Annotated in this window: 51 protein-coding genes (2 of these 51 cut by a window edge); 27 read left to right on the top strand and 24 right to left on the bottom strand. The window is 59.6% G+C overall.

The features are described 5' to 3' along the window. From HBN54_RS16135 to HBN54_RS16165, 7 genes are all read left to right on the top strand, one after another. Positions 1 to 3,511, top strand: the 3' portion of a protein-coding gene (locus HBN54_RS16135; protein WP_235955560.1) for a methyl-accepting chemotaxis protein. 884 nt of this gene lie to the left of the window's left edge; the window shows 3,511 of its 4,395 coding nt (coding positions 885–4,395); its start codon lies off the left edge, out of view; its stop codon occupies positions 3,509 to 3,511. A 41-nt stretch (positions 3,512 to 3,552) separates the two neighbouring features. Then, on the top strand, positions 3,553 to 4,083 hold the full coding sequence (locus HBN54_RS16140; protein WP_210428085.1) for a chemotaxis protein CheW: 531 nt from the start codon (positions 3,553 to 3,555) through the stop codon (positions 4,081 to 4,083). A gap of 70 nt (positions 4,084 to 4,153) precedes the next feature. After that, a complete protein-coding gene (locus tag HBN54_RS16145) occupies positions 4,154 to 4,540 on the top strand; it encodes a response regulator (protein ID WP_168674249.1) in 387 nt (128 codons plus the stop codon). A 105-nt stretch (positions 4,541 to 4,645) separates the two neighbouring features. After that, entirely contained in the window at positions 4,646 to 6,280 is a 1,635-nt protein-coding gene (locus tag HBN54_RS16150; RefSeq protein ID WP_168674250.1) for a chemotaxis protein CheA, read from the top strand. A 56-nt stretch (positions 6,281 to 6,336) separates the two neighbouring features. Continuing rightward, positions 6,337 to 6,969 (top strand): chemotaxis protein CheC, encoded by a 633-nt coding sequence (locus HBN54_RS16155; RefSeq protein WP_235955561.1) that lies wholly within the window; start codon positions 6,337 to 6,339, stop codon positions 6,967 to 6,969. Positions 6,970 to 7,147: 178 nt separating this feature from the next. Beyond that, positions 7,148 to 8,239, top strand: a complete 1,092-nt coding sequence (gene speB / locus HBN54_RS16160; protein ID WP_168674251.1) for an agmatinase — start codon at positions 7,148 to 7,150, stop codon at positions 8,237 to 8,239. Between the two features lie 28 nt (positions 8,240 to 8,267). Beyond that, complete coding sequence (locus HBN54_RS16165) at positions 8,268 to 8,606, top strand: phage holin family protein (protein ID WP_168674252.1); 339 nt, start codon at positions 8,268 to 8,270, stop codon at positions 8,604 to 8,606. A gap of 76 nt (positions 8,607 to 8,682) precedes the next feature. Here HBN54_RS16165 and HBN54_RS16170 read toward each other — a convergent pair whose 3' ends face one another. The 4 genes from HBN54_RS16170 to HBN54_RS16185 all read right to left on the bottom strand — a co-directional run bounded on the left by HBN54_RS16170 (position 8,683) and on the right by HBN54_RS16185 (position 14,422). Next, the gene (locus HBN54_RS16170; protein ID WP_168674253.1) at positions 8,683 to 9,570 is read right to left on the bottom strand and encodes a DUF4349 domain-containing protein; all 888 of its coding nucleotides are present in this window, start codon (positions 9,568 to 9,570) and stop codon (positions 8,683 to 8,685) included. 148 nt (positions 9,571 to 9,718) lie between these two features. Next, positions 9,719 to 11,023, bottom strand: a complete 1,305-nt coding sequence (gene murA, locus HBN54_RS16175; RefSeq protein WP_168674254.1) for a UDP-N-acetylglucosamine 1-carboxyvinyltransferase — start codon at positions 11,021 to 11,023, stop codon at positions 9,719 to 9,721. A 151-nt stretch (positions 11,024 to 11,174) separates the two neighbouring features. Beyond that, positions 11,175 to 11,918, bottom strand: a complete 744-nt coding sequence (locus HBN54_RS16180; RefSeq protein ID WP_168674255.1) for a DUF4290 domain-containing protein — start codon at positions 11,916 to 11,918, stop codon at positions 11,175 to 11,177. A gap of 254 nt (positions 11,919 to 12,172) precedes the next feature. Next, positions 12,173 to 14,422 carry an ATP-dependent helicase gene (locus tag HBN54_RS16185; RefSeq protein ID WP_168674256.1) on the bottom strand — a complete coding sequence of 750 codons (2,250 nt, stop codon included), beginning with the start codon at positions 14,420 to 14,422 and terminating at the stop codon, positions 12,173 to 12,175. A gap of 206 nt (positions 14,423 to 14,628) precedes the next feature. Between HBN54_RS16185 and HBN54_RS16190 the strand changes: the two genes are divergently transcribed. Beyond that, positions 14,629 to 15,210, top strand: a complete 582-nt coding sequence (locus HBN54_RS16190) for a DUF3109 family protein (RefSeq protein WP_168674257.1) — start codon at positions 14,629 to 14,631, stop codon at positions 15,208 to 15,210. 95 nt (positions 15,211 to 15,305) lie between these two features. Here HBN54_RS16190 and HBN54_RS16195 read toward each other — a convergent pair whose 3' ends face one another. After that, on the bottom strand, positions 15,306 to 15,773 hold the full coding sequence (locus HBN54_RS16195; protein ID WP_168674258.1) for a peptidylprolyl isomerase: 468 nt from the start codon (positions 15,771 to 15,773) through the stop codon (positions 15,306 to 15,308). Positions 15,774 to 15,969: 196 nt separating this feature from the next. On the opposite strand from HBN54_RS16195, the gene HBN54_RS16200 reads away from it, so the two are divergent. Beyond that, on the top strand, positions 15,970 to 16,605 hold the full coding sequence (locus HBN54_RS16200; RefSeq protein ID WP_168674259.1) for a fasciclin domain-containing protein: 636 nt from the start codon (positions 15,970 to 15,972) through the stop codon (positions 16,603 to 16,605). A gap of 105 nt (positions 16,606 to 16,710) precedes the next feature. Here the strand turns inward: HBN54_RS16200 and rsgA are convergent, their stop codons facing one another. The 4 genes from rsgA to HBN54_RS16220 all read right to left on the bottom strand — a co-directional run bounded on the left by rsgA (position 16,711) and on the right by HBN54_RS16220 (position 21,020). Then, the gene (gene rsgA / locus HBN54_RS16205; protein ID WP_210428086.1) at positions 16,711 to 17,691 is read right to left on the bottom strand and encodes a ribosome small subunit-dependent GTPase A; all 981 of its coding nucleotides are present in this window, start codon (positions 17,689 to 17,691) and stop codon (positions 16,711 to 16,713) included. After that, positions 17,688 to 18,938, bottom strand: a complete 1,251-nt coding sequence (locus HBN54_RS16210) for a 3-deoxy-D-manno-octulosonic acid transferase (RefSeq protein ID WP_168674260.1) — start codon at positions 18,936 to 18,938, stop codon at positions 17,688 to 17,690. Before HBN54_RS16210 ends, rsgA begins: the two co-directional genes overlap by 4 nt. Before the next feature lie 47 nt (positions 18,939 to 18,985). Further along, a complete protein-coding gene (locus HBN54_RS16215; protein ID WP_168674261.1) occupies positions 18,986 to 19,570 on the bottom strand; it encodes a peroxiredoxin in 585 nt (194 codons plus the stop codon). A 163-nt stretch (positions 19,571 to 19,733) separates the two neighbouring features. Further along, positions 19,734 to 21,020, bottom strand: coding sequence for an aspartate kinase (locus HBN54_RS16220; RefSeq protein ID WP_168674262.1), 1,287 nt, complete (start codon positions 21,018 to 21,020; stop codon positions 19,734 to 19,736). 192 nt (positions 21,021 to 21,212) lie between these two features. Here HBN54_RS16220 and fbp point away from each other — a divergent pair, with 192 nt between their 5' ends. Beyond that, complete coding sequence (fbp, locus tag HBN54_RS16225; RefSeq protein ID WP_168674263.1) at positions 21,213 to 22,268, top strand: class 1 fructose-bisphosphatase; 1,056 nt, start codon at positions 21,213 to 21,215, stop codon at positions 22,266 to 22,268. 173 nt (positions 22,269 to 22,441) lie between these two features. Here fbp and HBN54_RS16230 read toward each other — a convergent pair whose 3' ends face one another. The 3 genes from HBN54_RS16230 to yihA form a co-directional block, all read right to left on the bottom strand. After that, complete coding sequence (locus HBN54_RS16230) at positions 22,442 to 23,059, bottom strand: DUF5606 family protein (RefSeq protein ID WP_168674264.1); 618 nt, start codon at positions 23,057 to 23,059, stop codon at positions 22,442 to 22,444. A gap of 120 nt (positions 23,060 to 23,179) precedes the next feature. Then, positions 23,180 to 23,638, bottom strand: a complete 459-nt coding sequence (locus HBN54_RS16235; RefSeq protein WP_168674265.1) for an energy transducer TonB — start codon at positions 23,636 to 23,638, stop codon at positions 23,180 to 23,182. Between the two features lie 82 nt (positions 23,639 to 23,720). After that, positions 23,721 to 24,341, bottom strand: coding sequence for a ribosome biogenesis GTP-binding protein YihA/YsxC (gene yihA, locus HBN54_RS16240; RefSeq protein WP_168674266.1), 621 nt, complete (start codon positions 24,339 to 24,341; stop codon positions 23,721 to 23,723). 435 nt (positions 24,342 to 24,776) lie between these two features. On the opposite strand from yihA, the gene HBN54_RS16245 reads away from it, so the two are divergent. From HBN54_RS16245 to HBN54_RS16260, 4 genes are all read left to right on the top strand, one after another. Then, complete coding sequence (locus HBN54_RS16245; RefSeq protein ID WP_168674267.1) at positions 24,777 to 27,026, top strand: OmpA family protein; 2,250 nt, start codon at positions 24,777 to 24,779, stop codon at positions 27,024 to 27,026. Between the two features lie 179 nt (positions 27,027 to 27,205). Continuing rightward, positions 27,206 to 27,934: a bifunctional demethylmenaquinone methyltransferase/2-methoxy-6-polyprenyl-1,4-benzoquinol methylase UbiE gene (gene ubiE / locus HBN54_RS16250; RefSeq protein WP_168674268.1), complete on the top strand. Its 729-nt coding sequence runs from the start codon at positions 27,206 to 27,208 to the stop codon at positions 27,932 to 27,934. Further along, complete coding sequence (gene porT / locus HBN54_RS16255) at positions 27,883 to 28,686, top strand: type IX secretion/gliding motility protein PorT/SprT (protein WP_168674269.1); 804 nt, start codon at positions 27,883 to 27,885, stop codon at positions 28,684 to 28,686. Before ubiE ends, porT begins: the two co-directional genes overlap by 52 nt. Positions 28,687 to 28,774: 88 nt before the next feature. After that, the gene (locus HBN54_RS16260) at positions 28,775 to 29,521 is read left to right on the top strand and encodes an SDR family NAD(P)-dependent oxidoreductase (protein WP_168674270.1); all 747 of its coding nucleotides are present in this window, start codon (positions 28,775 to 28,777) and stop codon (positions 29,519 to 29,521) included. A 59-nt stretch (positions 29,522 to 29,580) separates the two neighbouring features. On the opposite strand, the gene HBN54_RS16265 is transcribed toward HBN54_RS16260, so the two are convergent. Next, positions 29,581 to 30,234, bottom strand: a complete 654-nt coding sequence (locus tag HBN54_RS16265; protein WP_168674271.1) for an alpha/beta hydrolase — start codon at positions 30,232 to 30,234, stop codon at positions 29,581 to 29,583. 18 nt (positions 30,235 to 30,252) lie between these two features. Then, entirely contained in the window at positions 30,253 to 30,753 is a 501-nt protein-coding gene (gene cdd / locus HBN54_RS16270) for a cytidine deaminase (protein WP_168674272.1), read from the bottom strand. Positions 30,754 to 31,077: 324 nt separating this feature from the next. On the opposite strand from cdd, the gene HBN54_RS16275 reads away from it, so the two are divergent. The 3 genes from HBN54_RS16275 (at position 31,078) to HBN54_RS16285 (ending at position 34,192) form a co-directional block, all read left to right on the top strand. Further along, positions 31,078 to 32,424 (top strand): saccharopine dehydrogenase family protein, encoded by a 1,347-nt coding sequence (locus HBN54_RS16275; protein WP_168674273.1) that lies wholly within the window; start codon positions 31,078 to 31,080, stop codon positions 32,422 to 32,424. Positions 32,425 to 32,500: 76 nt separating this feature from the next. Next, the gene (locus HBN54_RS16280) at positions 32,501 to 33,454 is read left to right on the top strand and encodes a hypothetical protein (RefSeq protein ID WP_168674274.1); all 954 of its coding nucleotides are present in this window, start codon (positions 32,501 to 32,503) and stop codon (positions 33,452 to 33,454) included. Between the two features lie 45 nt (positions 33,455 to 33,499). Then, positions 33,500 to 34,192, top strand: coding sequence for an ATP-binding cassette domain-containing protein (locus tag HBN54_RS16285; RefSeq protein WP_168674275.1), 693 nt, complete (start codon positions 33,500 to 33,502; stop codon positions 34,190 to 34,192). Between the two features lie 84 nt (positions 34,193 to 34,276). On the opposite strand, the gene HBN54_RS16290 is transcribed toward HBN54_RS16285, so the two are convergent. The 6 genes from HBN54_RS16290 to HBN54_RS16315 form a co-directional block, all read right to left on the bottom strand. Then, complete coding sequence (locus HBN54_RS16290; protein WP_168674276.1) at positions 34,277 to 35,023, bottom strand: tRNA1(Val) (adenine(37)-N6)-methyltransferase; 747 nt, start codon at positions 35,021 to 35,023, stop codon at positions 34,277 to 34,279. Between the two features lie 57 nt (positions 35,024 to 35,080). After that, positions 35,081 to 35,551, bottom strand: a complete 471-nt coding sequence (rnhA, locus tag HBN54_RS16295; RefSeq protein WP_168674277.1) for a ribonuclease HI — start codon at positions 35,549 to 35,551, stop codon at positions 35,081 to 35,083. An 85-nt stretch (positions 35,552 to 35,636) separates the two neighbouring features. Continuing rightward, a complete protein-coding gene (locus HBN54_RS16300; RefSeq protein WP_168674278.1) occupies positions 35,637 to 36,197 on the bottom strand; it encodes a MarC family protein in 561 nt (186 codons plus the stop codon). Positions 36,198 to 36,311: 114 nt separating this feature from the next. Continuing rightward, complete coding sequence (locus tag HBN54_RS16305) at positions 36,312 to 37,379, bottom strand: aminotransferase class V-fold PLP-dependent enzyme (protein WP_168674279.1); 1,068 nt, start codon at positions 37,377 to 37,379, stop codon at positions 36,312 to 36,314. A 248-nt stretch (positions 37,380 to 37,627) separates the two neighbouring features. Further along, positions 37,628 to 38,074 carry a type II 3-dehydroquinate dehydratase gene (gene aroQ / locus HBN54_RS16310; protein ID WP_168674280.1) on the bottom strand — a complete coding sequence of 149 codons (447 nt, stop codon included), beginning with the start codon at positions 38,072 to 38,074 and terminating at the stop codon, positions 37,628 to 37,630. A 44-nt stretch (positions 38,075 to 38,118) separates the two neighbouring features. Further along, positions 38,119 to 38,478 carry a four helix bundle protein gene (locus tag HBN54_RS16315; RefSeq protein ID WP_168674281.1) on the bottom strand — a complete coding sequence of 120 codons (360 nt, stop codon included), beginning with the start codon at positions 38,476 to 38,478 and terminating at the stop codon, positions 38,119 to 38,121. 47 nt (positions 38,479 to 38,525) lie between these two features. Here HBN54_RS16315 and xerD point away from each other — a divergent pair, with 47 nt between their 5' ends. The 8 genes from xerD (at position 38,526) to HBN54_RS16355 (ending at position 49,013) form a co-directional block, all read left to right on the top strand. Further along, the gene (gene xerD / locus HBN54_RS16320) at positions 38,526 to 39,425 is read left to right on the top strand and encodes a site-specific tyrosine recombinase XerD (protein WP_168674282.1); all 900 of its coding nucleotides are present in this window, start codon (positions 38,526 to 38,528) and stop codon (positions 39,423 to 39,425) included. A gap of 235 nt (positions 39,426 to 39,660) precedes the next feature. Continuing rightward, on the top strand, positions 39,661 to 42,672 hold the full coding sequence (locus HBN54_RS16325; RefSeq protein WP_168674283.1) for an FtsK/SpoIIIE family DNA translocase: 3,012 nt from the start codon (positions 39,661 to 39,663) through the stop codon (positions 42,670 to 42,672). Positions 42,673 to 42,884: 212 nt separating this feature from the next. Beyond that, on the top strand, positions 42,885 to 43,529 hold the full coding sequence (locus HBN54_RS16330; protein ID WP_168674284.1) for a LolA family protein: 645 nt from the start codon (positions 42,885 to 42,887) through the stop codon (positions 43,527 to 43,529). Positions 43,530 to 43,597: 68 nt separating this feature from the next. Further along, on the top strand, positions 43,598 to 44,899 hold the full coding sequence (locus tag HBN54_RS16335) for a DUF2851 family protein (protein ID WP_168674285.1): 1,302 nt from the start codon (positions 43,598 to 43,600) through the stop codon (positions 44,897 to 44,899). Next, a complete protein-coding gene (locus HBN54_RS16340; protein ID WP_168674286.1) occupies positions 44,896 to 46,209 on the top strand; it encodes a hypothetical protein in 1,314 nt (437 codons plus the stop codon). The genes HBN54_RS16335 and HBN54_RS16340 overlap by 4 nt, the downstream gene beginning before the upstream one ends. 130 nt (positions 46,210 to 46,339) lie before the next feature. Then, positions 46,340 to 46,972, top strand: coding sequence for a NeuD/PglB/VioB family sugar acetyltransferase (locus HBN54_RS16345; protein ID WP_168674287.1), 633 nt, complete (start codon positions 46,340 to 46,342; stop codon positions 46,970 to 46,972). Between the two features lie 109 nt (positions 46,973 to 47,081). Beyond that, entirely contained in the window at positions 47,082 to 48,023 is a 942-nt protein-coding gene (gene trhO, locus HBN54_RS16350) for an oxygen-dependent tRNA uridine(34) hydroxylase TrhO (protein WP_168674288.1), read from the top strand. A gap of 111 nt (positions 48,024 to 48,134) precedes the next feature. Then, positions 48,135 to 49,013 carry a nucleoside phosphorylase gene (locus tag HBN54_RS16355; protein WP_168674289.1) on the top strand — a complete coding sequence of 293 codons (879 nt, stop codon included), beginning with the start codon at positions 48,135 to 48,137 and terminating at the stop codon, positions 49,011 to 49,013. Positions 49,014 to 49,194: 181 nt separating this feature from the next. On the opposite strand, the gene HBN54_RS16360 is transcribed toward HBN54_RS16355, so the two are convergent. Together HBN54_RS16360 and HBN54_RS16365 are read right to left on the bottom strand one after the other, a co-directional pair. Next, on the bottom strand, positions 49,195 to 49,500 hold the full coding sequence (locus HBN54_RS16360) for a hypothetical protein (RefSeq protein WP_168674290.1): 306 nt from the start codon (positions 49,498 to 49,500) through the stop codon (positions 49,195 to 49,197). A gap of 107 nt (positions 49,501 to 49,607) precedes the next feature. Beyond that, positions 49,608 to 50,621 (bottom strand): acyl-CoA reductase, encoded by a 1,014-nt coding sequence (locus tag HBN54_RS16365; protein ID WP_168674291.1) that lies wholly within the window; start codon positions 50,619 to 50,621, stop codon positions 49,608 to 49,610. 195 nt (positions 50,622 to 50,816) lie between these two features. Between HBN54_RS16365 and HBN54_RS16370 the strand changes: the two genes are divergently transcribed. Further along, complete coding sequence (locus HBN54_RS16370) at positions 50,817 to 51,167, top strand: 4Fe-4S dicluster domain-containing protein (protein ID WP_168674292.1); 351 nt, start codon at positions 50,817 to 50,819, stop codon at positions 51,165 to 51,167. Between the two features lie 79 nt (positions 51,168 to 51,246). Here HBN54_RS16370 and HBN54_RS16375 read toward each other — a convergent pair whose 3' ends face one another. Both HBN54_RS16375 and HBN54_RS16380 read right to left on the bottom strand, forming a co-directional pair. Beyond that, on the bottom strand, positions 51,247 to 52,374 hold the full coding sequence (locus HBN54_RS16375) for an adenine nucleotide alpha hydrolase family protein (protein WP_168674293.1): 1,128 nt from the start codon (positions 52,372 to 52,374) through the stop codon (positions 51,247 to 51,249). Positions 52,375 to 52,576: 202 nt separating this feature from the next. After that, the gene (locus HBN54_RS16380; RefSeq protein ID WP_168674294.1) at positions 52,577 to 53,491 is read right to left on the bottom strand and encodes a carbon-nitrogen hydrolase family protein; all 915 of its coding nucleotides are present in this window, start codon (positions 53,489 to 53,491) and stop codon (positions 52,577 to 52,579) included. Positions 53,492 to 53,874: 383 nt separating this feature from the next. Between HBN54_RS16380 and HBN54_RS16385 the strand changes: the two genes are divergently transcribed. Beyond that, positions 53,875 to 56,245, top strand: partial view of a valine--tRNA ligase gene (locus HBN54_RS16385; RefSeq protein ID WP_168674295.1) — the 5' portion only. The gene runs 317 nt beyond the window's last position; 2,371 of the gene's 2,688 nt are visible here — the first part of the coding sequence; the start codon lies at positions 53,875 to 53,877; its stop codon lies off the right edge, out of view.

The raw sequence follows: 56,245 nt of genomic DNA on the forward strand, positions 1-56,245 counted from the left end.
TGCCGGCGAAGTAACCCGCGTGGCCCTCGAAGTGGGCACCGAGGGTAAGCTCGGCGGTCAGGCTTCGGTTCCCAACGTGGCTGGCGTGTGGAAGGAGCTGACCGACAACGTAAACAACATGGCCAGCAACCTGACGAGTCAGGTGCGGGACATTGCCAACGTGGCCACCGCCGTAGCCAAAGGCGACCTTAGCCAGAAAGTAACCGTTGACGTGAAAGGCGAGCTGCTCCAGCTGAAGCAGAACCTGAACCAGATGGTGGACTCGCTGAACCTGTTTGCCGGCGAGGTAACCCGCGTGGCCCAGGAAGTGGGCACCGAAGGCCGCCTCGGCGGCCAAGCGTCGGTGCCCAGCGTGGCCGGCGTGTGGAAAGACCTGACGGACAACGTAAACTACATGGCCAGCAACCTGACTTCTCAGGTGCGGGACATTGCTAATGTGGCCACCGCAGTAGCCAAAGGCGACCTGACTCAGACGGTAACCGTCGATGTAAAGGGCGAATTCCTGCAGCTGAAGCAGAACCTGAACCAGATGGTGGCGTCCCTCAACCTGTTTGCCGGCGAGGTAACCCGCGTGGCCCAGGAAGTGGGCACCGAAGGAAAACTGGGCGGCCAGGCCTCCGTGCCGAACGTGGCCGGTGTGTGGAAAGCCCTCACCGACAACGTAAACGACATGGCTGCGGCCTTGACCTCGCAGGTGCGGGACATTGCCAACGTGGCCACCGCCGTAGCCCGCGGCGACCTCAGCCAAAAGATGACGGTGAACGTGAAGGGCGAAATCCTGGAGCTGAAGAACATCCTCAACCAGATGGTGGACTCGCTGAACATCTTCGGCGACGAAGTAACCCGCGTGGCCCGCGAAGTAGGTACCGAAGGCAAGCTCGGCGGCCAGGCCGTGGTGCCCCGCGTAGGCGGCACCTGGAAAGAGCTGACGGACAACGTAAACACGATGGCCAGCAACCTGACCAGTCAGGTGCGGGACATTGCCAACGTGGCCACCGCCGTATCGAAAGGCGACCTTTCGCAGAAAATTACCGTCGATGTAAAAGGCGAGCTGTTGGACCTGAAGGACAACCTGAACCAGATGGTGGACTCGCTCAACATCTTTGCCGGCGAGGTAACCCGCGTGGCCCGCGAAGTGGGCACCGAGGGTATCCTCGGCGGTCAGGCCAACGTGCCCAAGGTATCGGGCACCTGGAAGGATTTGACGGACAACGTGAACACGATGGCCAGCAACCTGACGAGTCAGATGCGGGACATTGCCAACGTGGCCACCGCCGTAGCCAAAGGCGACCTGAGCCAGAAAATCACGGTAAATGTGCGCGGTGAGCTCCTCCAGTTGAAGGAAAACCTCAACGAAATGGTGGATTCGCTCAACATCTTCGGCGACGAGGTAACCCGCGTGGCCCGCGAAGTAGGTACCGAAGGCAAGCTCGGCGGCCAAGCCAAAGTGCCCAACGTGCGCGGCACCTGGAAAGACCTGACCGATAACGTGAACACGATGGCCAGCAACCTGACCTCTCAGGTACGGGACATTGCCAACGTGGCTACCGCCGTATCGCGCGGCGACCTCAGCCAGAAGGTATCGGTTGATGTAAAAGGCGAACTGCTGGACCTGAAGGACAACCTCAACCAGATGGTGGACTCACTGAACATCTTCGCCGGCGAAGTGACCCGCGTGGCCCAGGAAGTGGGCACCGAAGGCAAACTCGGCGGCCAGGCCAGCGTGCCAAACGTGGCCGGTGTGTGGAAAGAGTTGACCGACAACGTAAACTACATGGCCTCCAACCTCACCACGCAGGTGCGGGGCATTGTGAAAGTAGTAACGGCCGTATCGAAAGGTGACCTGACCCAGAAACTGACGCTGCAAGCCAAAGGCGAAGTAGCTGACCTGGCCGACACCATCAACAGCATGGTGGACGACCTCAACCGTCTCGCCGTCGAAGTTAGCCGCGTGGCTAAAGTGGCCGGTGTGGAAGGCAAGCTGACCGAGCGCGCCACGGTAGGCGGCGTATCGGGCAGCTGGAAAGAGCTGGTGGACACGCTCAACGCCCTTCTCGAGTCCATCGCCTCGCCGGTGCTCGAAGTGGCCCGCGTGGTGCGCGCCATCTCGGAAGGCGACCTGACCCAGCGTGTAGACGTACCGACTACGGGCGACATTCTGGCCATGGCCGACGCTCTGAACCTGGCCGTGGAGAACTTGAACGAGCTGCTCGGCGAAATCAACGACTCGTCGCAGATTGTGGGTACTTCTTCGGAAGAAATGGCCGGTAAAGGCCAGGAGATGAGCCGCGTAACCGTCGATGTGGCCCTGGCCATGCAGCAGATGGCCGAAGGCGCTCAGAACCAGGCATTGAAAACCGACCAGGCCTTCAAGCTGATTGAGGAAATCATGCAGGCCACCAAGGAAACGGCCAACAAGGCCGACGTCGTAAACAAATCGGCTATCTTGGGTGAGCAGACCTCGCAGCTCGGCCTGAAAACGGTGGCTGAAGTGGTGAAAAACATGGAAGAAATATCCAGCGCTGCTTCGCAGACCTCGCGCACCATTGAAGTACTGAGCACCCGCTCGGGCGAAATCAGCAAGTCGCTGGGCGTGATTACTGACATTGCCTCGCAAACCAACCTGCTGGCGCTAAACGCGGCCATCGAAGCTGCCCGCGCCGGGGAAGCCGGCCGTGGCTTCGCCGTAGTAGCTGAGGAAATTCGGAAGCTGGCTGAGAGCTCCCGCCGCTCGGCCAACGAAATTGCTACGCTGGTTGATGACGTGAAGAAGGATACGACCACGGCAGCCACGGCTATTTCGACCATGGAAAACCGGGTATTGAAAGGCAAGAACGCCACGTTCGAAGCCAGCTCGGCATTTAAGAACATTGCCACCAGCAGCGGCGAAACGCTCCGCACATCGCGCGACATTCTCACGGCCACCGAGGTTCAGAAAGCTTCGATTGGCGATGTGGTGAAGTATGTGGAGGAAGTGGTTGCCATTGCCGAGCAAACGGCTACCGGCACCCAGCAGGTAGCCGGTACGGCCAAGCAACTCTCGACGGCCATGCAGGAGCTGACCACCAGCTCGCAGCGCCTCACCGACATTGCCGACGACCTCCAGGCCGGCCTCGAAACCTTCCAGCTCAGCTCCTACGAGCCCGAGCCCGAGCCGGAACCCGTGCGCCGGGGAGCCCGCGACACGTACCGCGCCCGCGAATCGTATGTTGCCGCGCCGCAACCGCAGCACGGCATGGCTGCCCGCCGCTCCCAGAGCCGGGCTGAGGCTGCGCCAGCTGCTGAAACCAGCCGGCAGCCCAGCGCCACCCGTCGGGCCCGGCCCGAAGCCGCCGCACCCGTAGCGGCTCCGGCTCCCGCCCGCCGGGAGCGCCCGGTGCGGACGCGAGCAGTTGCCAAGGTGGAGGAGGCTCGCCCCGAGCCTGCTGCTACCGGCAAGGAGGCGAAAAATGGTAAAGCTGCGAAAACAGTCCAAGCCGGCAAAACGGCCGCCAAATCAAAAGTCAAATAACTCTCAATCCATTCGTTTAGCCCTTTTTCGACTAATCCCGCATGGCTGAGACTGAAGTACCCGCGCCCATTGCCAAGACCGAACGCGCCAAGCCCGCCGAACTGGTGCAGCTTATCGTGTTTCGGCTGGGCGATGAGGACTATGGCATTCGCATTGAGCAGGTGAAGGAAGTGACCGTGACGCCCGACGTGGCCCGCATGCCCAAAACCCCGCCTTTCATCAAGGGCATTGCCAACCTGCGCGGCGATATTATCGCCATTCTGGATTTGGAAGAGCGATTCCGGCTGCGGCCGGCCGGCCGCCCCATTCCCGAGCGCAGCTACATCATTGCCGTAGAAGCGGCCGACTACGTGCTCGGCCTGATGGTGCGCGAAGTGCCGCGCCCCTTCACCATGCCCCTGAGCCAGATTGAGCCTGCGCCGGAGTTCGTGCAGGATTCCAGCACCCGCGACAAGTACCTCGAAGGCATCGCCAAACTCCCGGAGGGCGGTGTTATCATCGTATTAGACATGCGCAAGCTGCTGACTCCAAGCGAAGTGATGCGCCTGCCGGGCAAAACGGCATCTTCATAGCGCCGACCCCGTACAAGGGTGGCCCGCAACTATGCTCGGCCACTCGTTAAATCTAACGTTCCCCAATTCCATGAATAAGCGCATCCTCATCGTCGACGACTCCTTTTATATGCGCACGATGCTCAAAAACATGCTCACCGATGCCGGCTACGAAGTAGTAGGCGAGGCCGCAAACGGTGCCCAGGCGGTGGAAATGGCCGCTTCGACGTCGCCCGACCTTATTACCCTTGACGTGATTCTGCCCGATAACACCGGACTGGACGTGCTGAAAAGCCTCCGCCAGATTCAGCCTTCTGCCAAAGTGGTGATGTGCAGCGCGGTAGGCCAGGAGGTTATCGTTACGGAAGCCATTGAAAATGGTGCTTTGGCTTACATCGTGAAGCCGTTCTCGGAAGAGAAAGTGCTGGAAATTGTGGGTGCGGCGCTGCAAAACGACGCTTCAGAACAGGCTGCGTAAGGTGCTGCGACAACTTTCCGTTGCCCTTCCACATTCCTTCGGAAACGATGGGAGGTGTGCGTGTGTGCCGGAAAGTTTAGGTATTAACTCAATTCACCCCGGCCAATGAAAACGCGCGACCAGGAATACCGGGAGCTTTTCATGGCCGAAGCGCTGGAGTATTACGACTCCATGAGCCGCCATTTGAGCGAGCTTGAGCGCAACCCCAACGCCGGCCCGGCCCTTAATGAGCTGTTCCGGCTCATGCACAACCTCAAGGCCAACGCCCGTGCCATGGGCTTTGCCGATTTGGGCGAAGTAGCACACCACCTCGAAACCCTGTTTGGGCTGATTCGGGACCAGGAGCGCACGTTCAGCGGCGCACTCATCAAGGTAGTTTTTGCCGGGGTTGATGCCTTGGGCAACATGATTCGGGCAGTGGGAGCCGACCAGGCCCTACCGGATGCCACCGCCCTGCTCGACAACCTCGACCGCCTGGTGCGGGGCGAAGAGCCTATTCTGGAAGAAGCCGAAGAGGCGGAATCGGAAGAGGAGTCAGGCAAGAAAATGGAGCTTTCTGACCTAGTATATATACAGGTTAAAAAACTTGATAATCTGCTGAATCTGGTTGGCGAGCTGGTTATTGACCGTGACCGGATTATGACGCTGGCGCAGGAAATCGGTAATCCCGCGCTGCTGGCCACTGCCCAGCACCTATTCCGCATTTCCGACGACTTGCAGTATAGCGTGATGGATGCCCGTCTGGTGGGCGTGGGGGTGCTATTGAATAAGTTTCCCCGGGTGGTGCGCGACGTAGCCAGCGCCGAAGACAAAGAAGTTGAGCTAATCCTCAGCGGTCAGGATGTGCAGATTGACCGCAACATCCTGCAAATCATTACCGATGCGCTGCTGCACCTGGTGCGCAACGCCGTCAGCCACGGCCTCGAAACCACCGCCCAACGGGCAGCGGCTGGCAAGCCCACCGTTGGCCACCTCACCCTTTCGGCCCTGACCGAGCGCGACGACGTGCTCATTCAGGTGCGCGACGATGGCCGGGGCATCGATACCGAAGCCGTGCGCCGCAAAGCCATTGAACGCGGCCTGACTACGGCCGCCGCCGCCCTGGATGAGCAAGCCGTTTGGGCGCTTCTGTTCGAGCCCGGCTTCTCCATGGCTAGCAAAGTCACCGATATTTCGGGCCGCGGCGTGGGCCTCGATGTGGTGAAGATGGCCCTCGACTCGTTGGGTGGCCAGCTGCGGGTGGAATCGCAGCTGGGCCAGGGTACTACGTTCACCTTGGTGTTGCCCACGTCCATTGCCGTGAAGGGCGCACTGCTGGTAGAAGTAGAGGAACGGCCCTATGCCATCCCGCTGATGCACACCGATACCGTATTGGCCCTGCAACCCGAGCAGATTTCGGTGGTAGGCGGCATGCTGGTGACGCATGTGCAGGGCCAGGCCGTGCCGCTGGTGCCATTGCAACTGCTGCTGCACGACGAGGGCGATGAACTGCTGCCCTTCGCCGATAAAGCAGATATGACTGGTGCCCAACAGGTTCTGGTTGTAAATTATAATAACCGCCGTCTGGGCTTGTTGGTTGACCGGTTCATCCGGCAGCAAAACATTGTCATCAAGCCCCTGAGTAAACCGTTGGATACCATTGACCTGTTTGGTGGCGTAACCCTGCTCGGCAGCGGGCAAGTATGCCTGGTGCTGGATGTGCCGGCTCTGACGCGCCTTTTTCTGACCAAACGTCCTTAATTTTTCTTTCTTTCACCCCAGTCCTCGCAGCTGCACTTTCCCCTATCTTTGACGTTATGGATTTATCGATGACTGATTTAGAGCGTGATATAATCCGCGAGATTCTAAACATCGGCCTGGCCCGCGCCGCCGATTCATTCGCCGTTATCGCCCAGGAGCGGGTGCTACTCGAGGTGCCCAATATCGACCTTTTGATGAGCGACGATATTCTGCACCGCGTGCGCGATTATCAGACCCGGCACGTGCCCATTCAGTCCGATATCCGGGGTGATTTCAACGGCACTACGCTCATGTTTTTCTCGGGCCAGCACGTTCAGCGCCTCTCACGGGTGTGCCTGCGCATGCAAACGCCCGAAACCCTGGAGCTGAATGAGCTGCAGGAGTCGCTGCTGCTCGAAATCAGCAATATCATTACCGGGGCATTGGTCACGCAGTTGGCCAATATTTTGAAAGCCAATATCTACGGTGCCCCACCGGTGGCCCCCAAAGGCGACATCGCTGAAAACCTGCAGAGCCTGCTGCCAGACCAGCAGCTACAGCCCCTCATTTTCTCGGTTATCACGCAGTTTTCGGACCGCGACAACACGGTGGAATTGCCGCTGATGCTGTTTTTTGACCGGGTAACGTTCCAGAAAATTCTGGAAATAATTCGTAGCTACGACTTTCTGGGCAGCCAGATGTCGGCCTGATACCTGTTTTAGGAATGCCTGACCGCGTTCCGGCCCGTCATGCCGCGCCGGCCGTTGCAATTCTCCCGCAGGCCCGTTCGCTGAACATGGGCCACTGCTTCCGGGAGTTGCAGCGGCCGGCGCGGCATGACGTTCTTTTTCGCCTTCAACTTTACTATTTACCTACGCAGCACCTCCAATGTCTAACGCGGACGCCTTAGCCCAAAAAATAGCTTCTTTCGACCCCAACGCGCCCGGCGATGTAGATAGCGGCATCTTCGGCCTGCCTTTCACGCCCGAGGAAGCGCAGGTAGTGGTAGTGCCCGTGCCGTGGGAGGTAACGGTGAGCTACCGCGCCGGTACGGCCGCCGGCCCGGCCGCCATCCGCGAAGCTTCATTGCAAGTGGACCTGTACGATTCTGACGTGCCCAACGCGTGGAAGCTCGGCCTGGCCATGGAGGAAGAGGACGAAACCATTGCCGAAGCCAGCCGCCGGCTGCGCCCCCTGGCCGCCGATTACATTGGCTGGCTGGAAGAAGGCCAGCCCGAGGCCGACCGCAAAAAGCACGAAGCCGTGCCCGCCCAGGCCACCGCCGAAGGCGACAAGATGATACAGTGGCTGAAAGCCAAAACCGGAGCCCTGCTCGATGCCGGCAAAGGCGTGGTGGTGCTGGGCGGCGACCACAGCACGCCCCTGGGCTACCTGCAAGCACTGGCCGAGCGCCACGAGGAATTCGCCATTCTGCAGTTTGATGCCCATTGCGACCTGCGCCCCGCCTACGAGGGCTTTAAGTACTCGCACGCCAGCATCATGCACAATGCCCTGCAGCTGCCGCAGGTGAAGAAGCTGGTACAGGTGGGCATTCGGGATTTCTGCCAGCAGGAGGCCGAATTCATCGACCAGTCCAACGGCCGGGTGGCGCTGTTCAGCCAGCGTTTCCTGAGCGACGAGAAGTTTGCCAAGAAGTCGTGGAAGAAAGTGTGCGGCAAAATTATCGCCCAGCTGCCTAAAAAGGTCTATATCAGCTTCGATATCGACGGTCTCGACCCCAAGCTGTGCCCTGGCACCGGCACGCCCGTACCCGGCGGCCTGGATTTTGAGGAAGCCACGTATTTGCTGCGGTCCATCGTGCGCGAGGGTATCCAAATCATCGGCTGCGACCTGAACGAAGTAGCGCCCGGCGACACCGAGTGGAACGCCATTGTGGGCGCGCGCCTGCTCTACCAACTTTGCAACTGGATGGCCGTATCGCAAGGACGGCTGCCGGCCAAAGGCATGCACGCCGAGTAAACCTTCTTTCACTTTTACCCTTGTTGCGATGTTAGGATTCATTCTCAAATTCATTCTTACCGCTGTGCTGGTGTATGGCCTCAGCATGGTGCTGCCGGGCGTGGTGCTGGGCGGCGTGGGCAGCGCGGCCATTCTGGTTATCGTGCTGGGCATTCTGAATGCCATTGTGAAACCCATTCTGCAAATTCTGGGCTTTCCCATCACGGTGCTCACGCTGGGCCTTTTCCTGCTGGTTATCAACGTCATCATTGTGAAGCTGGCCGATTTCCTGATGAGCAGCTTCGATGTGCACGGCTTGCTGAATGCGCTGTTATTCAGCTTGGCCCTGTCGGTGGTAAATGCCGTGGTGGATTTGGTAATGGATTAAATCTGGCTTTAGCCTTGAGCTGAAAAGCCCCGCTGCGGTACCATAACTGGTGCTGCGGCGGGGCTTTTCAGTGTTTTTAGCCCTCGGCTTGGGCAATGCTGCGCCGCCAGCGCCGCACGGCCCACCAGCCGGCCCCGCCCAGCAGCAGGAAGGGCCAGATGGCTACCATGCCAATCAGCAGACTGGTAATCAGCGTCCAGCCGGTGTAGAAAGATTCTACGAGGCGACTGGCGAATGATACAACCGGGGCCTCGGGTACGGGCTGGGGCAGGGTCTGGTAGCAGGTGAGCGAGATGGTGGAATAAGCCACTTCATCGTTGAGCGTTTTGAGGCGGCTTTCGGTGCTCTCAATTTCTTCCCGAACCTCGCCGATTTTGCCTTCCACTTCCAGCACTTCGCTGATTTTGCGGGCGCGGGCCAGCAGGTCGATGTAGCGCTTTTCGATGGCGCGCTTGGTGGCGAGGCGGGCAGCTACGTCGGCGTGCTGGGCCGTTACATCGTCGGTAGTCAGCTTTTTTTCTTCCACGGTGCCCAGGCCGCGCAACGAAGCCATCAGCGGCTGGAAGCGGGCGGGAGCCACCCGAATGGTTATCGCCTGCCGCCATTCGCCCTCGGCCCGCACCTCGGTAGCGGCGCTGAGGTACCCTCCGTTGCGGTGCACAAGGCTGTCGAGGCGGGCGCTGGCACGCGGCAGGCTGGCCACCTTCAGCCGTAAATCGGCGTGGTAAATGAGCAGGCGAGAGGGCGCAACGATTAATTCGGTATAGGGCCGGGGGCCCGGAATAACGTCGGCAGTCGCTTGGTCATCAGAATTTGGACTCTCCTGCAGGGGTGCTGGCGCACTCATCAGGTACTGTGGCGAGCGCGGAGCTACGTCGGCAACGGCTTCTGCATCATTCTTGGTGTGGCTACAGCCGCATAGCAGGGCTGCCAGCCCCAGGGCAATGCCAAGGGAGTATTTCATGATTCATTCGATGATAAAGTGAAACCAGAAACAGTAGCTGCGCAGCTCCTTTTATGCCAACGCACAAGCAGAAGTAACCCATATAGCCGGTAACAAAAAATGCCCGGCAGGAAGGCCGGGCATTTTTTTGCATCAAGCAACGCTTGCTTTACAGGCGGCGAATATCAGCCCCCAGCGCTTGCAGGCGCGTATCGATATTCTGATAGCCGCGGTCAATCTGCTCCACGTTTTCGATGGTGCTTTTGCCCTCGGCCGACAGCGCGGCGATGAGCAGGGCCACACCGGCGCGGATATCGGGCGAGGTCATGGTGATGCCGCGCAGGCGGGTGCGCTGGTCCAGGCCGATGACGGTGGCGCGGTGCGGGTCGCAAAGAATAACCTGCGCGCCCATGTCGATGAGCTTATCGACGAAGAACAGCCGCGACTCAAACATCTTCTGGTGAATGAGAACCGTGCCCTTGGCCTGACACGCCACTACCAGCACAATGCTGAGCAAGTCGGGCGTGAAGCCCGGCCAGGTATGGTCGCTCACCGTCAGAATGGAGCCGTCGAGGTAGGTGGCGATTTCGTAGTGCGGCTGGGCCGGAATGAAAATGTCATCGCCCCGGAATTCGAGCTGAATGCCCAGCTTGCGGAAAGTATCGGGGATGAGACCCAGCTCGGGAATCTGGCAGTCCTTAATGGTGATTTCGGAGCCCGTCATGGCCGCGAGGCCGATGAAGGAGCCAATTTCAATCATGTCTGGCAGCATGCGGTGCTCGGTGCCGCCCAGCTTTTCCACGCCCACGATGGTGAGCAGGTTGGAGCCAATGCCTTGAATATTAGCGCCCATACGCACCAGCATCCGGCACAGCTGCTGCAAGTAAGGCTCACAAGCGGCGTTGTAGATGGTGGTGGTACCCTCGGCCAGCACGGCGGCCATGAGGATGTTGGCCGTGCCGGTTACCGATGCTTCGTCGAGCAGCATGTGGGTGCCCGTCAACTTGCCATCTACCTTGATGCGGTAGAAATCGGTGCCTTCCAGCGTGAGCTTACCGCCCAGCTTTTCGAGGCCCAGAAAGTGGGTGTCCATTGGCCGGCGACCAATTTTATCGCCGCCCGGCTTGGGCAGCTGGCAGCGCCCGTAGCGCCCCAGCATGGGCCCGAGAATCATCACTGAGCCACGCAGCGCGCCGGCCTGGGCCACAAACTCGGGCGTGTCCATGTAGTCAAGGTTGATATTCTCGGCCTGGAAAACGTAGGTGTCGGAGGCCAGCTTGCCCACTTTCACGCCCATGTCGCGCAGCAGCTCAATGAGCTTGTTGACGTCGCGGATATCGGGAATGTTGCTGATGGTGACGGGTTCCGGCGTCAGCAGTACCGCGCAGAGAATCTGGAGGGCTTCGTTTTTAGCGCCCTGGGGCGTGATTTCACCGCGCAGGGCTTTGCCGCCGCGTACTTCAAATGCAGCCATATGATTTAAGAATAAAAATTTGTCATCCTGAGCGCAGCGAAGGACCTTATCACGTTGATGTTTTGAGTGGCAGAGCTTTTTTCACTGCAAACCGCCCAAACGTGATAAGGTCCTTCGCTGCGCTCAGGATGACAGGAAGTAAATGAAAAAATTACTGCGGGGGCTGCTGCGGCTCCTGGCTGCGGCCTTTCTTGCGCTTCTTGCCGTTCTTGTTGCCAAAGCCATTGCCCCGGTTGTCGCGGTCGCGGCCTTCGCGGCGGTCGCGGTTCTGGCCTTCGCGCTGCTGGGGCTGCGGCTGGGGCACAATGAACGGCTTCGTTCCGGCTGGTGCCGCCGGCATCTCAAACAGGTTTTCGCTGTCCACTAATGTCGGGTCGAGCGTGAGCTTGCCGCCCGAAAGCTCGCCCAAATGCCGCAGAATGGTTACGTCTTTGGCGTTTTCCTTATTGTGCTGGCGGTAAAGGAACTTCATCGTCCGGCCAATCTGGATGGTGGCCTGCTCGCGCTCGTCAGCATCCTCCAGAGTGAGGGCCTTCGCAATCAGAGCTTCAATGGCTGCGCCGTAGACGCGCAGTTTGGGGGCGGTGCGCGGGTAAGGCACGCGGCCGGGCTTTTCGGTGCGTACCGTGAGGCTGCGCAGGGCCACGGGGGCTTCCAGGGCCACGTCCTCGCCGGCCATGGCGTGCAGGTGGTTCCAGAGGCGGGTCTGGATTTCGGGCAGGTCGCGCAGGGCCGGCTGCAGGCGCAGCATGAGCTGCACAATGGCGGTGGCGCGCTTGGTGCGCTCGGCCACGTCCTCAATGTCTTTGAGGCCCTGAATGAGTTGGTAAGTGCTGTGCCCGTATTCGCGCACCAGCAGCTGCAGGTGGAAGGGCAGGGAATTAATATCAGTCATAAAAAGCAGGAGGGAGGCCGCCAGGGGCGGGACTCAGGCCAAAGATACGGATTTGGGGCCGGGGTAGGTAGTGTGGGATTTTAGAACGTCATGAACGTACACATTAGCACGTCATGCAGAGCATTATTCTGCGCATAAAGCAGAGACGAAGCATCTTGCCCGCAATAGTAAATCCATGCGATTGAAATTACTGTCTGCGGGCAAGATGCTTCGCTACGCGCTGCAGGACGTGCTTTTATGTCGTTCGGAATGCACTAATGCACCCGCAGCTTCGCGAAGCTTAGCAGCAGCACTTTCTCGCCTACTTCCTCAAACTGGATAGTAGCCTTGGTAGTACCCTGCTGCGTTTCGAGCGCGCTCACCATGCCGAAGCCGAACTTGGCGTGCTCCACGCGCTGGCCGGTTTGCAGCTTGGAAGTGTCGGAGGGTGCGAAGTCGGCCGGAGCTACGTATTTGGTGGCCTGCACCTTGCGCGGCGGCGTAGGAATCAGGTTTGAGCGCCGCTCAAATACATGCTGGAACGGCGAGCCCTCGGCCGGTCCGGGCCCGGAGGAAAATTTGAAATCGACAAAGCGCGGGTCAATTTCATCCAGAAAGCGGCTTTTCTCGCAGCTGCGCAGGTTGCCCCACTGGTAGCGCGAGGTGGCGTAGCTGAGCGTGAGCTTTTTCTCGGCCCGCGTGATGGCCACGTAGAACAAGCGGCGCTCTTCCTCCAAATCGGCCCGCGAGGTAATCATCATCTGGCTCGGAAAGAGGTTTTCCTCCATACCCACGATGTACACGTTGCGGAATTCCAGGCCCTTGGCCGAGTGAATGGTCATCAGCGTCACGGCTTCGCCTTCCTGGGCCGCGTCTTTTAGGTCCGAATCCGTCACCAGCGCAATATCCTGCAGGAAAGCACCGAGGCTTTTGTCCTCGCGCTCGGGGTCGTCCACGTACTCTTTGATGCCGTTCAGCAGCTCCTGAATGTTCTCGTAGCGTGAGAGGCCCTCGATGCTCTTGTCGGCGTACAGCTCCTCCAGCATGCCGGAGTTTTTGGCGATGAATTTGGCTGCTTCAAAGGCATCCTCCTTCTCGGCAACCACGATGTAGCTTTTGATTTTCTCGGCGAAGCCTACTACGGGGTTGCTCACCCGCGCCGCCATAAACTGGTCGGCGTGGGCCACTACTTCCCACAGCGTATGGTTGGCTTCGTCGGCCGTCGTAATCAGTTTGCTGATGGTGGTATCACCAATTCCGCGCTTCGGGTAATTAATTACCCGGCGAATAGCCTGCTCATCGTTCTGGTTGACGGTAAGCCGTAAATAAGCCACTAAATCCTTGATTTCCTTGCGCTGATAGAACGACAGGCCCCCAACAATTTTGTATTTAATATTTAATTTCCGCAACGATTCTTCCATCGCACGGCTTTGCGCGTTGGTGCGGTAAAGAATAGCAAAATTGTCGTACGATAAATGCCCGTTCATCTTATCCTCGAAGATGGAATTGGCCACCAATTTGCCCTCCTCGTTGTCCGAAGCCGCTTTTAGTACCTCAATCAGCGTGCCTTCCTCATTCTCCGAAAATACATCTTTGCGTAACTGCGCCTGGTTATTCTTAATGACGGAATTGGCGGCCCACACAATATTTTTCGTGGAGCGGTAATTCTGCTCCAGCTTAAATACCTGCAATTCGGGGTAGTCTTTCTCGAAATTAAGAATGTTGGTGATATCTGCCCCCCGGAAGGCGTAAATACTTTGCGCATCGTCGCCCACCACGCAGATATTTCGTTCTTTCGCCGCGAGCTTGCGGGTAATTAAATACTGCGAATAGTTGGTGTCCTGATATTCGTCCACCATCACGAACTTGAACATATTCTGGTATTTATTCAGAATATCGGCGTGGTCGCGAAACAGCACGTTGGTATTAAACAGCAGGTCGTCGAAATCCATGGCGCCGGCCTTGAAACAGCGCTGCTGATACTGCTGGTACAGAATCCCAATTTTGGGCCGCATCGCCGCCTCGTCATCGGCCTTGATGGCGGCATCGTTCAGGTACTGGTTGTGCGAAATCAGCTTGTTCTTGGCGGCCGAGATGCGGCCCAGCACCAGACTGGATTTGTAGAGCTTGTCGTCGAGCTCCAGCTCCTTCACAATCTGGCCAATCAGGGTTTTCGAGTCCTGCGAGTCGTAGATGGTGAAGCTGCGTGGATAACCGATTTTATCGGCCTCAGAGCGCAGGATTTTGGCAAAAACCGAGTGAAATGTGCCCATCCACAGGCTACGGGCCGCCGGGCCCACCACCTTTTCTACGCGGGCGCGCATTTCCTTGGCGGCCTTGTTGGTAAAAGTGAGGGCGAGGATGTTGAATGGGTCAACGCCTTTTTCGAGCAGATTGGCGATGCGATAGGTGAGCACCCGGGTTTTGCCCGAGCCAGCCCCGGCGATAATCATGCAGGGGCCTTCGGTTTGCATCACCGCAGCGGCTTGCGACGGATTGAGGAGGGAAAGATAATCTAGTGCCATATGCGAATAAGCCACTTTTTGAGCGGGTCTACAAAGGTACGGAGGCCCGGTGCAAAGCCTGCCACCCCGCATCAGGGCTTATCTTTGCAGCGGTTATTCGTAGGGCCCGGAGCTGGCCTCCGTCCGTCGTATGCGCCACTATTACATGTCGTTCAACGCCGGGCGGGGGTAAGCCCTTCCGGGTTGGACCCCGCACCCCACTTACAATGATTATTATCCAGGAAACGGTCATCTCCGATGACATCGCCGACAACTTTTTCGTCTGCAACCTCGACGCCTGCAAAGGAGCCTGCTGCGTGGAGGGCGACCTCGGCGCGCCGCTCGAAGAGCCCGAGCTACGGATTCTGGAACAGGAATACGCCAACATCAAGCCCTTCCTCACCGCGGCCGGGCAGGCCGCTATCGAAGCCCAGGGCTTGTACATCAAGGACTGGGAGGGCGATTTCAGCACCACCACCATTGAGGACAAAGAGTGCGCCTACGCCCTCTGGGACGAGCGCGGCATCCTGAAATGCGGCATTGAGCAGGCCTACCTGGCCGGCGCTACCACCTTCAAAAAGCCCATCAGTTGCCACCTGTACCCCATTCGCATCACGAAGTACGAAGGATTCGACGCGCTGAACTATGACCGGTGGAATATCTGCAACCCGGCCTGTGACTTTGGCGGCAAGCTGGGTGTGAAAGTGTACCAGTTTCTCAAGGAGCCATTAATTCGCAAGTACGGCGAGAGCTGGTACGGGCAGCTGGTGCAGGAAATTGAGCACCCGACGCCGGGAGGGAAGAAATAAAACTGTCATCCTGAACGCAGTGAAGGACCTTATCACGCAAGAACAAGTCGTTCTTGCGTGATAAGGTCCTTCACTGCGTTCAGGATGACAGATGCTTAGTTGTTAAATGTTTCCGTCACCACGATTTTCTCAATCTCATCGTTCGGCGAAATCTGGTCGATAACGTCCAGGCCTTCCACCACTTTGCCGAATACGGTGTGCACGCGGTCGAGGTGAGCGGTGTTGTCGCGCGAGTGCACGATGAAGAATTGCGAGCCGCCTGTGTTTTTGCCGGCGTGGGCCATGCTCAACGCGCCGCGCTCGTGGTACTGGTGGCCACCGCTGGTTTCGCAGTCGATTTTGTAGCCGGGGCCGCCGGTACCGGGCTGGCCCTTAGCGCCTTCGCGGGTGTTTGGGCAGCCGCCCTGAATAACGAAATTCGGGAGTACGCGGTGAAATTTCAGGCCGTCGTAGTAGCCTTTTTTGGCGAGGTCGGTGAAGTTCTTAACGGTGTTCGGAGCATCCTGCTCGTAGAACTCAACTTTCATTACACCCTTTTTGGTGTGGATTGCGGCAGTTTTCATGAATCGCGTTTTTTTAGCGGATTAAACAATTTTGCCGAAAGCAGACACTGCTTTCGGCCGGCGAAGGTAATAATTTGATGGGCTTACGAAACATCCGGGGTAGGCTATTGCTTCGTAAGCTCACAGCCGTAGTTTCGTTTACGGCAATAATTATTTTTCGCCTACCTGTTTTTCTTCCTTCACACCAACCTGTTTCATGAAAAAATCTTTTGCTCCCCTGCTGGTAGCCCTGGCTACTTCCCTCATGCTGGCTAGCTGCGGCAATGACAAGCCCGCCACCACCGAAACCGAAACGGTTAGCACCGTAAATCCCGCCGATTCCATCGCATCGATGGCCGGCGATTCGGCCCGCATGGCCAAGCCCGAGGGCGTGATGGTAGACGGCGTGGCCATGACGGCTGATAAGAACATCGTGGAAAATGCTGCCGGTGCCAAGAGCGTAAGCACGCTGGTTGCCGCTGTGAAGCAGGCTGGCCTAGTTGAGACCCTGAGCGGTACGGGTCCCTTCACCGTATTTGCCCCCACCAACGCTGCCTTCGACAAGCTGCCCAAAGGTGCCGTAGCCGGCCTGATGGACCCCGCCAGCAAAGCCAAACTGGCCGCTGTGCTCACCTACCACGTAATCCCCGGCCGCCTCGTGGCCGCCGACCTGAAAGACGGTCAGGAGCTGACCACTGTGAACGGCGAAAAGCTGCACGTGACGGTGAAAAATGGCCAGGTTATGGTTGGCAATGGTAAAGATGCCCCCGCTACCGTACAAATCGCCGACGTAATTTCGAGCAATGGCGTGACCCACGTAATCGACACTGTCGTGCTGCCTGCAGCCAAGTAATACGACGGCGCTTGCGCCTCAATAAAAAAGGAGGAGCGACGAACGAAGAATTGCCAGTTGGTAATTCCTCGTTCGTCGCTCCTCCTTTTTTATTGAGGCGCAGCGCTAGTGCCGGTTATCCTCGCCGGCCAGCATGCTCAGGTAGCTGTCGTAGCGGGGCAGGGCAATGCGACCCTGGTCCACGGCTTCGCGCACGGCACAGCCGGGCTCGTGGGTGTGCTGGCAGTTGTGGTAGCGGCACTGGCCCAGCAGGGCGCGGAACTCGGGGAAGTAGCCGGCCAGCTCGGCGGGCGGCAAATCCACGAGGCCCAGCTCTTTGATGCCGGGCGTGTCGATAATGAAGGTGCCGGGGCGCACTTCCAGCATCTCGGCGAAGGTGGTGGTGTGCACGCCTTTATCGGAGAATTCGCTGATTTCGGCAGTTTTCAGGTCGAGGTCGGGCACCAGGGCATTGATGAGCGTGCTTTTACCCACGCCGGAGTGGCCGGCCAGCAGGCTCACTTTGCCATCAAGCAAGTGGTCGATTTCGGGCACGCCCTCGCCCGTAGTGGCGGCGCAGGTGCGGCTGGGGTAGCCCAGGCTGGCATACATGCCCGCAATCTGGGCCTGGTATTCGAAGCCGTCCTCGTCGTACAAATCGGTTTTGTTAAAGAGCAGTGTGACGGGAATGTGGTAGGCCTCGGCCGTCACCAAAAACCGGTCGATAAACCCGAACGAGGTAGCCGGGGATACCAGCGTCACGACCAGCAGCGCCTGGTCCAGATTGGCCGCTACGATGTGAACGTGGCCGGTTTTGTGCACCGAGCGGCGCACGATGTAGTTGCGGCGCGGCGCGATGTGCGAGATAACGCCCGCGCCTTCGGTCTGGGCTTCAATGCTGAAATCGACCAGGTCGCCCACGGCCAGCGGATTGCTGGCTTTCAAGCCCTTAATCTTGAATTTGCCGCGTAGGCGGCAGCGGTACAGCTGCCCGGTTCCAAGGCCGCGCACAATGTACCACGAGCCCGTGGACTTCACTACGATGCCGTGCAGCAGGCCGGTGGGGCCATCGGGGAGATAGGTATCGGCAGTGGTTGTCGTTGTCATGCGGGAGTGAGGGTGCGCAGGGCCGCCATGATGGTGCGCGTGGCCCCGGCCTGGTCGTGCACGTAATCGAGAATGGTGTCCTGGAGGCGCAGGCGGGCTTCGTTGGTGTTCCAGAGGTAAGTGAAGGCGGCTTCCAGCTCGGCGCCGCTGTGCACGGAGAAAGCGCCTTTCATCGCCACCAGCTCCACGGCCTCCTGAAACTTGCCGTATGTAGGCCCAAAAAACAGCGGCAGGCCGAACGCGGCCGCCTCCAGCGTGTTGTGCAGGCCCTTGCCGAACGCGCCGCCCACGTAGGCGTATTCGCCAAACCGATAGAGCTGGCTAAGCAAGCCCACGTTATCAAACAGCAGCACGCGGGCCTGAGCCACGGTAGCCACGTCGGCCAGCGAGTAGCGCTGCACCGGCCCCGGCAGTGTGGTTTCCACCAGCCGCAGGTTGGTTTCCGTCACTTCGTGCGGGGCGATGAGCACGCGCAGCTCCGGGCCGTAGCGTGCCAGCAGCGGGCGCAGCACGGGCAAGTCTTCGGCCCAGCTGCTGCCCACCACCAGCACGGGCGCGCCGTCGGCCACGAAGGCATCAACCAGCGGCAGCGAGCGGGCCGGGGCAAGCGCGGTGGCCACCACGGTATCGAAACGGGTATCGCCGGCCACGCTCACCTGTTGAACTCCGACGCCGCGCAGCAACTGGGCCGATGCTTCGTTCTGCGTGAAAATATGTGTGAAGCGTCCGAGTATTTTCCGGAAGAAGCCGCCCCAGGGCTTGAAAAATACTTGCTCAGGCCGGAAAATAGCCGATACCACAATGGCCGGAATGCGGCGTTGAAACGCCTCATCCAGAAAATGATACCAGAACTCATACTTCACAAATACCACCAGGCGGGGCTGCACTGCATCCAGAAAAGCCCAGGCATTGGCGCGGGTATCCAGCGGGAGGTAGAAAATATAGTCGGCCCCCGACCAGTTTTTGCGAATTTCGTAGCCCGAGGGCGAGAAAAACGTGAGCACCACCTTGGTGCCGGGGTGCGCCTGCCGGTAGGCTTCTATCAGCGGGCGGCCCTGCTCAAACTCGCCCAGCGAGGCGCAGTGAAACCACACGCGGGGCGCGGCATCGGGCCCAATGGTTTGGTTAATGTGGGCCAGCAGCCCGCGCCGGCCCGCCACCCAGGCGGCGGCCTTGGGCACGAACGGCGCTAACAGCCGGAGCAACAGGCCATACAGGCCCAGGGCGGTATCGTAGAAGAAAAGCAAGGCCCAAAATTACGCACTGCGCGCCCAGTCGATGTTTCGGGCCACGGTTAAATCTCCTTATCAGCTTCCCAGTCCACGGGGCAGGCCTCGCCGTTGTTCTCGTAGAACTGCAGGGCGTCAATCATGCGCAGGGCTTCGCCGAGGCTGCGGCCCAAGGGCCGGTCGTTCACGAGCTGGTGGCGCACAATGCCGTCGCGGTCAATCAGAAACAGGCCCCGGTAGGCCATTGGTGAGCCCACATAAGTCATTTCACCTTGCTCGGTGTAGTCGTAGTGGCCGCCCAGCACGTCGTAGTTGGCCGAAATGGTTTTGGTGGCATCGGCCACCAGTGGGTAAGCCACGCCGGCAATGCCGCCCTGGTCGCGGGGCGTTTCCTGCCAGGCCAGGTGGGCGTAGTGCGAGTCGGTAGAGCAGCCCACCACGGCCACGCCCCGGCGCTCAAACTCCGCCAGCCGGTCCTGAAATGCCAGAATTTCGGTGGGGCACACCCGGCTGAAATCAGCCGGGTAGAAGTAGAATAATACGTGCTTCTTGCCCAGGTAACGGTCGAGCGAAAATTCTTCTTCGGTCTTGCCGCCAATCACGGCCGTGGCCTTGAAGGAAGGGGCGCGCTTGCCCACGAGAACTGCCATGCGGAGAGAGAGAGTATTGGTTATTCGAATAATGTGTCATCCTGAGCGGAGCGAAGGACCTTCTCACCGATGAACGAAAGTCGGTCTAACGTAATAAGGTCCTTCGCTCTGCTCAGGATGACAAACGCGTTATCTGCTGGCTAGGTTGGCGCTGCCTTCAGCCTCAGCCCTGGCACACAAACTGAAACGTGTGGCGCGTGCGCTGCTCCAGCAGCAGGCGTTTGCCAGCCGTGAGGCGCGCAATGCTAGCCGCATCGTAGTTTTTGATGGTGAACAGCGTGAGCCCGGTATTGTAGTGCAGCGTGAACTGCTCGCGCAGCAAATCGAGCAGCTGGTGCACCCGCCGTTCCGAAAAATCGACACATACCGAAAAGCTGATGGCCGAGTTCTGCATCACGTTAATCTTGAGTTTGGCCTGCGCCAGCGCCGCGAAAATCACCGCCATATTCTCTTCCGAGATAAACGAAAAATCCTTGCTCGCGAAGGACAGCAGCGCCTGGTCCGTCTTCCGGATAAAGGCCGGGGCCAGCGCCGGGTGCTGACACTCGTGAATGAGCGTGCCCGCCGCCTCGGGGTCCAGAAACGACTTCACGCGCAGCGGAATGTTGCGGTCGGCCAGCGGTTTCAGCGTTTTGGGGTGGATGACGGACGCGCCGTAATACGCCATCTCAATTGTTTCGCGGTAGCTGATTTCGGGGTAGCACACCGTGTCGGGGAAGATTTTGGGGTCGGCGTTCAGCAGGCCCGCCACATCTTTCCAGATGGTCACCGACTCGGCCCGCAGGCAGTAGGCCAAGATGGCGGCCGTGTAGTCGGAGCCCTCGCGGCCGAGGGTTGTAGTGCGGCCGTCGGCGGTGCCGCCCAGGAAGCCTTGGGTCACTACTAGGCCCCTTGCCAAGAGTGGGGGCAAAGCCGCGTCGATGTTGCGCTCGGTGGCGGCCCAGTCCACACGGGCCTCGCGCCAGTTGCCATCTGTGCAGATGAGGGACCGGCAGTCGAGCCACTGCGCCCCTAAGGCTTTTGCCATGATGAGCGACGACAGCAACTCGCCGTAGCCTACAATCTGGTCGTACTGCTGGTCATAGTCACCGGGCATCACGCCGCCCAGCCGCTCCGGCAATTCTTCCAGCAGGGTGCCCAGAGTGACCCCACCGTAGCCCAGGCCCGGCACCCCAAACTTGTCGTCGGGCTCGGAAGCCACGGCATCGGCTACCCCGCAGTGAAACTGGTCCAAGGTCCGTAGCTTCTCAGTGTAAGCCTGTCCAGCATACGCCAACTCATAAATCTCCTCCAGAGCATTAGTCGTCTTACCCATCGCCGACACCACAATCACCAGCGGCCCTTTTGGCCCAAAGTCCCGCACGATGCGGCAGAGGTTGAGAATAGCCGCCGCATCCTTCACCGACGCGCCGCCAAATTTGTACACCTGAAGTCCCTGTCCCTGTTCCATAGACCCCAAAAGTAGCGCCGCCGGCCGCAAATGCGGTTTTCCAGGCGCTTTGCCGCCACTGCCGGGCCTTCTGCCAGGGCTTGGATATGCTCTGATAAAAATCCGCTGCCAAAGCAACCGATTGCACTTCGCCCCCGCTAGAGTAGCTTTGTTGAGCATTCCCGCTACCTCATTTCGACTCCCAACTCGCTTATGGACCACAATAAACTGGCCCTACCCGTCGGCACTACCCTCGACCGTTTCATCATGCGCAAGCAGGAAGATTTCCCTTACGCCACGGGGGAACTCTCTCAGCTACTGCGCGATATCGCCCTGGCCGCCAAGATTGTAAACCGCGAAATCAACCGCTCCGGCCTCATCGATATTGCAGGCGCCTACGGCAGCCAGAACATCCAGGGCGAGGACCAGCAAAAGCTCGACGTCATTGCCAACATCCGCTTCATCCGCGCCCTGCGCAACGGGGGCGAAGTCTGCACCATCATCTCCGAGGAGGACGATGAGATGATTCAGACCGGCAACAATCAGGGCAAGTATGTGGTGGCCATCGACCCGCTCGACGGGTCGAGCAACATCGATGTAAACGTGAGCATCGGCACCATTTTCAGCATCTACCGCCGCGTATCGCCCACCGGCCGCGAGGGCACCGTGGCCGACTGCCAGCAGCCCGGCACCCACCAGGTGGCCGCCGGCTACGTCATCTACGGCTCCAGCACCATGATGGTCTACACGACCGGCAACGGTGTGAATGGCTTCACCTACGAGCATTCGCTGGGCGAATTCTTCCTCTCGCACCCCGATATTCAGACGCCCAAAACCGGCACTGTCTATTCCATCAACGAGGGCAGCTCCGAGTCGTTTGCGCCCGGCGTGGCGGCCTTCGTGAAGCAGTGCAAAGACCAGCACTTTTCAGCCCGCTACATCGGCTCGCTCGTTGCCGATTTTCACCGCAACCTGCTCAAGGGCGGTATATACATCTATCCCGCCACCGCCAAAAGCCCCAACGGCAAGCTGCGCCTCATGTACGAGTGCAACCCCCTGGCCTTCATCGTGGAACAGGCTGGCGGCAAGAGCAGCAACGGCAATCGGCGCACCATGGAAATCGAGCCCCAGACGCCGCACGAGCGTTGCCCCGTTTTCATCGGCAGCAAAGACCTCGTGGAGCAGGCCGAAGCCCTGATTGCCCTGCACCTGCAGGCCAAAGAGCAGCCCGCCAAAGAGGCCAAAACCAAAGTCGATACCGCTAAATAAGCACCCCGTCATGCTGAGCTTGCCGAAGCATTTCGCGTGCTTTAGTAATCAATACTGAATCAACGAAGTGGTAGAGATGCTTCGGCAAGGTCAGCATGACCGTTCCTGCAGCCACAACAAAAAAGCCGTTCCTGATATCAGGAACGGCTTTTTTGTTGTGGCTGCAGGTCGAACTACTCGGCCTTCTTGCGGCTTTTCTTGGCCGGGGCGGTAGCCTCCGGGTTGCCTTCGGCGGTTGGTGCTTCATCGGCTGCGCCAATTACGCCACCGGTGCTCAGGGGCTCGTCGGCGCTGGGCTCGGTGTCGGCTTTAGAGGCTTTGGCCGATTTGGCTTTTGCTTTCGGCGCTTCTTCCGTCGTTGCTGGTGCTTCTTCGGTGGCTTCGGCAGCAGCGGCCTCCTGGTAGGGGCGGTGCTTGCTCACGATGCCGTACCAGCTGGCCAGTTTCTTAATATCGGACAGGTACACGCGGTCGCGGTCGTAGTCGGGAATCACGCCGGCCAGGAAACCGGTCAGCTCATCCTCGCTCGACTTGGCCGTCACGGGCGATGCCGCGCCATGCTTCTGGTAGATGCGCTCGAATACTTCCGTCAGCGGCACCGTCTCTTCGGGGTCTTGAGTGTAAATGGAAATCTCCGACAGCAGCGACACCTTGTTGCGGGCCGGGGCCAGCGTGCGGGTTGCTTTTTCGTCGAGGCTCTCGACCAACACGCCGTGGCGGGCGGCGCGCACCAGGCGGTACAGGCCGGGCATGCCGCTGATGGCGGCCAACTCTTGCAATTCGTAGGGCATTTTTGGGAATATTGAGAATGAAGAATGAAAAGAAAGAATGAGGAATGAAGCAAGAAACGCCGTTGGGCCATTTCACCAGCTTCATTCCTCATTCCTCCTTCTTCAGGGCAAAACTACGGATTATTGTCCTTCCGTCGCGTTCGAGCCCGTCACGCCGAGCTTGAACACGATGGGCAGGCTGGTCAGAATTGGATATTCCGGGGCCTTGAACTTCAGCAGGCGCACCACGCGCAGGGCCTCTTCGCCCGTGCCGCCGCCCACCTGCTTCACCAGCTTCACCCCCGACATGGTGCCGTCCGGGTTCAGCGTGAAGCTCACAATGCACTGGCCCTGAATGCGGTTGCGCTTAGCCATTAGTGGGTACTTCAGCTCCTTGCCAATGAAGTCGTACATGGCTACCTGGCCACCTTCGTAGTATTCAGCCACCGGAATCACCTTGCCGGCCGACCCAATGCCCGTGCCCTTCTCGGCCTGCGACTTGGGCGGCGCCGTATTGGGAGTGGTTTGGGCGGCGGCCGGCGCGGCGGCCAGCAGCAGCAAGCCCAAGGCAAGCTGCGGAATGGAAATATTTTTGGTCATGATGTAAATAAAGGGCGGAGGAAAACAGGAGGAAAATGCAGCCCATGCGGGCCAGTGGGTGGTTGGCAATTTCGGGGCCAATCTACGCATTGGCGGCGGCATCGGCCACCCATTGCTCGTTCACGTCGGTAATAAAATTCAGCACTTCGTCGCGGCCCAGGCCGGTCTCGGCCGAGGTCAGGAAGTAGCGCGGCAGCTCGTCCCAGATTTCGCTCATCTTGCGCAGGTACTCGGTCAGCAGGGCCTTGGTCTGGGCCGTCGACTGCTTGTCGGCTTTCGTGAAAATCATCACGAAGGGAATGCCCTCTTCGCCCAGCTTTTCCATGAATTCCAAATCGGCGGCCTGCGGCGCGTGGCGCGAGTCAATCAGCACACACACGCACATCAGGTTGGCCCGGTTGCGCAGGTAGTAATTAATCATCTTGGCCCATTCGGCCCGCGAAGTCTTGCTCACCTTGGCGTAGCCGTAGCCCGGCAAATCGACCAGAAACCAGTTGTCGTTGATGACGAAATGATTAATTAATTGCGTCTTGCCCGGCGAGGACGACGTTTTGGCCAGCGCCTTGCGCTCCGTCAGCATATTAATAAGCGACGATTTTCCCACGTTGGAGCGGCCGATAAAAGCGTATTCGGGCAGCGTAGGAGCGGGGCATAAGTCGGCCCGCGAATTACTCATTAGAAAGCGCGCGTCGTGAATAACCATAGATAAGGCGGAGAATAAACGGGGAATTAACAAGCTGTAAAATTACGCCGGAATGCTACCTGACGCCGAATAAATAAAAATGCGTCAATGGATGGCTATTTCATTGGTGCTTCTATATTTGCGCGGCATGCCAGCCAAACCAGCCAGCCACTGCCGCCGAACTCGACCACACCTGAATGGCCGAAATTTTGCCTAAAACCGCATTTCGCAACCAAACAGCCTATCTTTGCCCGTCGTTGGCTTTGCCATGGCGTGTCTTCGTGTGGGCTTTTCGTCCCAATAGTCGGTTACCTTCTGCGCAAAAGCGCATTAAAGCCTAACCCTATCGCGGTTTTTCAGTATAAGCCCAAAATATAGTTTTCTGCGGCTGCTCCGGCGGCGCACCCTTCCCTTACAATCCCTTCAGAAATTTCTTTTTTTCAAATCTCTCCTCAAATGGACAACTTATCCAGAAGGTTACTGCAAGCGTCGTGCGCCGTTGCCCTCACCGCCGCAATTGCCTCCCCGGCACAGGCGCAAAGCACGCGTAAGGACCTTAAAACCGGCAACAAGTTCTTCGAGCAGGAAAACTACCGCGCTGCCCTTCCATACTACGAAAAGGTATTGGCCAAAGACCCGAACAACGCCAAAGCGCTGTTCAACGCCGGCATTTCCTACATGTCTTTCGACAAGGAAAAGGCCAGCGACTACATCTACAAAGCGCAGAAGCTGAAGCCGAAAGTTTCGAAAGACGTGGAATACTGGCTCGGCCGGGTTGACCACCTCAACTACAACTTCGACGAGGCCGTGGCCCACTTTCAGGCCTACAATGCTACCCTGAAGAAGAACGACCAGCGCAAAGAAGAGCTGGCACAGCTCATTCAGCACAGCAAGAATGCCAAGGTGCAGTTCAACTCGCCCAAGGACATCTTCGTGAAGAACCTGGGTCCCACCATCAACACGCAGTTCTCGGAGCACAGCCCCGTAATTTCGTCGGATAACAAGATGCTCATTTTCACCTCGCGGGGTGAGAACGTGACCGGTGCTACCGGCAGCGTGAGCGACAAGAAAAATAAAAGTGTTGCCGCCGACGGTGAGTACTACGAAGATATCTTCGAAGCAACCCGCGTGGATGACGAGAACTGGCAGAAGCCCCGCTCGCTGAGCGGCGTGCTGAACGGTAAAGGCCACGATGCCTCCATCCAGCTATTCGACAACGATACCAAGATGTTGATGTACCGTAACGATAACAACGGCGACATCTTCGTAACTGACAAAAGCGGCGGCGACTGGACGGCTCCTAAGTCCCTGGATGGCAACATCAACTCGAAAGCGTTCGAGTCGGATGCCTTCATCACGCCCGACGGCCTGACCATCTACTTCTCGACCGGCAAATACTCGGAAGATGGTACGCTGGACCTGTACACCTCGACCCGCACTTCGACGGGTTCGGACTGGGGTACGGCCCGTTCACTGGGTGCCAACATCAACACCAAGTACGACGACGACAGCCCCTACCTGAGCAAGGACGGCAAGACGCTATACTTCTCGTCGCGCGGCCACAACACCATGGGCGGCTACGACATTTTCAAGTCGGACTACGACGAAGCTGGCCGCAAGTGGGGCCCGGCCCAGAACATGGGCTACCCCGTGAACACGCCGGACGATGACTCCTACTACCGCCTGAGTCCCGATGGCTCGTATGCTTACCTGAGCTCGTACCGCATTGGCGGCTACGGTGAGAAGGACATCTACACCATCAATTACATCAAGAACGCCAACATCGTTGGTAAGGTGTTCTCGTCGAAAGACAGCACCACGGTAATTCCGGGTGTGGAGCTGGTGTTTAGTGGTTCGCAGGCTGACAAAACGGCTTTGAGCTTCCGCGACGTGACCAAGCCCGATGGTGCTTACCAGGTGGCCGTGCTTTCGGGCCGTACCTACCAGGTAGCCGTTAGCAAGGATGGTAAGCCGATTGAGACGCAGGAGTTTGCCGTGCCGGTTTCGACGAACGACTCGACGACCATCACGAAGAACTTCTACATCAACTACGTAGATACGACGGCGACTGGCCTCTTCGCTACCAAGAACATCTACTTCGATACCGACAAGTACAAGCTGCGTCCGGAGTCGATTACGACCCTGAAGGAAATCAGCCAGGTGCTGACGGCTAACCCCGGCATCAACATCTCGGTAGAAGGCCATTGCGACTCGCGTAACACCGACGAGTACAACATGGTACTCGGCCAGAACCGCGCCAACGCCGCCTTCAACTACCTGAAGAAGCAGGGCATTGCTGAGGCTCGCATGACGACCGTGAGCTACGGCGAGCGTCGTCCGGCCGCGCCGAACGATTCGCCTGAGAACATGCAGCTTAACCGCCGCGATGAGTTCAAAGTGGTGCTGAAGGAAGGCGAAACCATGCCGACCATGACGGCTCCAACCAGCGCTACCGGCACTGGCATGAGCGGTTCCACGACCACTACGACCACAACAGCTGTTCCGCTGAGCCCCGGCAAGAGCAAGGTAAAACTGGCTGATGGCACCAAGGTGAAGACCAAGGTGGACGAGGATTCGGACAAAGTGAAGGTTAAAACCAAAGGTAGCGCTGGTGAGAAGTCGAAGACCGTGACCAAAAACGGTGAGCTCGATGCCAAAGCCAAAGACGCCAACGGCGAAAAAACCAAAGTGAAAGCCAAGAACTAATTATTGTTCAGGCAATTAAATTGGGAAGCGGGCCGGGCAGTTTGTCCGGCCCGCTTTTTATTATCACGCGTTCGGGGGCGCTGCCATTCTTTTATGGGGTTGCCCGCTAACAAACCAGCCCGATTGGGCGTTGGGGGAGAACAATTTTCCCGCTTCATTAACGTTCTTTGCGCCCGCACATGGCCGTCGTACCCTACAAAGACAATTCCGCCGATAAGAAATCGCAGGTTGCCCAGATGTTTAACTCCATCGCGGGCAAGTACGATTTTCTCAATCATTTTCTAAGCGCAGGCACCGACATTTACTGGCGGCGCAAAGCGGTAGATGAGTTGAAAGCCCTGCGCCCGGCCCGCATTCTGGATATTGCGACCGGTACTGCCGATTTCGCCATTGAAACCCTGCGGGCCGCCGCCCCCGATGCCCGGATAACGGGCGTTGACATCTCGGAAGGGATGCTGGAGGTGGGACGGCGCAAGCTGGCCGCCAAAGGCCTGGGCCACCGCATTCAGCTGGAGTTGGGCGACTCGGAGAACCTGCCGTTTGAAGACGGTGAGTTTGACGCGGTGACGGCCTCTTTTGGGGTGCGCAACTTTGCGCATCTCGAAGCCGGTCTTTCCGAAATGTGGCGGGTACTGCGGCCGGGGGGTAAGCTTGTTATCCTGGAATTCAGCAAGCCCAGCGCTTTTCCCTTTAAGCAAGCGTATAATTTTTATTTTAGTCGGGTACTGCCGGTCTTTGGCAAGATGATTTCCAAAGACCAGTCGGCGTATACCTATCTGCCGGCCTCGGTGCAGGCCTTCCCCGACGGTCCCGATTTCCTGGCTATTCTCGCTAAGGTCGGCTTCAAAGAACCTGCATGGCAACCACTCACCTTCGGAATAAGCTCCATTTACACCGCGCAGAAGTAAAGCGCCTGCTGCTGCTGGGCTTGCTGGCGCTGCTGCTGCCCACGGCCGCAATGGCACAGCGCAAAGCTCAGTCGCGGGCCAACCGGGGCAAAAACGGCACTATTAAATCCATCACGGTGCAGAACCTGCCGGGCTACGATGACCGGTGGTTTCACCCGGGTATGTACATCAGCGGCTCGGCTTCGCGGTTTGTGATTGAGCAATCGAGCAATTACATCTCCAGCCAGTACGTGACGGCCAATTCCATCTACAGCCCGAGTCTGGGGGTAGGTTTTATTGGCGATGCGCGGCTTGGCGGGCCCCGCTCACCGTTTATTTTTCGCTTTGCGCCCGGGGTAAATTTCCTGACGCGGAAGGTGGAATTCACGCCGCGCAACTACCCGGTGCCGGACTCCATTGTGACGCAGGAAGTGACCTCGACGGTGGTGCAGTTTCCGCTGCTGATTAAATATCAGTCGGACCGGCGGCGCAATGCGCGGATGTATATGATTGCCGGTATCAGCCCGAGCATCACGGCCAGCAACCGCCGCAGCGACCCGTTGCGCAACCAACTGCAGGCGCTCAACAGCGACCTGACGCTGGAGTATGGCGTGGGCCTGGACCTGTTCTACCCGCTGTTTAAGCTGGCGCCGGAGCTGCGGTTTTCGCACGGCCTGAAAAACCTGCTGGTAGGGCACAACGATGTGTTCAGCAACAGCTTGCAGTACATGAGCACCAATTCGGTGACGCTGTACATCAATATTCAAAACTAATCTTTCAGTAGTCGGTATTGGGGAGCCGGCAGTTGGATAAATATGTCCGACTGCTGGTTTCTTAATACCGATTTCTTATTTCAACAAAATGAAAACTGCTTTCGTAACCGGCGCATCGTCGGGCATTGGCCGGGCTACGGCCGTGGCGCTGGCCAAGGCCGGCTACCAACTGGTGGTGACCGGGCGGCGCCGTGAGCGGCTGGATGAGCTGGTGGCAGAGCTGGCCCCCGTGCCGGTGCACGTGCTCACGTTCGACGTGCGCGACCGGGCGGCGGTGGATGCGGCCGTGGCCACCTTGCCCGAGGCACTGCGTGCTCCCGATGTGCTGGTGAATAATGCCGGTGGCGCGCACGGCCTGAATCCCATTCAGGCCGGCGACCCGGCCGACTGGGACCAAATGCTGGATTCCAACGTACGCGGCCTGCTGAACGTGACCCACGCCCTGCTGCCGGGCATGACGGCCCGCCAAACAGGCTTCATCCTGAACATTGGCTCCATTGCCGGGCAGGAAGCGTATGCCAACGGCAACGTGTATTGCGCCACCAAGGCCGCCGTGCAGATGCTCACCAAAACTATGCGCCTCGACCTCCTGCCCACCGGTGTGCGGGTAGCCGAGGTGAACCCCGGAGCCGTGGAAACCGAGTTCTCGCAGGTGCGCTTCAAGGGCGATGAGGCGCGGGCAGCCAAAGTGTACGAAGGGTTTGAGCCGCTGAAGCCCGAGGATATTGCCGAGGTGATTGTGTTTATGGTGACGCGCCCGCCGCACGTAACCATTGCCGAAGTGCTGGTGCTGGCTGGCGCGCAGGGCGCGGCCACCACGATTAACCGGAAGTAATCGGCTTGGAATAAAAAAGCCCCGCTGGCTGCTTTAAAGCGTAGCTAGCGGGGCTTTTTTTATTGCTCTGAAACAGCCAGCTTTTCCAGGATGGCGCGGTTCAATTCGTGTTTGCCGGGGAAAGTGACGAGGTGCGTCAAAGCGGCGAATTGTTCAAGATATTGGAACTGCTGTTCTGCCTGGGTGAGGGTGATGTATTCGTCATCAGAACCGATAACAATGGTTAGCCTAAGGGCGTGCAGGAGGCTTTGTGCCACGGTGGCATCTATATCATCGGGAAAGCTGCCGGCCCATAGGACAAGGTGAGCGGGCCTGAAACGCGCGTGCGTCAGCCAGCGGCTGACCGTGGCGGTACCCTGCGAAAAGCCCAACACGGTGACTTGCACATCGGGCGGGCACTGCGGTAGCACGACTGCAGCCAGCTGGTTGAGGAAATTGACGTGGTCGTCGATTTCGTGCAGGCGGTCGTCGCGGGTCATCCAGCTGGCACCCACGCGGCCGCCGTTGCCGCTGAGGTAAAAGCGGGAGAGGCCTTCGGGGGCGATGATGACGGTGGTGGGGTCGGCTTCGACTAAAAAAGCAAAGTGCCGGATAAAGTACGCGGCCAGCTGCCCGTAGCCGTGGCAGACAAACCACACACGGCGCGTTTGGGCCGATAATTCGCCCAGCTGCTGGTAGCGGGCCGTGCGGGCAACGGTGAGGTGGTGCTCCATAAAAACCGAGGGGGCCGGCTACCCGGCGGGCGGCAGGTCATCGGCCGAGAAGCAGAAGGGCATGAGGGCGCTGAGGGCGCTGAAGCGCAGAATGGTGCCATCGCGACTGGGGAGCAGCAGCGGAATGGGCTGGCCCTGGCGCGTTTCGTATTCCAGCATCACCTGGCGGCAGGCCCCGCAGGGCATGGCGGGGCCAAAATCGCCGTGATTGGGGCGGGCAGCCACGGCCATGCCCACGATGGGCGCGTGGCCGGGCTGCGCGGCGGCGAGGCCAAACAAGGCCGTGCGCTCGGCGCACAGGCCGGAGGGATAGGCAGCATTTTCCTGATTGGTGCCCTTGAAAATAGTGCCATCGGCGAGGAGCAGCGCGGCCCCAACGTGGAAGCCGGAATAAGGCGCGTAGGCATGCGTGGTGGCATCGCGGGCGGCCTGCCAGGTAGTTTGCTCGGCGGGGGTGAGGTCGGTAGCGGCGTCCAGCTCTTCGAAGGTAATAAGCTGCTGGCGGGAATTGCGGGCCATGTGGATGGGATTAGGGGGCGGCGAAGGTAATACGTTGGGCTTAATGAGGAAGGAATAATTTAAGAAACGGAATAGCTTTTTTATAAATTCTGATTTGGCGTGGTTGCGGGCCGCACTTGCCGTTGGCTGCAGTTTAGCGCGCAGCGCGTAACTGCTGGCTGATTGGTGATGCTAGTCTGCGACTCGCTTACCGGGATTGCCGCTTTGCGGCAGCGAGTTGCAAACTCGCGTTACGGGTTAGCCAGCAGTTACGCGCTGCGCGCTAAACTGCTGCCAGCGGCAATGCCTCATCCCTCATTAAGCGCAGCGTTCTACTTTTGCCGCATGACTTCCCGCCTTTTGCTCCTCGGGGCCGGCCGCTCGGCCTCGTCCCTTATCCAGTACTTATTGCGCCACGCGCCTACCGAAAACTGGTATCTGACCGTAGCCGATGTGAACCCGGCGCATCTGGTTCCGGTGCTGGCGGCTCACACCGAGTACGCCCGCGCCGTGCCTTTCGACCTGGCCGATGAGGCCCAGCTGGAGGAGCTGGTGAGCCAGGCCGATGCCGTGATTTCGATGCTGCCGGCCGCCCTGCACCCAGTGGTGGCGCGGGCCTGCGTGCGCCAGGGCCGCCACCTGGCCACGGCCAGCTACGTGAGCCCCGAGATTCGGGCGCTGCACGACGAGGCGGAGGCAGCCGGCGTGACGCTGCTCATGGAGTGCGGCCTGGACCCGGGCCTCGACCATATGTCGGCGATGCGGGCCATTGCGCATATCCGGAAGCGGGGCGGAGTCATTACGAGCTTCAAGAGCTACTGCGGGGGGCTGCTGGCTCCGGCAGCGGAAGGCGATAATCCCTGGAAATACAAGTTCACCTGGAACCCGCGCAACGTGGTGCTGGCGGGCCAGGGCACGGCTAAATTTCTGGAGAACGGGTTGCCGCGCTTCATCCCATACCAGCAGCTTTTTAGTCGGATTGAGACGTTGACATTGCCCGAATACGGCGAGTTTGAAGGCTACGCCAACCGGGATTCGCTGAGCTACCGTGCGTCGTATGGGCTGGAGGATATTCCGACCATCCTGCGCGGGACGCTGCGGCGGCCGGGCTACTGCGCCGCCTGGCAAGCCCTCGTGCGCCTCGGCCTGACCGATGACTCGGTGAACCTCGACAACCCCGCCACCATGACCTGGGCTGAGCTGGTGGAGGCTTATCTACCCATATCACTCATCCCGCACCTCGACCTGGCGGCGCGGGTGGCCACCTACCTCGGCCTGAACCCCACCGGCGACGAAATGGCCCGCCTGCACTGGCTGGACCTCTTTTCGGACCGGCCCGTGGGCCATGCTCACGCCACGCCGGCCCAATTGCTGGAGCGCCTGCTGGCCGAAAAGTGGCAGCTACAACCTCACGACAAGGACCTGATTGTGATGCAGCACCTTTTCGAGTTTGAGTTGAACGGCACCACGCACCGCCTCACGTCGTCGCTGGCGGTGGAGGGCGACGACGCCACCCACACCGGCATGGCCAAAACCGTGGGCCTGCCCCTGGGCATGGCCGTGCGCCGCCTGCTGCGCGGCGAAGTGCCCCAGCGTGGCGTGCTGATTCCGGTGGGAGCCGGCTTATACGAGCCCATTCTGGACGAGCTGGCCGCCGATTACGGCATCCGCTTCGACGAAGAAGAAGCATAGTGAAAACGGCCGGACAATACGCGGCTGTAATAGGGCGTTGGGGGGCGGCATGAAGGCACTCGGGGCTTATTTGAAAATGCGCCTGACACTGCTGCTCCGGCTGCTACGCGAAGTTGGCTGGCTGCGGCTGGCGCTGCTGGCCCCGGTGCTGCTGGCAGCCGTGGGCCGTGGGCTGGTGCTGGCCGGCACGCACCCGGCGGGCCAATGGGCGGTGCCTTTTTTGACTTTCCTGCTGCTGGCATCGGCCCATCGGCAGCGGGCCGATTTGCGTTTTCTGGACACCAGCGCGCCGCGCTTCCGGCGCTGGCTGGCCGTGGAATATCTGCTGGTGGCACTGCCCGTCGCAGTGGCCCTGGCCAGCTTTCATGACTGGGGTGCGGCCCTGCTCACGCTGGCCCTGCCCGGCCTGGCGGCGTGGCTGCCCGCGCGCCGCGAAAGCCAGCGCGTGCGGCACCGCGCCCGTAGCCTGTTTCGGAGCGAGGCGTTTGAATGGGTGAGCGGGCTGCGGGCCGGCGGGCTGTGGGTGTGGCCGGTGCTGCTGGCCGGGGCAGTTTGGCAATATCCATCGCCGCTGGGGCCGGGCGTGGCCTTGGTGGTGTGGCTATTTATTTTGCTGGCCTGCTACGGCACTCCTGAACCGGTGACTATGCTGGTGCTGGCGGCGCGCACGCCAAAGCAGTTTCTGCGGCGGCGGCTGGGGCTGGGCGTGGGCTACGCGGCACTCTCGGCCGCCCCTTTTTTCTGGCTGCTGGCAGCGGGGCCGGCCGGTAGGGGTGGGGCAGTGGTCGTGGCCGCGTTCTGGCTGGCGCTGGTGGCGCTGCTCATTCTTACCAAGTATGCGTTCTACCCCAACGCCGTGCACATCCGCACCACGCAGGCGCTGGTGGTGGGCGTAGCGCTCACCCTGATGGCTCATCCGGTGTATCCGGTGCTGCTGCTGGTAGCGGTGGGCGGCTTAATCTGGCAGAGCCAGCGGCGGCTGCGGGCAGTGTTGGGGGAAGGGAATCGGGAGTTAAAAGTTGAGAGTTAAAAGTTAAAAATTCATTCCAACTTCAACTTTTAACTGAATTATAGAATGCTCGAAATTCTTAATCTGCGCAAGGCCTACGGCCCGCATACCGTGCTGCACGATGTGAGCCTGAACCTGCTTTCCGGCACTATTCACGGGCTGGTAGGAGCCAATGGCGCGGGAAAGACCACGCTTATCAATTGCCTTTATGGGCTGGAAAACGACTTTGCCGGTACCATCCGCGATACGGCCGGGACGGCTGTGCGCGAGCATTGTGGGCTGCTGCCCTACGAGCCGTATTTCTATCCGCGCCTCACCGGGCGCGAGTACCTGGAATTCTGCCTGCAGGCCCGGGGCCGCCCCCTTGTGGATTTCGCCGGCTGGAACCAGCTGCTGGAGCTGCCCCTCGACCAGTACGCCGACGAATACTCGGCCGGCATGCGCAAGAAGCTGGCCCTGCTTGCCCTGCTGGTGCAGCAGTTCAACTACCTCATTCTCGATGAGCCCTTCAACGGCCTCGACCTGGAGGCCAACCTGCTGCTGAAGGAAATCCTGAAGCGGCTGCGCGACCGGGGCACGGGCATTCTGCTCACATCGCACATTCTGGGCGCGCTCACCGAAACCTGCAATGAAATCTCGGTGCTGGTGGATGGGCGCGTACAGCGCCATTATCTGGCAGCTGAATTCGGGACGCTGGAGGCCGACCTGCTCGATAGCCTGCACCGCGAGAAGCTGGGCCTGTTGGCGGGGCTGGTGTAGCCCGTTGTAGCACATGCTTTAGCTTGTGCTAGTATGGGAATGGTCGTTCAGCGCCGCACAAGCTGAAGCATGTGCTACAAGGGGCTAAAGCGCCAGGTAAAACCCGGCCAGCAGTGCTTGAAACGTGGCCGAATATTCTGCCTCATTCTCCTCTGTCCGAATCGTCAGTTCGGTTTCGTGTGTTACCGATGCTCCTAGCCTAAAACCCGTGATGTGCCGCAGTGGCCGGCTGCCGGGCCGATGCCGTACCACCAGCCGCGAGGCCGGATATAGTCCGACTTGCGCCGCAACGGCTTCAAATGCCCGCATCTCGGGTGGTGGCAGGAGCACGGTGAGCAAACCAGACACGGCCAGAAAATCGGCTGCGAAAGCCGCTAATGCTGCAAAGGAAAGTGACCCGGCATCTTCGTGGCGCGCGGTAGTGCGCGCTGCATTGGGCGAGCGCAACGACTGCCGAAAAAACGGCGGATTACAGATAATGTGGCTGAACCGAAGGTCGGCGTCAGCCAACGGGGCGGGAGCCATGGCCGCGTACTCAGCCAGGCTCAGCGCTCGCACCCGAATGCGCCCGGCCCACGGGCTGGCTGCCGCATTGGCCGCTGCCTGCGCGGCGGCGGCGGCATCAATCTCCACCGCTTCGATTTCGACGGTGGCGTGGCGCTGGGCGGCCATGAGGGTCAGCAGGCCGGTGCCCGTGCCGATATCGAGCAGGCGCATGGCCCCAGTGAGGTCGGCGGCCGCGCCGAGCAGGCAGGCATCGGTGCTCACCTTCATGGCGCAGGCGCTTTGCTCGATGCGGAACTGCTGGAACTGGAAGTAGTCGTTGGGCAACTTGGAAGTGTTGATTTCTAAATGTTGAGGGTTGAATGATACTTTTTAACTCAACATTCAACCCCCAGCATTCAAAACTCCTTTCTCATACCCTTCATCCACCAGCAAGCCTTTGCCCAGCGCGCTTTGCACGGCCAGCACGTCGCAGCGCTCGTTTTCGGCGTGGCCGGCGTGGCCTTTTATCCAGTGGAAGGTGACTTTGCGCTGCTTGTAGATGCGTAGGAAGCGCCGCCACAGGTCCTCGTTGGCTTTTTTGCCGAAATCGGCCTTTTTCTCCCAGCCGAAAACCCACTTTTTTTCCACGGAATCGACCACGTATTTGGAGTCGGAGACGACGCGGATGGGCAGGTCGGGGCGGGTCACGGCTTCGAGGCCGACTATCACGGCCAGCAGCTCCATGCGGTTGTTGGTGGTGTGGCGGAAGCCCTGGGTGAGCTCCTTTTCGTGCGGGCCGTAGCGCAGAATGGCGCCGTAGCCGCCCGGGCCGGGGTTGCCGCGGGCTGAGCCGTCGGTGTACAGGTGAATCATAATTGGTGCTTGGTGCTTGGTTTTTGGTGCTTGGTACGGGATGCCTGAGAGAACCAGCCAAGCACTAGGCACCAACAACCAAGCACTAAAAATTGGCTTTAAACAGCTTGATGGCAATGGCCAGCAGAATCACGCCGAACACGCGGCGCAGTACGTCTTCGCCGGCTTTGCCGAGCTTGCGCTCAATCCAGGGGCTGGTTTTGAGCACGGCGTACACGAACACGAGGTTGAGCATAATGCCGACCAGGATGTTGGGCAGCGTGTAGGCGGCGCGGAGCGAGAGCAGCGTAGTCATGGTGCCGGCCCCGGTGATGAGCGGAAACGCCAGCGGCACAATAGAGCCGGTGCTGGCCGTGAGGTCGGATTTGAAAAGCTCGACGCCGAGAATCATCTCAAGTCCGATGAGGAAGATGATGACCGCGCCGGCCAGCGCAAAGCTCTCGTTATCGACCCCAAAAAGATGCAGAATGCTCTGGCCCAAAAAGAGAAAGGCCACCATCAGGCAGCCCGCCACAATGGTAGCCAGCTCAGCCTTAATCTGCCCCTCGCGCTGCCGAATCTGAATAATAATGGGAATGGAGCCGATAATGTCAATCACGGCGAAGAGCGTGAGCGTGACGGAGAATATTTGCTGGAGATTGAGCACTGGTGGAGGGTTGAGTTTGGAGGGTTGAATGTTGAGTTAAAAAAGGGCCGGTTGAGTTGTGCGAATCATTCATTCACCACAGAAACTCAACCTTCAACCCTACAAACTCAACCCTTAACCCGGGTACTCTTTGGCGAAAAACTGCACCAGGGCTTCCATGGCGGCATCGGGCACGGCGGGGAAGTTGGCGATGCGGATGGTGGTGTTTTTGAGCGGGCCGTAGCCGCTGCCCAGCTGCAGGCCGGCTTCCCGGGCTTTGGCTTTGATTTCATCAATCAATCCGGCATCGCCGCGCAGGCCGATGACGGTGGTGGAGCGGGTTTCGTAGTTGTTGATGAGGGGCGTGAGCGGGGTGGCCTGCTCGAAGAAAGCGTAGAGCTTTTCGGCGCGGTCGGCGAGGTGCTGGTGCACGGTTTTGATGGGCTCGCGGTCGGCCAGCACGCGGCTCAGGAGGTAGATGCCCAGCACGTTGGGCGTATAGTTGGTTTGGTGGTTGAGCATCTGGCTCAGCATGGCGGGCAGGCCGTTGTAGTGGCTGCGGTCGTTCACCAGCTTGGCCTGGGCCACGGCGCGGGGCGACAAAATCATCACGCCCAGCCCGGCGGGCAATCCGAAGCACTTCTGCACTGAGCCGTACCAGATGTCGGCTTTGATGTACTTCAGGTTCAGGCCAGCCAGCGAGCTGGTGGCATCTACGGCCAGCAGGGCCCCGCCGAGGCGGTTGTACAGGTTCAGGATGAAGCCTTCGCGGAGCTGGGTGGCGGTGCTGGTTTCGTTCTGGGTGATGCACACCAGGTCGGTATCGTCGGGGGCGAAGGGCAGGCTGGCGATGTCGGGCAGCTCATCGAGCCCGAAGCTCAGGCCCGTACTGGCCGGCCGAATGGCTTTGGCGTACTTGTACCACTTCTCGCCGAAGTCGCCGTTGTAGATGTGAAACGAGCGACGCGGGGTGAGGCTCTGGGCCAGAATTTCCCAGCACTCGGTGGCCGAGCCGGTGAACAGGACGGTGTAGTCCTGCGGCACGTTGAGCTTGGTTTTGAGGTCGGTTACAGTCTGGCGCACCAGGGCGGTCACCTTTTCGGAGCGGTGCGGAGCCGAGAGCCAGCCCTCGTCAAAAGCATCGGTGAGGTATTGCCGAACGGCGGGATATACGGCCGAAGGCCCGGGATTGAAAGTATACATGGGAAAGCAAGGCTAAGGGAGAGGAGGCACCGCCGCCGCAAAGGTAGCGGCTGGGCCAACCGTCGAAAGTACGATTTTAGGACCGGCGCTCGCGCCCCCCAACGTTTTGCCACCGGCTTTCCGTGCATCGAATAGCCATTGCCCGGCCCTGCAAACACTCTGCCTGCCCTTTCGAACCGGGCGTCCGGCATCCCAAATACGCTGCCGGCCCGTGCGGCGGAGCACCGATTGGACTGGTTGGAAGCTATCTAAACCCGAAAGCCGACCCGCTTAGGCGTCTGGTTCACGAACCACTGCACGGCCAGCCGGTAGCTTTCCAGCCCGAAGCCGCTGATGCTGCCCGCGCAATGCCGCCCAAACAGGCTTTTCTGGCGGAAGTCTTCGCGGGCGTGCAGGTTGCTCAGGTGCACTTCCACCACGGGCGTGCTGATGGCGGCCACGGCATCGGCCAGGGCGATGCTGGTGTGTGTGTAGCCGCCGGCGTTGAGCACGATGCCGTGGTGCGTGAAGCCGATTTCGTGCAGCTTATCCAGAATTGCGCCTTCGTGGTTGGATTGGAACTGCGTGAGCTTCAGCTGCGGGAAGGCTTCTTCGAGCTCGGGAAAAAAGTCTTCGAACGAGCGGTTGCCATATATGCCGGGCTCGCGGCGGCCGAGCAGGTTGAGGTTAGGGCCGTTGAGAATGAGAATGTCCAATTTAATTATGAATTATGAATTAGAAATTATGAATTGGGTTGGAGTTACCCTGTTTTATTTGACTTTGTTGAAAGGATAATACTGGACAGCAGCTTGTTAATTTCGATGTTATGAGCGTGGATAGAATCAAAAGCTTCTGGCGGCAAAAAATCATTGTCGTGTAGCAGGCGCAGCCAGTACGAAGTTTCCCGCGCTTCCTTTGCAGCGATGTGGAGTTTATTGATGAAGTCCGCCGTAGAACTTGCCGCTAGTGCTTCTTCTACATTGGCCCCGATGGAAGTACCACTCCGAAGCAGTTGTTTCGACAGCACGAACTCGCGTTGCTCACTTGTGAGGTATCTGTAGGCTTTGATAATACGCGAAGCAAAAGCGTACGACTTCTGCTGAATAGCATTCTCCTTCATCCCGCAAATAACTCATAATTCATAATTCCGAATTCATAATTAAAAAAATGACCTGGCCCCAAGCCCTCAAACAATTCGACGGCTACCTGCGCCTCGAAAAGTCGCTCTCGCCCAACTCGGTGGAGGCCTACGTGCGCGACATCACCAAGCTCCAGCAGTTTCTCATCATGCAGCAGCTGCACCTTGGCCCCACCCAGGTAAGCACCGAAGTACTGCGCGAATTCCTCAGCACCCTGCAAGGCCTGGGCCTGAGCGCCACCTCCCAGGCCCGCACGCTCTCGGGCCTTAAGGCGTTTTTCAGCTTCCTCATCATGGAGGACCTGCTGAAAATTGACCCTACCGACACCCTCGAAGCCCCCAAAACCGGCCGCCACCTGCCCGACACCCTCAGCTACCCCGAGGTGGAGCAGCTCCTGGCCGCCATCGACCTGAGCACCGACGAAGGCCTGCGCACCCGCGCCCTGCTCGAAGTGCTGTACTCATCCGGCCTGCGCGTGAGCGAGCTCTGCGACCTGCGCCTGAGCAATATCTACGCCGACGAGGGATTTATGAAAGTGGTGGGCAAGGGCAACAAGGAGCGGTTGGTGCCCGTGGGGGGCGAAGCCCTCAAGCAGCTCAATTTCTATCTCAGTGGCGTGCGCGGGCATCTCGACATCAAGCCTGGTAGTGAGGATTTTGCCTTTCTGAGCCAGCGTGGCCGGCCGCTCTCGCGCATCACCGTGTTCACCACCCTCAAAAAGCTGGCCGAGCAGGCGGGCCTGCGCAAAACTATCAGCCCGCACACCCTTCGCCATTCCTTCGCCACGCACCTGATTGAGGGCGGGGCCGACCTGCGCGCCGTGCAGGAGATGCTGGGCCACGCCAGCATTACCACCACCGAGATTTACACCCACCTGGACCGGGACTTCCTGCGGCAGGTGATTACCGAGTTTCATCCGCGCAGCTGATGGGGTGGGGTAGGAGGGTGTGAGGGTAGGAGGGACGTTGTCATCCTGAGCACAGCGAAGGAACTTCTCACATTCTTACATTGAAACGTCTTGTTCGGACGCGATAAGGTGCTTCACTTCGTTCAGCATGACAATCGCCTGCCTTCCCACCCCCATACCCTCCTGCCCACCTGCCCTAATTCCTCTCCCACATCCCGCCCACATTGTGTAAATTTGACCTTTCTGCACCCGTCGAATGGCCGATAATCGTTATAAAACCCCTCCCGCCGGCCCCTCGGCTAACCGCCCGAACGAGCCCAAAGCCAACCGGCGCAACGAGCCGCGCCCCAACGCGCCGGCTCCCGAGGCCGCCCCTGCCGCTCGTCCGCAGCCCCGCCCCGCTGCTGCCAACGTGCCCAAAGCCGCCCGGGCGGCCCAGGCCCCGGCGGCCAAACCCGCCCGGCCGCCCCGCGCCCCGCGCGGCCCCCTGCCCGGCGTGGGCAACCTGTTGAGCCTGCTGCGCGACCGCCGCTTTCACCTCTTCGTGGGCTTCGGGCTGCTGCTGGGCAGCCTCTACCTCACCATTGCCTTCACGTCCTTCCTGTTCACCGGTCACGCCGACCAGAGCGTGGTGGGCGCCATGAGCACCATCCCGGTAAAGGAAGCCGGGGCTGAGTCGCACAACTGGCTGGGCCTGCTCGGGGCCTGGGCCGCCGAGCTGCTGATTTACAAGCTGTTTGGCGTGGCGGCATTTGCCCTCATTCCCATCGTGTTTTTTCTGGGATACAAGATTGTGTTCCGCACCGTGCCGGTTTCGGTGAGCTACGTGCTGGCGCTGGGCCTGTTCAGCATGGCCTGGCTGAGCATTTTGCTGGGCTACGTAGTGGTATCGCTGGCTGCGCCGGGGGCCGACCCCGTGCTGGCCCATCGCCTCGATTTCCTGTGCGGCGGCGTGGGCTTCGAAGCCGCTTCCTGGCTCGATAGCCTCATTGGCTGGGGCACGGTGCTGCTGCTGGCCTTTGCCCTTATTTCGTTCGTGGTGTTCTTCTTCAACGTCACCAGCCTCAACCTGGGCCGTTTCCGCAGCCTCAGCACCGAGGACGATGCCGACGAGGACGCCGAGCTGGAAGCCGAAATTGCCGCTGAGCAGGCTGCTACCGCTCAGCCGGTAGCCGCGGTAGCGCCCGCCGCCCCGGCCATGACCCTAAAAACCCGCCCGGCCGCGCCGGAGGCTACGGTTACGTCCTCCGCCACGGTCGCCGCTGGCGGTGCCCAGGCTGCCGCCCTAGCGCTAGAGCTTGATAATGAAGATAATACGATAACAGATTCGGCACCCGTAAAAGAATACGAGCCGGCCCCTCGGCCCGGCGCGGGCCTGCCGCTGGCCGTAGCCGGCGCGATGGTTGCCCCGGCCGTCGTGGCCGCTACTAGCGCGGTTACTTCGGCTGCCTCAGCCGCCGCCGCACTGCCATTGGCTGTTTCCGGTCCGTCGTTTTCTATCGAAATGCCCACGGCGGAGGAGGAATTGTCCGTGGCACCGAGCGTGCCTGCCTCCACCATTCCCACGCCGCTCTCGCTGGCTGATTTGGCCGATGGCGACGCCCCGCTGCCAGCCATGCGAATCAGCAACGAGAAACCAGCGACTAGAAACCTGGAGCTCGTGACGCCCGGCCGCGACGACCTCGACCCCAACGCCGGGGCCGACATCGCCGCCGTGGCCGATGAGGACGAGGACCCCGACGCCATGCCCGCTGGCAACTACGACCCCACGTTGGAGCTCTCGCGCTTCCAGTTCCCCACGCTGGAGCTGCTCAACGACTACGGCATCGCCAAAGCCCAGGTAACCAAGGAGGAACTCGAAGCCAATAAGGACCGCATCGTGGAAACGCTGGGCCACTATGGCATCAGCATCGCCAGCATCAAGGCTACCATCGGGCCCACGGTCACGCTCTATGAGATTGTGCCCGAGGCCGGCGTGCGCATCTCCAAAATCAAGGCCCTGGAAGACGACATTGCTCTGAGCCTGGCCGCGTTGGGTATTCGTATTATCGCGCCAATCCCCGGCAAGGGCACCATTGGCATCGAGGTGCCAAACACCAAGAAGGAGATGGTGAGCATTCGCTCGGTGCTGGGTTCGGAAAAGTTCGCTAAGACCGAAATGGACCTGCCCATTGCCTTTGGCCGCACCATTACCAACGAGGTTTTTGTGGCCGATTTGGCCAAGATGCCCCACTTGCTGATGGCCGGCGCCACGGGCCAGGGCAAGTCGGTGGGGTTGAACGTGATTCTGGCCTCGCTGCTCTACAAGCGCCACCCCGCCACGCTCAAATTCGTGCTCGTCGACCCCAAGAAGGTGGAATTGAGCATCTTCAACAAGATTGAGCGCCACTACCTGGCCAAGCTGCCCGATACCGACGAGGCCATCATCACCGACACCAAAAAGGTGGTGAACACGCTCAATTCGCTGTGCATGGAGATGGACCGGCGCTACGACCTGCTCAAGGAAGCCGGCTGCCGCAACCTGAAGGAGTACAACGCCAAGTTCATCGAGCGCCGCCTGAACCCCAAGAAAGGCCACCGCTTCCTGCCCTTCATCGTGCTGGTGATTGACGAGCTGGCCGACCTGATGATGACGGCCGGCAAGGAAGTGGAAACGCCCATTGCGCGCCTCGCCCAGCTGGCCCGCGCCATCGGCATCCACCTCATCGTGGCCACCCAGCGCCCCTCGGTGAACGTGATTACCGGCATCATCAAGGCCAACTTCCCCTGCCGGATTTCCTTTAAGGTGACCAGTAAGATTGACTCACGCACCATTCTCGACACCGGCGGGGCCGACCAGCTCATCGGCCAGGGCGACATGCTCTTCTCGGCCGGGTCGGACCTGATTCGCGTGCAGTGCGCCTTCATCGATACGCCGGAAGTGGACCGCGTCTGCGACTTCATCGGCGAGCAGCAGGGCTACTCCGATGCCTACCTGCTGCCCGAAGTGGCGGGTGCCGACGGCGATGCCGGCAGCGGCAACGAAGAAATGGACCCCTCCGAGCGCGACTCCATGTTTGAGGACGCGGCCCGCTGCATCGTGCTGCACCAGCAGGGCAGCACCAGCCTGCTCCAGCGCAAACTAAAGCTGGGCTACAACCGCGCCGGCCGCCTGATTGACCAGCTCCAGCACGCCGGCATCGTGGGTCCATTCGAGGGTAGCAAGGCCCGCGACGTGCTCATTCCCGATGAGTACCAGCTGGAGCAACTGCTGAACTCCATGAAGTAGCATACGCTTTAGCTTGTGCACGAGCGTAGCGAGTATCGGTGGCCGCGCCGTTCAACGATTTTACTCGTTCTGCTCGTGCACAAGCTGAAGCTTACGCTACTTTTTTCTCTTCATCGGCACTTCATTGGGATTTTGGCCGGACGTTTGTTAAACGAAACACGTATCAGGCTTTCCAAGCCCCGCACAAGCGCTTCTTGACCTCCCTATTTATAATGAAAAAATCAATCCCCTTCCTGCTTCTCGCGGTTTCGCTGGCCCTGCCCGCCGCTGCCCAGCAGGACCCCAAAGCCGGTAAAATCCTCGACCAGATGAGCGCCAAGTACCAGGCGCTGAAAGCCTTCCAGGCTACCTTTACTCAGACGCTGGAAAACCCCAGCGCCAAAGTGAAGCAGAACATCAACGGCGATATCGTGGTGAGCGGCCAGAAATTCCGCCTCAAAATCAGCGGCCAGGAAGTCATCAACGATGGTAAAACGACCTGGACGTATCTGAAGAACGAAAACGAGGTGAACATCTCCGATTCGGACCCGGATTCGCAGGATATGTCGCCTTCCCAGATTTATACGATGTATAAAAAGGGTTACAAGTATACTTACGTGCAGCAAGTGACCGAAGGCGGTGAGCCGCTCGACGTGATTGAGCTGGCCCCTGAAAACCGCCAGAATGACGTGTTTAAAGTACGTTTGAAGGTGCGCAAGAAGGATGCTTCGGTGAAAAGCTGGCAGATGTTTAAGAAAAACGGCAACCAGTACACTTTCCTCATCAGAAACTTCAAGCCCAACCCGCCCACCGATGCTGGTACGTTTGCCTTCGACAAGGCCAAGTACAAAGGCGTGAAGGTGGTAGACCTGCGCTAGTTTTTAGGAATAGCATAATTTATGAAACGGCCCGCTTCGAAAGAGGCGGGCCGTTTTACATTTGCCCCATGCGCGAAGATTTCCTCCACTACGTCTGGCAGCACCAGTATTTTGATAAGGCCGACCTGCGCACGGCCGCAGGCGAGGAAATACAGGTGCTGAAACCCGGCCACCGCAATGCCGACGCCGGCCCTGATTTCCTAAACGCTCGCCTACGCCTCGGCGAAGTGGAGTGGAACGGGGCCGTGGAAATCCACCTTCGCGCCTCCGACTGGGCCCGCCACCAGCACCAGACCGACCCCAAATACGACCAGGTGATTCTGCACGTAGTGGGCCAGCACGATGCCGACGTGGCCCGTACCAACGGCAGCCTGATTCCCGCGCTGGCCCTGCAAAGCCGCCTCGCCCCCGAGCTACTGGCCCGCTACCAGGCCCTGGTGGATGCGCCGGCCGCCGCGCCCTTGCCCTGCGCCCCGCTGCTGAATCTGGTGCCTGAAATCACCCGTACGATGATGGCCGAGCGCGCCCTGCTTGAACGCGTGGAGCGCAAGGCCGACGACGTGATGGCGCTGCACCAGCACCTCGGGCAGGACTGGGAAGCCACCGCCTACCACGCGCTGATGGCCGCCTTCGGCTTCCAGAAAAACAGCGAGCCGCTGGCCCGCCTCGCCAAAGCCCTGCCGCTAAGCGTGCTGCGCCGCCACCGCCACGACCAGCGCCAACTCGAAGCCCTGTTATTCGGACAGGCTGGATTTCTGGTTGAAAATGAAGAGACTACTACCGATGAATACATTCGGGACCTGAGGCAGGAATATGAGTTTCTGCGGCACAAGTACAGTCTGGTAGCAACTGCGCTGGCCGTGCACGAATGGAACTACCTGCGCCTGCGACCGGCCAACTTTCCGCCCGTGCGGCTGGGCCAGCTGGCGGGCTTACTCCACGCCCGGCCAGCTTTATTCGATGCCTTGCTCACGGCCCATAGCGTGGCCGCGCTGGCGGAGTTTTTTCAGGCCCCCGCGCCGGCATATTGGCGGGCGCACTTCCGGCCCGGTCGGCCGGGCAAGGTGCCGGGCCTGGGCAAAAGCAGCATCGACTTGCTCATTACCAATGTAGTAGTTCCGCTGCGCGTGGCCTATGCCCGGTACGTAGGCCAGCCCTCGCTGGTCGAAAGCAGCGTGGCCCTGCTGTCGGAGCTGCCGGCCGAGCACAACCAGTACACCGATGTGTACGAGGCCCTGGGCTTCGCGCACCGCACGGCTTCCGACTCGCAGGGGCTGCTGGCGCTGCACAAGAATTATTGCGCGCCGCGCCGCTGCCTGCACTGCTCCATTGGTAGCCGGCTGGTGCAACAACCCCGCGTAGCACGGTGAAAGTAGCGCTGGCCATTTTGCTCAATGCGGCCCTGCTGGCCGGGCTATTGCCGTGGCTGCTGCGGCAGTGGCGCGAGGCCCCGGCGGGCTGGTGGCGGGCCGCCCTGGTGGTGGGGCTGGGCGTGCGCATGGCCGTGGGCCTGGCGCGGAACTGGCATTTGCAGCTCGATGCTGAGTTCATGAGCGACCTGAGCCAGCCCATCACGGCGCAGCTATGGGAGCATCCGGGCCAGGCGTGGCAAACGCTCACGCAAGCCGTTACGCTTATTGAGTTTAAATACTACACAGCTGTTTATCAAGGTCTTTCCAATACCTGGTTTTTTATTAAAATACTGGCGTTTTTGAACTTGGCGTCGGGCGGAATTGGCTGGCTGAATGGTTTGTACCTGAGCTTATTCGCTTTCGTGGGCAGTTGGCAGCTGGTACGGGTGTTGGCCCGCGTATTTCCGGCTACGCCGGTTGGGGCGGGCGCGGTGGCTTTTTTGCTGTGGCCGTCGGTGTGGTTCTGGGCCACGGGGCTGAGCAAGGAAGCATTGCTGGTAAGCAGCGGGGCATGGCTGACGGCCCTGGTGCTGGAGCGGTTGTACGGAGATTCCGAAGTCCGGCGGCCTGCTACATGGTGGGGCCGGGCCGGCTGGTGGCTGGCGGTTGGAGTATTGGCGTTTGTCCACTTCAAAATGCGCTACTTTTTTGCCGCGCCGCTGCTGGCCGTGCTGGTGGGCATTGCGCTGGTGCGAGGGCTGCAGCTGCACGGGGTGGCGCGGCCCCGCTGGGCGCAGGCGGTGGCGCTGCTGGCGGTGCTGGGCTCTGGCCTGTGGCTGTCTCAGCAGATGAGCGTGGCTTTCAGCGTGAATAAATTCACCAACCAGGTGGTGCGCGTGTACACCTCCTTCCTGCCCAACTTGGTGGGGCGGCCCCATTTCGAGTACCCCGACTTGCGCCCCACGCTGGAAAGCGTGCTCAGCTATGCCCCGCAGGCGGTAGCCAATACCCTGACGCGCCCTTACCTGGGCGAAACCCGTGACCTGCGGTTGGCCGCCGCCGGTGCCGAAAATCTACTCCTGCTGGTGCTGTTAGTAGTAGCTGCCGTGGGCGCGGTGCGGGGCCGGGCTGGCCGTCTGCCGTTTGTGTTGGGCCTGGGGCTGCTGATTTTCTGCCTCGTGCTGGCTGCTCTGATGGGACTGACTACACCCAACCTGGGCTCGCTGCACCGCTACCGCAGCGACCTGATGCCGTACCTAATACTGCTGCTGCTGCAAAACGACTACGCGGCGGCGGCCCTGCGCCGGCTTGGGTTTCGGGATATATAACCGTTGGTTCAGTCCTTGGCATCCTGCCGAAATTACCCCTGCGGCGCGTGCCGTACCTTTGCACGGCCGGGCCTGGCAGCGGCGCAATTTGCGGCCGGCGGGCCGGGCCACTCTCATCCGAATTCCCTCCATGGAAAATCCCGTTATCATTCTTGGTGCCCAAACCGTGGGCACCGCCGCCCTCGACGCCTTTCTCTCCAACGACGTGGTCGTGTACTGCATGCTCGACGACGATAAGAAGCTGCAAGGCACGGAGCTGCTCGACGTGCCCGTAATGGGCAACACCGACGACGGCGAGCTGCTGAAGCTGCTGGGCAAAAAGTGCGAAGTTTTTGTGGCCACTGAAGACACCGCCAGCCGCCGCAGCCTCACCCAAATGCTGCGCACCGAGTACGAAGCCGTGCCCGTAAACGCCATTCACGAGCGGGCCAGTGTGTCTAACCACGCCACGCTGGGCCACGGCAACTACATCGGCCCCAACGCCGTGGTAGCTGCCACTGCCACCCTCGGCGATGGCTGCCTGGTGGGAGCTAATGCCGTGGTGGAGGCCCGCGCCACCGTGGGCGACTACGTCCAGCTGGGCAGCGGTGCCCTGCTCGGGGCCGATACGAAAGTGGGCGAGCAAGCCTTCATCGGGGCCGGTGCGGTAGTGGTAGCCGGCGTAAAAATCGGCGACAAAGCCCGTGTTGGCGCTGGCTCCGTAGTCGTGGCTGATGTAGCCAATGGCCAAACGGTATTCGGCAACCCGGCGGTTAAAGTGTAATTAAAAATTAAGAATTATGAATTAAAAATTGGCAGGCGGTACGGAAAGCAATGAAGCCGCTGCTATTTAAATAATTCTTAATTCTTAATTCATAATTTTTAATTAAAAAATGTACCAGGTTCTTCTTTATTACTGCTACACCCCGCTCGACAACCCTGAGCAGTTTCGCGACGAGCACCACCGCTTGTGCCTGGCGCTGGATTTGCGCGGGCGCATCATTGTGGCGGCCGAGGGGCTGAACGGTACGGTATCGGGCACGCGCGAAAGCTGCGCGGCCTATATGGCCACCGTGAAAGCCGACCCGCGTTTTGCCGCCCTGGAGTTTAAGATTGACGAGGTGGAAGCTCACACCTTCCAGAAGCTGCATGTGCGGGTGAAGTCCGAAATCGTGCACAGCAGCCTGCATCACGTACGGCCCCACGAAAAAACCGGCCAGCATCTCTCGCCCGAAGAATTCAAAGCCCTCAAGGACCGCGACGACGTGATAGTAGTCGACGTACGCTCGGACTACGAGTACAACCTCGGCCGCTTCAAAAACGCCGTGACGCTGGACATGGAAAACTTCCGCGATTTCCCCGACCGCGTCGAGCGCCTCAAGGAATTCAAGGACAAGAAGATTCTGACGTACTGCACCGGCGGCGTGAAGTGCGAAAAAGCCAGCGCCTACCTTCTGGAGCAGGGTTTCGAGAACGTGTATCAGCTGCACGGCGGCATCATCAAATACGGTATCGAGGCTGGGGGCGAGGATTTCGACGGCCAGTGCTACGTGTTCGACAACCGCGTGGCCGTGGATGTGAACCGCGTGAATCCTACCGTGATTTCGCGCTGCCACCACTGCCAGCAGCCCAGCGCCCGCCTCATCAACTGCGCCAATCCGCACTGCAACGCCCACCTGCCGCTCTGCGAAGCCTGTGGCAACACCCTGCAAGGCGCCTGCTCCGACGCCTGTGCCCAGCACCCCGACAAGCGCGTATACGACGGCACCGGCACCTACCCCAAGCTCAGCAACCACTACAACCCCGCCCAGGGCCTGGCATCCTATGCTAAGTGAGGAATTAAAAATTAAAAATGAAAAATTAAAAATGCCCGGCTACAGCCCTTTGCCCCGACAGTTTTGATTGTTAATTTTTAATTCTTCATTTTTAATTTTTAATTACTTCCTATGATTCCCTCCTCCGAACTCATCCTCAACCCCGACGGGAGCATTTACCACCTCAACCTGCTGCCCGACCACATTTCCGATACCATCCTCACCGTGGGCGACCCGGCGCGGGTGGCGCAGGTGAGCCGGCATTTCGATTCGATAGAGTTTGAAACCACGCACCGCGAATTCGTGACCCACGTGGGCTACTACCGTGGCAAGCGCCTCACCGTGCTCAGCACCGGCATGGGCACCGATAACATCGACATCGTGATGAACGAGCTCGATGCGCTGGTCAATATCGACTTCATGGCCCGCGAAGTGCGCCCCGTGGAGGAGCGCCTGAGCCTGCGCATTATCCGGCTGGGCACCAGTGGTAGCCTGCAGGCCGATGTGCCAATCGGCACGATGCTGGCTACCGAGCACGCCGTGGGCCTCGACAGCCTCATGCAGTTCTACCCGCTGATGGAAACCGGCCTCGAAACCGAAGTAGCCACCGAGCTGCAACGGTCGCTGGGCCTGTCGTTTGCACCCTACGTGGTGCGCGGCTCTGACTTGCTCCGCGAGCAGCTGGGGGCCGGAATGACGATGGGCAACACGCTCACCTGCCCGGGTTTCTACGGGCCCCAAGGCCGCAGCCTGCGCCTGCCCCTGCGCCAGCCGGACTATATCTCCCGCCTGCAGAACTTCCGCCACCAGAGCGGCGAAGGCGAATTCCGCCTCAGCAATTTCGAGATGGAAACGGCCGGCTATTATTCCCTGGGCCGCTTGCTGGGCCACGAAGTATTGTCGTTGAACGCCATCGTGGCCAACCGCGCCACCGGCGAATTCGCCGAAAACGCCGGTGCCGTGGTCGATGCCATGATTGAGCGCACGCTCCAGCATCTGGTAGCGCAGTAAACACAAGAGCGTTACGACCTGAGCAAACAAGCACGGTCATGCTGAGCGCAGCCGAAGCATCTCTACCGAAGCATCTCTACCGAAGCATTAAACCTCTTCCGATTGGATTACTCTCGTGGTAGAGATGCTTCGGCTGCGCTCAGCATGACCGTTCTTCTTGACTTTGAGCTACTGTTTTCGGTTAGTAAAAATCAAACCCAAGTACGGCGCGCAGCGGCAGCGAAGCGCCCGATTTCAGCGTGAGATGCTCCGCATCGGCGGCCCAGATGGTGGTGGCCACGCGCTTGGTAGCCCCGTCAGTGGTCTGGAAATAAATGTCGAGCTTGCCGTGGTAGGCGTTGCCCAGCGTCACGGCGCGGTCGGCATCGGCGCGGCGGCGCTGGCGGTCGGCTTCGTTGAGCAGCACATCGGCGGGGCCGAAGTTCATCTCGGCTATTTCTTCCTTCTCAACAATTTCAACAGTATCAGCGGAATAGGTGAAAGACATGGCGGTAACTGAAAAGCGAATGGGTGGAGGAGAGGAAAGCAAAATGCCCCCCTTGCTCTATTTAAACGATAAATTACCCGCCAATGTCTGATGATTAGATGAAATTTCTAAGCTAGCTGCGCCAGAAATTCCATGGTGTCCACGCGGTCGGCGTACTCCTCTACGCCCGGGGCCTGGGCCTTGCCAAACGGCACGCTGCCCGCAAACCGCCCGCTGGCCGAGGTCACGCACTGCGTCTGTGCCGCCACGTCGGTGAGCTGGTCCACAAGGTCGATTTCGCTGGCATATTCGGTATAATGCACCACCGAAATGGGCGACACCAGCGCCGCGCTGCGCGTGAGCAACAGGAAGCCCGTGTCGTAGTGCGGCACGGCATTCACCAGTAGAATGCTCTTGTTGTAGTCGTAGTTGTTGTTGTATTTGTGATGATGCAGAATGGTTTCGTAACCTTGCAGGGCATCGAGCAGGGGCACAAAGTCATAGCCTTCGGGCACGAACAGCTTGCTCACGTTGCGGCAGCCCAGGCCGTAGTACTGGAAAATATCGGGCCCCATCAGCGCCAGCTCCGCACTGGTTTCCTGGCCCGTGAGCACGGCCACGCTGGTCCGGTTGCGGCGAATGAGGTGCGGCCGCTGGCCAAAATAAAATTCAAAGTAGCGGGCCGTGTTATCCGAGCCGGTAGCGATGAAGGCATCGGCCGCGTTCAGGCGCGGCAGTACTTTGATAAAGTCCGTGAAGCGCGGCTCGATGCTCACCAGCTCTTCCATCAGCCAGGTCATCAGGGTCGTGTCGTCGGCGCTGAGCTTGGCCAGCAACACATGGCCGCTGAGCAGCACGCACAGCAGGTCGTGGAAGCCCACCATGGGAATGTTACCGGCCATCACTACGCCCACCTGGCGCACGGTGGTAGGCTCGGTGGGGTAGCGGGCGGCCCAGAGGCGCAGCGGCGCTTCGGCCAGCAGGTGCGCAATGCCGGCTACGGCAGCCGTCACGTTGGGCTGGTCGAACCAGGCGTTCTGGTTGCGGGCGCGGGCCGCCAGCGCGGTCAAATCGTCAGAATTGAGGGAAGTGAGGCGCTGGCCGAGGGCCACAAAAGCCGCGATGCGTTCGGAATGATTCATGAGAAAAGGGGAGGGCGCAGGCCACAAATGGATGCGCGCGGAAGATTACCCGGCAAAATTGGCTGAAACTGTGTAAACCCCGTCGTTGTTGGTTAATTTTGCAGGCCCAAAGAACGGCGCGGGGCGGGCGTTTTACGTAAAGCTCCCTCGTTCTGCTTTGGTTTCCTCACTTCACCTCCCGAACCCCGACGCCCCATGGCCATCATGATAACCGACGAGTGCATCAACTGTGGTGCCTGCGAGCCGGAATGCCCCAACAACGCTATTTACGAAGGCGGCGCGCAGTGGCGCTGGGCCGATGGCACCTCGCTGAAGGAAGTGGCCGCCCCCGATGGCACCGTGGTAGCCGGCACTGCCCCGCAAACCCCGGTTTCGGACGAGTATTACTACATCGTATCAGATAAATGCACCGAGTGCGTGGGCTTCCACGAAGAGCCGCAGTGCGCCGCCGTGTGCCCCGTCGATTGCTGCGTGGACGACCCCGACTACCGCGAAACCCGCGAGCGCCTGCTCGAAAAGAAAGAGTGGCTGCACATCGCCGCCTAGCCCGAAAGCCAGTAATATTTGTTCAATAAGAAAGGCCGGCTCCTACTCAGGAACCGGCCTTTCTTATTGAGTTTCCGGCTCAGGTGCCGCAGTTAAAATATTTATCGTAAGCTGATTCGGGAATCAGGTTCAACCGGCTCATGAGCCGGATGGGGCCGCGCAGCAGCTTCAGCAGCGCGTAATTGTTGGGGTAGTCGTGAAAAGTTTTTGCCGGAGCGGCCACAATGGCATCAAACTCGGCCCGCGTGAGCCCCAGACGCTTGATGCAGAGCGCAATCACCGAATCGTCCTCAATGGAGTTGACGCTGGAAATGCGGTGTAGTGCCACCTCGCGGCTCATCTGGCCTGAGCGCACGAGCGCTGAATAGTTGAACAGCCGCCGGTCGATATTGAACTTGATGCGGTTGAGGTAGTAAATCAGGCTCTGATAAAGGTCGTCGGAATAATGCGCGCCGGGGCTTTTCCAAGCCAACTCGCGCACCAGTATTTCGTCAACCTCAGTGCGCACATAGTCAAGGTGATACAATAGCGTTACGGTCTTGATGCGCCGCACGAAGGCATAGTAGAATATCTCTTTGACGCCCAGATTAAAGCCCGGGTCGGCGGGCTGCCAGCGCCGCAGCGGCACCGTGCCAAACTGCTTGTGCACGGCCCGCAGGTAGCGGCCATCCAGAAAATTCCAGCTGAGCGGGGCAATGCCTTCGGTGCGAAACGACTGGCCGATAATCAGGTGCCGGATGCCTTCTTTGGCCGCCACCCCATACAGGGCCGTGGCAATGCCTAGGTCGGTTCCTTCTTCCATATCGGGCACTGAAGCCTTCAGAAAGGCTATTTTCAGGTCTTTCGACTCGCGCCAGTCCGACGTGATGGTGCGCAGTTCCACGCCCAGGCGCTGGCAGGTGCGCACCATGTTTTCGCCGGCCACGGGGTTGCCGAAGCCGTCGTTGAAATGCACTGCCAGCGGGCGCAGCTTCAGCTGCGTGACGCAGTACCAGAGGGTATAGGTGCTGTCGCGGCCGCCGCTCAGGCCCACCACGCAGTCGTAGCGGCGGTTGCGGCCGGCCCGGCGCATTTCATCGGCCTGCTGCCGCACCGTTTCCCGGCCGGTTTCGCCGAGCGGAAAGGCCGTTTCCATCCGGTCGTGGACGTCACAGAAGGAGCAGGTACCCTCCGAATCGAAGGTGATTCCCGGCGCGGTGGTGTCCATCACGCACCGGATACACTGCTGATAATCAGCCGGTGAATTTGTTGCGGTCTGGCAAGTTGGAGAGCGTAATTGTGTTAGCAATGGCGGTGGAGATAAAGGGGCTGCATAAAGAAATTGGGGTGGGCAGCAAGGGCAGATTGTGGGGCACTAGGGGTGGTTGGTAGTTAAATGGAAGGGAAGGATTACGGAAGGAAATAAACGTTTACGGCAGTTGGTCGAAGCGGTAGCCTTTGCGCTGGAGCATCAGGCCAATGTCGGTGCCACGCTCCGGGCGATGCGGCCGGGCGAGGTCGGCCACCACCAACTGCCCGGCAAACTCATTGAAGGCCCACTGCGCCCGCACGCCGTGGGCATCAACGGCCAGCGAGCAGCCCACACTTTTCTTGCCCTCATAGGGCCCGCCCACGATGTAGCCGACGGAGGTAACGCTCACTACCACTACGTTGTAGAGCTGAGCAAGGATTGAAAAAGGCTTCACCCATTTTTCCTGGTAGGGGTCATGCTCCTCGGTGATGGAGTAGTCCACCGTCCACGATGCCGGTGCAATAATGAATTCGGCCCCCATGCGCGCCAGGGTGTGGCCAATGGGCAGCCCGTCGAGATAGTTATCGGCGCAGATATTTACCCCGATTTTACCCAGTGGCGTGTCCACCACATTCAGCGTCTGGCCCACAGCGTAGTAGGGCTGCTCGACGTCCAAGAGGTTTATCTTGTGATATTTAACGATGATGTTGCCCTGCGGGTCGATGAGGATTGCCGCGTTGAAGTTGCGGCCATCGGCCGCGCGCTCGGTGAGGCCGGCGCACACGTAAATCTGGTGGCGGGCCGCCGCCTCGCACAGCATGTCGCTGTACAGGCCGGGAATGGGCTGGGCCTCGTAGAGGGCGCTGGGGTGCGTCCAGGCAAAATCCAGGGTTTCCGGCAGTAGCACCAGCTCGCACTGCTGGGCGGCCGCCTGGGCAATCTGCTCCACGGCCCGGGCGAGGTTGCGGGCAGGCTCGCCGCCTTCTACCAGCAGCTGCCCCAGGCCAATGCGCAGCGTGCCAATCGGGGCCGGCACTTCAGGCAATACGGGGGCCGGAGGTGCAGGTTTGCGAAAAGAAAAGAGCGAAGCCATGAATTATTACGGAGAAGCAGACCGAATCATTCGGAAGGTACAAACGGCGGATTAAACTTTAAGCCCCGAATACTGTCGACGGCGTTCTAAAAAGCAGCTGTTTAATAGGCTTGAATAATGGTATTTTTTAACAATAAAAATATTATAAATAATGGATATTATTGAAATACAGAATGAATGGGGTAGGGCATAATAGCCTTTGGCAAGGCCTCATGTAGGATAGCAGCAGCGATATCAGTCGGTTGTCAGCCCTGAAATTTATGTAGATTAGGTGAAGTCGTTCGGACTTCCGGCCACGTCGTGCGGTGATTGGGGCCGAATGACTTATTGTGCCGCAGTTCTAATGCCTATTTTTGTTGCTTCTGCTACTCGCACAAATCCCCATGTCGCTCGCCACCACCTACTCGCCCACCGACGTTGAAGCCAAATGGTACCAACGCTGGCAGGAGCAGGGCTTTTTCAAAGCCAAACCCAACCCCAAAAAGCAGCCCTACACCGTTGTTATCCCGCCGCCAAACGTGACGGGCGTGCTCCACATGGGGCACATGCTCAACAATACGATTCAGGACGTGCTGGTGCGCCGCGCCCGCATGCAGGGCAAGGAAGCCTGCTGGGTGCCTGGCACCGACCACGCCAGCATCGCCACCGAGGCCAAGGTAGTGGCCTTGCTCAAAGAGCAGGGCATCAGCAAAACCGACCTTACCCGCGAGGAATTCCTGGCCCACGCATTCCAGTGGAAGGACAAGTACGGCGGCATCATTCTGGAGCAGCTCAAGCAGCTTGGCGCCTCCTGCGACTGGGACCGCACCCGCTTCACCATGGAGCCGGATTTGACCGACGCCGTGCTCCGCGTGTTTGTCGACCTGTATAATAAAGGCCTGATTTACCGCGGCGTGCGCATGGTGAACTGGGACCCCGAAGGCCGCACCGCCATCTCCGACGAGGAGGTAATTGCCAAGGACGTGCAGGCCAAGATGTATTACCTGAAGTATGAGATTGTAGCTTCAAGCCTCAAGCCCCAAGCAGCAAGCCCATCCAATGAACAAAGCTTGCAGCCTGAAGCTGACAGCTTGTGGCTCACGGTAGCCACCTCCCGGCCCGAAACCATCATGGCCGACGTGGCTGTGGCCGTGAATCCCAATGACCCGCGCTTCAGCCACCTGGCCGGCGCTAAGCTGCGCATTCCGCTGCTGGGCCGTGAAATCCCGGTGATTTTTGATGAGTACGTATCCATCGACTTCGGTACCGGTGCGCTGAAGGTGACACCGGCTCACGACCTGAACGACTACGAACTGGGCGTGAAGCACAACCTGCCGGTCATCGACATTCTGGCCGATAACGGCACGCTGAACGAGAAGGCCATTCTCTACGTGGGGCAGGACCGTTTTGCCGTGCGCAAGCAAATTGCCAAGGATTTGCAGGAAGCTGGCCTACTCGAGAAAATCGAGGAGTACGCCAGCATCGTGCAAACGTCGGAGCGCACCAAGGCTGTGATTGAGCCCAAGCTCAGCTTGCAGTGGTTCATGAAAATGGAGCACATGGCCAAGCCCGCGCTCGATGCCGTGGAAAACGACACCGTGCGCCTGCACCCGCCCAAGTTCAAGAACATGTACCGGGCCTGGATGGAGAACGTGCGCGACTGGTGCATCTCGCGCCAGCTCTGGTGGGGCCAGCAGATTCCGGCCTACTACCTGCCCGATGGCACCTTCGTAGTAGCCCTCACCGCCGAGGATGCCCTGCAGCAAGCCATTGCGCAGAGCGGCCGGGCCGACCTGCAGCTCAGCGACCTGCGCCAGGACGAGGACGTGCTCGATACCTGGTTTTCGTCGTGGCTGTGGCCCATTTCGGTGTTCGATGGCTTCAAAGACCCCGACAACGCCGACATCAACTATTTCTACCCCACCAACGACCTGGTGACGGGGCCGGACATCCTCTTCTTCTGGGTGGCCCGCATGATTATGGCCGGCATCGAATACCGCCAGGAAGTGCCGTTTAAAAACGTGTACCTCACCGGCATCGTGCGCGATGCGCAGGGCCGCAAGATGAGCAAGCAGCTCGGCAACTCGCCCGACCCGCTCGACCTCATTGCCCAGTACGGCGCCGATGGCGTGCGCACGGGCATGCTGTTTTCGGCCCCAGCCGGCAACGACCTGCTCTACGACGTGAAGCTGGTGGAGCAGGGCCGCAACTTCAGCAACAAGCTCTGGAACGCCTTCCGCTTGGTGAAAGGCTGGGAAGCCGATGCCTCGCTTCCCTTCGTGAATGAGAAGGCAGTGACCTGGTTCAATGCCCGGCTGCAGGCCGCCATTGTCGAAATGGATGACCATTTTGAGAAGTTCCGGATGTCGGATGCGCTCATGACCATCTACAAGCTGGTGTGGGACGATTTCTGCGCCCTGTACCTGGAAATGGTAAAGCCCGCCTACCAGCATCCCATTGATGCCGAAACGCTGCGTCACACCACGGCCTACCTCGAAACGCTGCTCAAGCTGCTGCATCCCTTCATGCCCTTCATCACCGAAGAGCTGTGGCATGAGCTGGCCGAGCGCGGCCCCCGCGACTACGTGACCGTGGCCCCGTGGCCCCGCGCCACCGCCCCCGCCCACAGCGCCGAAACGCTGGCCAGCATGGACAAGGCGCTGGCCATCGTGGCGGGCATCCGCGCCGTGCGCAACCAGAAAAATCTCGGCCCCAATAAGCCGCTGACGCTGGTAGCCAAAACCGACGAGCCGCAATTGGTAACCGACTACGAAG

Origin of the sequence: Hymenobacter artigasi (genome assembly GCF_012275535.1) — a bacterium.
GTDB lineage: Bacteria > Bacteroidota > Bacteroidia > Cytophagales > Hymenobacteraceae > Hymenobacter > Hymenobacter artigasi.

What these genes read in the sequence shown, in the direction of transcription:
- HBN54_RS16140 (WP_210428085.1), top strand. Translation starts at nt 3,553, where the DNA reads ATGGCTGAGACTGAAGTACCCGCGCCCATTGCCAAGACCGAACGCGCC.
- HBN54_RS16145 (WP_168674249.1), top strand. Translation starts at nt 4,154, where the DNA reads ATGAATAAGCGCATCCTCATCGTCGACGACTCCTTTTATATGCGCACG.
- HBN54_RS16150 (WP_168674250.1), top strand. Translation starts at nt 4,646, where the DNA reads ATGAAAACGCGCGACCAGGAATACCGGGAGCTTTTCATGGCCGAAGCG.
- HBN54_RS16155 (WP_235955561.1), top strand. Translation starts at nt 6,337, where the DNA reads ATGGATTTATCGATGACTGATTTAGAGCGTGATATAATCCGCGAGATT.
- speB (WP_168674251.1), top strand. Translation starts at nt 7,148, where the DNA reads ATGTCTAACGCGGACGCCTTAGCCCAAAAAATAGCTTCTTTCGACCCC.
- HBN54_RS16165 (WP_168674252.1), top strand. Translation starts at nt 8,268, where the DNA reads ATGTTAGGATTCATTCTCAAATTCATTCTTACCGCTGTGCTGGTGTAT.
- HBN54_RS16170 (WP_168674253.1), bottom strand. Translation starts at nt 9,570, where the DNA reads ATGAAATACTCCCTTGGCATTGCCCTGGGGCTGGCAGCCCTGCTATGC.
- murA (WP_168674254.1), bottom strand. Translation starts at nt 11,023, where the DNA reads ATGGCTGCATTTGAAGTACGCGGCGGCAAAGCCCTGCGCGGTGAAATC.
- HBN54_RS16180 (WP_168674255.1), bottom strand. Translation starts at nt 11,918, where the DNA reads ATGACTGATATTAATTCCCTGCCCTTCCACCTGCAGCTGCTGGTGCGC.
- HBN54_RS16185 (WP_168674256.1), bottom strand. Translation starts at nt 14,422, where the DNA reads ATGGCACTAGATTATCTTTCCCTCCTCAATCCGTCGCAAGCCGCTGCG.
- HBN54_RS16190 (WP_168674257.1), top strand. Translation starts at nt 14,629, where the DNA reads ATGATTATTATCCAGGAAACGGTCATCTCCGATGACATCGCCGACAAC.
- HBN54_RS16195 (WP_168674258.1), bottom strand. Translation starts at nt 15,773, where the DNA reads ATGAAAACTGCCGCAATCCACACCAAAAAGGGTGTAATGAAAGTTGAG.
- HBN54_RS16200 (WP_168674259.1), top strand. Translation starts at nt 15,970, where the DNA reads ATGAAAAAATCTTTTGCTCCCCTGCTGGTAGCCCTGGCTACTTCCCTC.
- rsgA (WP_210428086.1), bottom strand. Translation starts at nt 17,691, where the DNA reads ATGACAACGACAACCACTGCCGATACCTATCTCCCCGATGGCCCCACC.
- HBN54_RS16215 (WP_168674261.1), bottom strand. Translation starts at nt 19,570, where the DNA reads ATGGCAGTTCTCGTGGGCAAGCGCGCCCCTTCCTTCAAGGCCACGGCC.
- HBN54_RS16220 (WP_168674262.1), bottom strand. Translation starts at nt 21,020, where the DNA reads ATGGAACAGGGACAGGGACTTCAGGTGTACAAATTTGGCGGCGCGTCG.
- fbp (WP_168674263.1), top strand. Translation starts at nt 21,213, where the DNA reads ATGGACCACAATAAACTGGCCCTACCCGTCGGCACTACCCTCGACCGT.
- HBN54_RS16230 (WP_168674264.1), bottom strand. Translation starts at nt 23,059, where the DNA reads ATGCCCTACGAATTGCAAGAGTTGGCCGCCATCAGCGGCATGCCCGGC.
- HBN54_RS16235 (WP_168674265.1), bottom strand. Translation starts at nt 23,638, where the DNA reads ATGACCAAAAATATTTCCATTCCGCAGCTTGCCTTGGGCTTGCTGCTG.
- yihA (WP_168674266.1), bottom strand. Translation starts at nt 24,341, where the DNA reads ATGGTTATTCACGACGCGCGCTTTCTAATGAGTAATTCGCGGGCCGAC.
- HBN54_RS16245 (WP_168674267.1), top strand. Translation starts at nt 24,777, where the DNA reads ATGGACAACTTATCCAGAAGGTTACTGCAAGCGTCGTGCGCCGTTGCC.
- ubiE (WP_168674268.1), top strand. Translation starts at nt 27,206, where the DNA reads ATGGCCGTCGTACCCTACAAAGACAATTCCGCCGATAAGAAATCGCAG.
- porT (WP_168674269.1), top strand. Translation starts at nt 27,883, where the DNA reads ATGGCAACCACTCACCTTCGGAATAAGCTCCATTTACACCGCGCAGAA.
- HBN54_RS16260 (WP_168674270.1), top strand. Translation starts at nt 28,775, where the DNA reads ATGAAAACTGCTTTCGTAACCGGCGCATCGTCGGGCATTGGCCGGGCT.
- HBN54_RS16265 (WP_168674271.1), bottom strand. Translation starts at nt 30,234, where the DNA reads ATGGAGCACCACCTCACCGTTGCCCGCACGGCCCGCTACCAGCAGCTG.
- cdd (WP_168674272.1), bottom strand. Translation starts at nt 30,753, where the DNA reads ATGGCCCGCAATTCCCGCCAGCAGCTTATTACCTTCGAAGAGCTGGAC.
- HBN54_RS16275 (WP_168674273.1), top strand. Translation starts at nt 31,078, where the DNA reads ATGACTTCCCGCCTTTTGCTCCTCGGGGCCGGCCGCTCGGCCTCGTCC.
- HBN54_RS16280 (WP_168674274.1), top strand. Translation starts at nt 32,501, where the DNA reads ATGCGCCTGACACTGCTGCTCCGGCTGCTACGCGAAGTTGGCTGGCTG.
- HBN54_RS16285 (WP_168674275.1), top strand. Translation starts at nt 33,500, where the DNA reads ATGCTCGAAATTCTTAATCTGCGCAAGGCCTACGGCCCGCATACCGTG.
- rnhA (WP_168674277.1), bottom strand. Translation starts at nt 35,551, where the DNA reads ATGATTCACCTGTACACCGACGGCTCAGCCCGCGGCAACCCCGGCCCG.
- HBN54_RS16305 (WP_168674279.1), bottom strand. Translation starts at nt 37,379, where the DNA reads ATGTATACTTTCAATCCCGGGCCTTCGGCCGTATATCCCGCCGTTCGG.
- HBN54_RS16315 (WP_168674281.1), bottom strand. Translation starts at nt 38,478, where the DNA reads ATGAAGGAGAATGCTATTCAGCAGAAGTCGTACGCTTTTGCTTCGCGT.
- xerD (WP_168674282.1), top strand. Translation starts at nt 38,526, where the DNA reads ATGACCTGGCCCCAAGCCCTCAAACAATTCGACGGCTACCTGCGCCTC.
- HBN54_RS16325 (WP_168674283.1), top strand. Translation starts at nt 39,661, where the DNA reads ATGGCCGATAATCGTTATAAAACCCCTCCCGCCGGCCCCTCGGCTAAC.
- HBN54_RS16330 (WP_168674284.1), top strand. Translation starts at nt 42,885, where the DNA reads ATGAAAAAATCAATCCCCTTCCTGCTTCTCGCGGTTTCGCTGGCCCTG.
- HBN54_RS16335 (WP_168674285.1), top strand. Translation starts at nt 43,598, where the DNA reads ATGCGCGAAGATTTCCTCCACTACGTCTGGCAGCACCAGTATTTTGAT.
- HBN54_RS16345 (WP_168674287.1), top strand. Translation starts at nt 46,340, where the DNA reads ATGGAAAATCCCGTTATCATTCTTGGTGCCCAAACCGTGGGCACCGCC.
- trhO (WP_168674288.1), top strand. Translation starts at nt 47,082, where the DNA reads ATGTACCAGGTTCTTCTTTATTACTGCTACACCCCGCTCGACAACCCT.
- HBN54_RS16355 (WP_168674289.1), top strand. Translation starts at nt 48,135, where the DNA reads ATGATTCCCTCCTCCGAACTCATCCTCAACCCCGACGGGAGCATTTAC.
- HBN54_RS16360 (WP_168674290.1), bottom strand. Translation starts at nt 49,500, where the DNA reads ATGTCTTTCACCTATTCCGCTGATACTGTTGAAATTGTTGAGAAGGAA.
- HBN54_RS16365 (WP_168674291.1), bottom strand. Translation starts at nt 50,621, where the DNA reads ATGAATCATTCCGAACGCATCGCGGCTTTTGTGGCCCTCGGCCAGCGC.
- HBN54_RS16370 (WP_168674292.1), top strand. Translation starts at nt 50,817, where the DNA reads ATGGCCATCATGATAACCGACGAGTGCATCAACTGTGGTGCCTGCGAG.
- HBN54_RS16375 (WP_168674293.1), bottom strand. Translation starts at nt 52,374, where the DNA reads ATGGACACCACCGCGCCGGGAATCACCTTCGATTCGGAGGGTACCTGC.
- HBN54_RS16380 (WP_168674294.1), bottom strand. Translation starts at nt 53,491, where the DNA reads ATGGCTTCGCTCTTTTCTTTTCGCAAACCTGCACCTCCGGCCCCCGTA.